42 protein-coding genes and 1 pseudogene are annotated in these 45,208 nt (G+C 58.9%); 32 read left to right on the forward strand and 11 right to left on the reverse strand.

What is annotated here, in order from left to right; all coding sequences use genetic code 11:
• Positions 1 to 102: 102 nt before the first annotated feature.
• The gene (locus ALQ04_RS09480; protein ID WP_122315501.1) at positions 103 to 1,008 is read right to left on the reverse strand and encodes a LysR family transcriptional regulator; all 906 of its coding nucleotides are present in this window, start codon (positions 1,006 to 1,008) and stop codon (positions 103 to 105) included.
• Positions 1,009 to 1,113: 105 nt separating this feature from the next.
• Here ALQ04_RS09480 and epsC point away from each other — a divergent pair, with 105 nt between their 5' ends.
• The 5 genes from epsC to ALQ04_RS09505 are packed head-to-tail and all read left to right on the forward strand — an operon-like array spanning position 1,114 to position 6,379.
• A complete protein-coding gene (gene epsC / locus ALQ04_RS09485) occupies positions 1,114 to 1,875 on the forward strand; it encodes a serine O-acetyltransferase EpsC (RefSeq protein ID WP_122315502.1) in 762 nt (253 codons plus the stop codon).
• 21 nt (positions 1,876 to 1,896) lie between these two features.
• On the forward strand, positions 1,897 to 2,790 hold the full coding sequence (locus ALQ04_RS09490; RefSeq protein ID WP_122315503.1) for a VOC family protein: 894 nt from the start codon (positions 1,897 to 1,899) through the stop codon (positions 2,788 to 2,790).
• Between the two features lie 14 nt (positions 2,791 to 2,804).
• Complete coding sequence (locus tag ALQ04_RS09495; protein ID WP_122315504.1) at positions 2,805 to 3,695, forward strand: NAD(P)-dependent oxidoreductase; 891 nt, start codon at positions 2,805 to 2,807, stop codon at positions 3,693 to 3,695.
• A 3-nt stretch (positions 3,696 to 3,698) separates the two neighbouring features.
• Positions 3,699 to 5,216: an aldehyde dehydrogenase family protein gene (locus ALQ04_RS09500; RefSeq protein ID WP_122315505.1), complete on the forward strand. Its 1,518-nt coding sequence runs from the start codon at positions 3,699 to 3,701 to the stop codon at positions 5,214 to 5,216.
• A gap of 5 nt (positions 5,217 to 5,221) precedes the next feature.
• The gene (locus ALQ04_RS09505; protein ID WP_122315506.1) at positions 5,222 to 6,379 is read left to right on the forward strand and encodes a M20 aminoacylase family protein; all 1,158 of its coding nucleotides are present in this window, start codon (positions 5,222 to 5,224) and stop codon (positions 6,377 to 6,379) included.
• A 65-nt stretch (positions 6,380 to 6,444) separates the two neighbouring features.
• Here ALQ04_RS09505 and ALQ04_RS09510 read toward each other — a convergent pair whose 3' ends face one another.
• A complete protein-coding gene (locus tag ALQ04_RS09510) occupies positions 6,445 to 7,821 on the reverse strand; it encodes an L-serine ammonia-lyase (protein ID WP_122315507.1) in 1,377 nt (458 codons plus the stop codon).
• A gap of 126 nt (positions 7,822 to 7,947) precedes the next feature.
• Here ALQ04_RS09510 and ALQ04_RS09515 point away from each other — a divergent pair, with 126 nt between their 5' ends.
• Positions 7,948 to 8,865: a LysR substrate-binding domain-containing protein gene (locus ALQ04_RS09515; protein ID WP_122315508.1), complete on the forward strand. Its 918-nt coding sequence runs from the start codon at positions 7,948 to 7,950 to the stop codon at positions 8,863 to 8,865.
• A gap of 46 nt (positions 8,866 to 8,911) precedes the next feature.
• Here the strand turns inward: ALQ04_RS09515 and ALQ04_RS09520 are convergent, their stop codons facing one another.
• The 4 genes from ALQ04_RS09520 to ALQ04_RS09535 all read right to left on the reverse strand — a co-directional run bounded on the left by ALQ04_RS09520 (position 8,912) and on the right by ALQ04_RS09535 (position 14,389).
• Entirely contained in the window at positions 8,912 to 10,240 is a 1,329-nt protein-coding gene (locus ALQ04_RS09520; protein ID WP_122315509.1) for a DUF3100 domain-containing protein, read from the reverse strand.
• Positions 10,241 to 10,664: 424 nt separating this feature from the next.
• On the reverse strand, positions 10,665 to 12,035 hold the full coding sequence (locus tag ALQ04_RS09525) for a VOC family protein (protein ID WP_122315510.1): 1,371 nt from the start codon (positions 12,033 to 12,035) through the stop codon (positions 10,665 to 10,667).
• Positions 12,036 to 12,077: 42 nt separating this feature from the next.
• Positions 12,078 to 13,328: an aspartate aminotransferase family protein gene (locus ALQ04_RS09530; RefSeq protein ID WP_122315511.1), complete on the reverse strand. Its 1,251-nt coding sequence runs from the start codon at positions 13,326 to 13,328 to the stop codon at positions 12,078 to 12,080.
• A gap of 149 nt (positions 13,329 to 13,477) precedes the next feature.
• Positions 13,478 to 14,389, reverse strand: a complete 912-nt coding sequence (locus tag ALQ04_RS09535) for a LysR substrate-binding domain-containing protein (protein WP_122315512.1) — start codon at positions 14,387 to 14,389, stop codon at positions 13,478 to 13,480.
• 145 nt (positions 14,390 to 14,534) lie between these two features.
• Here ALQ04_RS09535 and ALQ04_RS09540 point away from each other — a divergent pair, with 145 nt between their 5' ends.
• The 3 genes from ALQ04_RS09540 to ALQ04_RS09550 all read left to right on the forward strand — a co-directional run bounded on the left by ALQ04_RS09540 (position 14,535) and on the right by ALQ04_RS09550 (position 19,048).
• Positions 14,535 to 16,025, forward strand: a complete 1,491-nt coding sequence (locus tag ALQ04_RS09540; RefSeq protein WP_122315513.1) for an aldehyde dehydrogenase family protein — start codon at positions 14,535 to 14,537, stop codon at positions 16,023 to 16,025.
• A 66-nt stretch (positions 16,026 to 16,091) separates the two neighbouring features.
• Positions 16,092 to 17,378 (forward strand): FAD-binding oxidoreductase, encoded by a 1,287-nt coding sequence (locus ALQ04_RS09545; protein WP_122315514.1) that lies wholly within the window; start codon positions 16,092 to 16,094, stop codon positions 17,376 to 17,378.
• A gap of 278 nt (positions 17,379 to 17,656) precedes the next feature.
• A complete protein-coding gene (locus ALQ04_RS09550) occupies positions 17,657 to 19,048 on the forward strand; it encodes an amino acid permease (protein WP_122315515.1) in 1,392 nt (463 codons plus the stop codon).
• Positions 19,049 to 19,093: 45 nt separating this feature from the next.
• Here the strand turns inward: ALQ04_RS09550 and ALQ04_RS09555 are convergent, their stop codons facing one another.
• Positions 19,094 to 20,479 (reverse strand): ATP-binding protein, encoded by a 1,386-nt coding sequence (locus ALQ04_RS09555; RefSeq protein WP_122315516.1) that lies wholly within the window; start codon positions 20,477 to 20,479, stop codon positions 19,094 to 19,096.
• Positions 20,476 to 21,138, reverse strand: coding sequence for a response regulator (locus tag ALQ04_RS09560; protein WP_122315517.1), 663 nt, complete (start codon positions 21,136 to 21,138; stop codon positions 20,476 to 20,478). The genes ALQ04_RS09555 and ALQ04_RS09560 overlap by 4 nt, the downstream gene beginning before the upstream one ends.
• 170 nt (positions 21,139 to 21,308) lie before the next feature.
• On the opposite strand from ALQ04_RS09560, the gene ALQ04_RS09565 reads away from it, so the two are divergent.
• The 11 genes from ALQ04_RS09565 to ALQ04_RS09615 all read left to right on the forward strand — a co-directional run bounded on the left by ALQ04_RS09565 (position 21,309) and on the right by ALQ04_RS09615 (position 32,216).
• Positions 21,309 to 21,575, forward strand: coding sequence for a PepSY domain-containing protein (locus tag ALQ04_RS09565; RefSeq protein WP_122315518.1), 267 nt, complete (start codon positions 21,309 to 21,311; stop codon positions 21,573 to 21,575).
• Positions 21,575 to 22,120 carry a cytochrome b/b6 domain-containing protein gene (locus tag ALQ04_RS09570; protein ID WP_122315519.1) on the forward strand — a complete coding sequence of 182 codons (546 nt, stop codon included), beginning with the start codon at positions 21,575 to 21,577 and terminating at the stop codon, positions 22,118 to 22,120. Before ALQ04_RS09565 ends, ALQ04_RS09570 begins: the two co-directional genes overlap by 1 nt.
• A 39-nt stretch (positions 22,121 to 22,159) precedes the next feature.
• On the forward strand, positions 22,160 to 23,458 hold the full coding sequence (locus ALQ04_RS09575; protein ID WP_122315520.1) for an exo-alpha-sialidase: 1,299 nt from the start codon (positions 22,160 to 22,162) through the stop codon (positions 23,456 to 23,458).
• Positions 23,455 to 24,042: a hypothetical protein gene (locus tag ALQ04_RS09580; RefSeq protein ID WP_122315521.1), complete on the forward strand. Its 588-nt coding sequence runs from the start codon at positions 23,455 to 23,457 to the stop codon at positions 24,040 to 24,042. Before ALQ04_RS09575 ends, ALQ04_RS09580 begins: the two co-directional genes overlap by 4 nt.
• Positions 24,043 to 24,096: 54 nt before the next feature.
• Positions 24,097 to 26,130 carry an LTA synthase family protein gene (locus ALQ04_RS09585; protein WP_122315522.1) on the forward strand — a complete coding sequence of 678 codons (2,034 nt, stop codon included), beginning with the start codon at positions 24,097 to 24,099 and terminating at the stop codon, positions 26,128 to 26,130.
• Positions 26,131 to 26,196: 66 nt separating this feature from the next.
• Positions 26,197 to 26,472: a metal/formaldehyde-sensitive transcriptional repressor gene (locus ALQ04_RS09590; protein WP_122315523.1), complete on the forward strand. Its 276-nt coding sequence runs from the start codon at positions 26,197 to 26,199 to the stop codon at positions 26,470 to 26,472.
• 84 nt (positions 26,473 to 26,556) lie between these two features.
• Positions 26,557 to 27,486: a CDF family Co(II)/Ni(II) efflux transporter DmeF gene (gene dmeF, locus ALQ04_RS09595; protein ID WP_122315524.1), complete on the forward strand. Its 930-nt coding sequence runs from the start codon at positions 26,557 to 26,559 to the stop codon at positions 27,484 to 27,486.
• 218 nt (positions 27,487 to 27,704) lie between these two features.
• Positions 27,705 to 28,319 carry a biliverdin-producing heme oxygenase gene (locus tag ALQ04_RS09600; RefSeq protein ID WP_122315525.1) on the forward strand — a complete coding sequence of 205 codons (615 nt, stop codon included), beginning with the start codon at positions 27,705 to 27,707 and terminating at the stop codon, positions 28,317 to 28,319.
• Complete coding sequence (locus ALQ04_RS09605; protein WP_122315526.1) at positions 28,316 to 30,550, forward strand: ATP-binding protein; 2,235 nt, start codon at positions 28,316 to 28,318, stop codon at positions 30,548 to 30,550. The genes ALQ04_RS09600 and ALQ04_RS09605 overlap by 4 nt, the downstream gene beginning before the upstream one ends.
• 268 nt (positions 30,551 to 30,818) lie before the next feature.
• The gene (locus ALQ04_RS09610; RefSeq protein WP_221033396.1) at positions 30,819 to 31,607 is read left to right on the forward strand and encodes a hypothetical protein; all 789 of its coding nucleotides are present in this window, start codon (positions 30,819 to 30,821) and stop codon (positions 31,605 to 31,607) included.
• Between the two features lie 75 nt (positions 31,608 to 31,682).
• Positions 31,683 to 32,216 carry a DMT family transporter gene (locus ALQ04_RS09615; RefSeq protein ID WP_122315527.1) on the forward strand — a complete coding sequence of 178 codons (534 nt, stop codon included), beginning with the start codon at positions 31,683 to 31,685 and terminating at the stop codon, positions 32,214 to 32,216.
• Here the strand turns inward: ALQ04_RS09615 and ALQ04_RS09620 are convergent.
• Both ALQ04_RS09620 and ALQ04_RS09625 read right to left on the reverse strand, forming a co-directional pair.
• Positions 32,149 to 33,063 (reverse strand): LysR family transcriptional regulator, encoded by a 915-nt coding sequence (locus tag ALQ04_RS09620; RefSeq protein WP_122315528.1) that lies wholly within the window; start codon positions 33,061 to 33,063, stop codon positions 32,149 to 32,151. The genes ALQ04_RS09615 and ALQ04_RS09620 overlap by 68 nt on opposite strands.
• A 47-nt stretch (positions 33,064 to 33,110) precedes the next feature.
• Positions 33,111 to 33,710: a TetR/AcrR family transcriptional regulator gene (locus tag ALQ04_RS09625; RefSeq protein WP_122315529.1), complete on the reverse strand. Its 600-nt coding sequence runs from the start codon at positions 33,708 to 33,710 to the stop codon at positions 33,111 to 33,113.
• Between the two features lie 214 nt (positions 33,711 to 33,924).
• Here ALQ04_RS09625 and ALQ04_RS09630 point away from each other — a divergent pair, with 214 nt between their 5' ends.
• From ALQ04_RS09630 to ALQ04_RS09650, 5 genes are all read left to right on the forward strand, one after another.
• Positions 33,925 to 34,740, forward strand: a complete 816-nt coding sequence (locus tag ALQ04_RS09630; protein WP_183142145.1) for an NmrA family NAD(P)-binding protein — start codon at positions 33,925 to 33,927, stop codon at positions 34,738 to 34,740.
• A gap of 146 nt (positions 34,741 to 34,886) precedes the next feature.
• Positions 34,887 to 35,345: an SRPBCC family protein gene (locus tag ALQ04_RS09635; RefSeq protein ID WP_122315531.1), complete on the forward strand. Its 459-nt coding sequence runs from the start codon at positions 34,887 to 34,889 to the stop codon at positions 35,343 to 35,345.
• Positions 35,346 to 35,825: 480 nt separating this feature from the next.
• Positions 35,826 to 36,365: a Bro-N domain-containing protein gene (locus ALQ04_RS09640; protein WP_122315532.1), complete on the forward strand. Its 540-nt coding sequence runs from the start codon at positions 35,826 to 35,828 to the stop codon at positions 36,363 to 36,365.
• Between the two features lie 332 nt (positions 36,366 to 36,697).
• Positions 36,698 to 37,111, forward strand: a complete 414-nt coding sequence (locus ALQ04_RS09645) for a hypothetical protein (RefSeq protein WP_122315533.1) — start codon at positions 36,698 to 36,700, stop codon at positions 37,109 to 37,111.
• Positions 37,112 to 37,298: 187 nt separating this feature from the next.
• Positions 37,299 to 37,460 (forward strand): DUF2986 domain-containing protein, encoded by a 162-nt coding sequence (locus ALQ04_RS09650; RefSeq protein WP_122315534.1) that lies wholly within the window; start codon positions 37,299 to 37,301, stop codon positions 37,458 to 37,460.
• Between the two features lie 483 nt (positions 37,461 to 37,943).
• On the opposite strand, the pseudogene ALQ04_RS09655 reads toward ALQ04_RS09650, so the two are convergent.
• Positions 37,944 to 38,070, reverse strand: a pseudogene (locus ALQ04_RS09655) (IS5/IS1182 family transposase); the annotation flags it as partial.
• 309 nt (positions 38,071 to 38,379) lie between these two features.
• Here ALQ04_RS09655 and ALQ04_RS09660 point away from each other — a divergent pair.
• The 7 genes from ALQ04_RS09660 to ALQ04_RS09690 all read left to right on the forward strand — a co-directional run.
• Positions 38,380 to 39,231, forward strand: a complete 852-nt coding sequence (locus tag ALQ04_RS09660) for a MurR/RpiR family transcriptional regulator (protein WP_122315535.1) — start codon at positions 38,380 to 38,382, stop codon at positions 39,229 to 39,231.
• A gap of 39 nt (positions 39,232 to 39,270) precedes the next feature.
• Entirely contained in the window at positions 39,271 to 39,825 is a 555-nt protein-coding gene (ddpX, locus tag ALQ04_RS09665; protein ID WP_122315536.1) for a D-alanyl-D-alanine dipeptidase, read from the forward strand.
• A 173-nt stretch (positions 39,826 to 39,998) separates the two neighbouring features.
• A complete protein-coding gene (locus tag ALQ04_RS09670; protein ID WP_122315540.1) occupies positions 39,999 to 41,555 on the forward strand; it encodes an ABC transporter substrate-binding protein in 1,557 nt (518 codons plus the stop codon).
• A gap of 106 nt (positions 41,556 to 41,661) precedes the next feature.
• Positions 41,662 to 42,678: an ABC transporter permease gene (locus tag ALQ04_RS09675; protein ID WP_122315537.1), complete on the forward strand. Its 1,017-nt coding sequence runs from the start codon at positions 41,662 to 41,664 to the stop codon at positions 42,676 to 42,678.
• 1 nt (position 42,679) lies between these two features.
• Positions 42,680 to 43,579, forward strand: coding sequence for a D,D-dipeptide ABC transporter permease (ddpC, locus tag ALQ04_RS09680; RefSeq protein ID WP_122315538.1), 900 nt, complete (start codon positions 42,680 to 42,682; stop codon positions 43,577 to 43,579).
• A 2-nt stretch (positions 43,580 to 43,581) separates the two neighbouring features.
• The gene (locus ALQ04_RS09685) at positions 43,582 to 44,616 is read left to right on the forward strand and encodes an ABC transporter ATP-binding protein (protein ID WP_122315541.1); all 1,035 of its coding nucleotides are present in this window, start codon (positions 43,582 to 43,584) and stop codon (positions 44,614 to 44,616) included.
• Positions 44,613 to 45,208: dipeptide/oligopeptide/nickel ABC transporter ATP-binding protein (locus ALQ04_RS09690; RefSeq protein ID WP_147466579.1), on the forward strand; the 596-nt coding region annotated here is incomplete at its 3' end. The genes ALQ04_RS09685 and ALQ04_RS09690, both read left to right, overlap by 4 nt.

A 45,208-nucleotide genomic window follows, 5' to 3' on the forward strand; every position in this document is an offset into this window, starting at 1 on the left:
CAGGTGGGGGTTTTGTCTTTCTGGGCTATTGGAATCACCTGTCCATTGCCAACAACAATGCGCTGGTGGGTGTAGTCGAGATCTTCGATTGACTCTTCAGCTTCAGTTCTTGAAGGCGGTCATTTCCTGCAAGAGGATCGTCATCAGCCGACTGGCACCAACGCTGAGCTGCCGACCGAGGCGGCTTATCAGGTGAGTCTGCGGACTGCTGAACACTTCGTGCTGCAACGGCAGGGCCAGTAGCTTTCCGGCCTTCATTTCTTCCTCGATCACAAAGGTCGGCAGCAGCGTGACCCCGCCATGCATGGCGAAGTGCTTGAGCATGGCGAAGGTGTTGCAGGTCAGCACCGGCTTTACTGAAACCCCCAGTTGGTGCTCGGCCTGCAGCAGAATCTGGCGTATGCCGTAGGACACTCCCGGCAGGGCCAGTTGATAGCGATCCAGGCCCTTGAGTTCCAGCGGGCCTTTCTCCTGAGCCAGCGGATGGTTCGGCCCGGTCACCACGCAAACCGGTTGCCGCTGATGCGCGTGGGAGCGGATTTTCGGGTCCGCTGCCGGATTGAAGACCAGGCCGATATGCGCTTCGTCTTCCACCACCTGGCGGATCACCTCGTTACTGCCGCAGACATTCACGATCAGTTCTATCTTGGGATAGAGCGCCGAAAACCTTGCCAGCGGCTGCGCCAGGCTTTCCAGAAAACCTTCGCCTGAAACCAGCGTCACCGAACCACTGTGCAAGCCACGCAATGCCTGGATGGACTCCAGCAAGACTTCCTGTTGGGTGAGTCTCTGCCGGTAATACGTCAACACCTTATCGCCAGCCTCGGTGGGTTTGACGCCACGTCGATGTCTTTCCAGCAGCGGAGAACCAAGCTCCTGCTCAAGTTGCGCGATCTGTCGGCTGACGGCGGAAGGTGCCACGTTCAGGAAGTCGGCAGCGGCCCGGACACTGCCCAGGCGCACTGCTTCAAAGAAATAAAGAATCCGGCGATCCTGAACGAGGCTCATGACTTTCCTGTGTTGCGCTAAAGGCAACATAAATTCAATTTTTGGATTATTGCTGATGGGGGTAAGCGCTGTCCATACTCGATCCATCCGCAAACGGGAGGATGTATGACAGCTCTTTGGCAATGTCTGCGCGAACAGGCGCAACAGCTTGGCGAACGTAATCCGGTGCTTGCCCTGCATGCACAGAACCGGATTCTTGCACATTCGTCCCTTGAGTCGGCGCTGGCTGCCAACCTGGCGCATCAGCTCCAGGACCAGGTTCCGGATGCCGACCTGCAGAGCTGGTTCAAGGCCGTCATACAGTCCAGTCCTGCCATTACCGAGGCTGCGACAGCGGACATCAATCATCTGGTGATCGTCAACCCAGCGTGTCCCGATCATCTGACCGCGTTTCTGAGCTTTCGCGGAATCCTCGCCGTACAGGCCCATCGCATCGCCCACTCGCTGTGGAGCGACGGAGACATCCAGAGTGCCGTGCTCTTGCAGAACTGGGCGGCCAAGGCCTGGAGTATCGATATTCATCCCGCCGCCCGGCTTGGCAAAGCCCTGTTCGTCGATCACGGCATCGGCCTGGTGATCGGCGAGACCGCCGTGGTCGAGGATGAAGTCAGTCTCTGGCATGGCGTCACGTTGGGCAGCACCCTCAGCGAAGCCGGGGATCGTCATCCCAAGATTCGTCGCGGTGCGCTGATCTGCGCCGGTGCAACGGTGCTGGGCAATATCGAAGTGGGCGAGCGCGCCATCGTCGCTGCCAACTCCGTGGTGCTCAAGCCAGTGCCCGCAGGCGTGGTGGTTGCCGGTACGCCCGCCAGGCCTGTCGGTAACGCACCAGCGTCACTCGCGACCTTTACCAGCAAAACACAATAATGACTCAGGGATAGCCCGCATATGGCCGCAGTCGCTCAGTTTCCACAAGGTATCGATCATCCACTGGTTACGGTGCGCGACCATGCGCATGTGCTGCAGCTCTATCGGAAGATGGGCTTCATGCCGTCTCCGGTCAGCTATCACCCATGGGGCAGCGTGACCTCGTTGATGATGTTCGAGAGCAACTTCATCGAGCTGATCGGCATCGATGATCCTGCAAAGTTCGGCACCAACTCGGTCAATGGCTTCTGCTTCGGTCGCCAGTTGAATGAGTTTCTGCAGCGTGGCGAAGAAGGCGTATCGCTGGTGGCCTTGCACAGCAAGGATGCCGACGCCGATCACGCCCGGCTGGTCGAAGCCGGCCTGCCGAGTCAGGGGCGGATCGATTTTCGTCGCAGCATGACCCTGCCGGATGGCCAGCCCGATGAAGCGGTGGTGTCCCTGGGGCTGTTTATCGACCCGGCATTACCTGACGCCTCGAACTTTATCTGCCATCAGCATCGTCCGGAACTGATCTGGGTGCCGGGCTGGCAGAACCACTGCAATGGCGTGGACGGAATTGTCAGCGTGACCTATCTGGCTGACCCGGCAGAGCTTGAAACGCGCTGGAAAGCGCTCTACGGCGACGATGCGGTGTCTTTCAGCGGCAATGTGTTGCTGGCCGACACCCGCTGCGGCGTTCTGCGCGCCATGGATGTCGCCACTGCCGCCCTGCAATACCCGGGCGTCAGGTTGCCGCACGCTGCGAGCGAACGTGCGCATGCCATTGCCATCGGCCTGCATACCAGGAGCCTGGACACGGTGCGCTTCATTCTCGAACACAACGCAGTACCCCATGAGCAAGTGCCGGGCCGCGTCATGGTGCAGCCCGAAGCGGCCGGCAACGTCATTCTTGAATTCGTACAAAACCTTTAACCGAGATGCGGAACATGACTTTGAAAGTAGGTGTGATCGGACTGGGCAACATGGGCGGCGGCATGGCGGCCACCCTGGCAGGCAAAGGCTTTGATGTGAGCGGTTTCGACCTGTCTCAGGCCGCACTGGCGCAAGCCCAAGGCAAAGGCGTGAAGCCGGTTGCCGAGCGCCGGCAACTGATTCAGGAGTCGGACATTCTGATCCTGTCCCTGCCCAAGGCCGAGCATGTCGAGTCGGTGTGCCTGGGCGAGGGCGGCATCATCGAGTTCGCACGCAAAGGCCTGGTCGTGGTCGATACCACCACTTCGACACCGGAAATGAGCCGCAAGGTGGCTGCCGAACTGTTGAAAGCCGGCGTGGCCTTTATCGATGCCCCGGTTTCCGGCGGCCCCAAAGGCGCAGCCACCGGCACGATGTCGATGGTAATCGGTGCCGAGGACGATGATCTGGCCCGTGTCATGCCGGTGCTGGAAGGCATGAGCGGTACTCGCGTGCACGTCGGCAAGTGTGGTGCCGGCAACGTCGCCAAGATCGCCAACAATATGCTGGCTGCCTGTCACCTGATCAGCACCGCCGAAGCGGTCGCGATGGCGGCCAGGGCCGGTGTCGATCCGGAAAAGCTGCTGCAGGGCCTCAACGCCGGTTCCGGCCGCAGTGGCGCGACCCAGGTCATGTTCCCGACCTGGGTACTCAACAAGGCCTACGACTCGGGTTTCACCATGGGCCTGATGCGCAAGGACGTAGGCCTGGCCAGTGATCTGGCCGACAGTCTGGACATGGAACTGCCGCTGTCGCGCATCGTTGCGCAACTGTGGAAAGCCAGCAGCGAAACCCTGGCGGATAACGAAGACTTCTGCGCAATCGTGCAGCGTACCGATGCCCAACTTTTTGGCCGTGGAGAGTAACCGATGAGCACTGCAAGAATTCTCGAACTGCTGCGCCCTTACTGGGGCGACCGCAGTGTGATTGCCAGTTATGTCGGCGGTGAGTTCATCGAGGGCCACGGTGCGCCGGTAGAAGTGCGCAACGCCCATGACGACACGCTGCTGCTGAGCTTCCCCGATGCCGATGACTCGCTGGTAGAAGAGGCGGACAAGGCTGCCAGGGCCGCTCAGGCGCAATGGTGGGCACTGACTGCCCAGGCGCGTGGTCGTGCCATGTACCAGATCGGTTCACTGGTTCGCGAAGAGCTGGAAAACCTGGCGCAGATCGAATCCCTGACCGCCAACAAGCCGATTCGCGATGCGCGGGTCGAAGTGCTCAAGGTGGCCGAGATGTTCGAGTACTACGCCGGTTGGGCCGACAAGCTGCACGGCGAAGTCATTCCGGTGCCGACCACGCACCTGAACTACGTGACCTACGAGCCACTGGGCACCGTGTTGCAGATCACCCCATGGAACGCGCCGATCTTCACGTGCGGCTGGCAGATCGCGCCTGCGATTGCCGCCGGTAACGCGGTCATCCTCAAGCCCTCCGAACTGACCCCGCTCAGCTCGTTGATGATCGGGGTATTGATCGAACGTGCCGGTGTGCCCAAAGGACTGGTCAACGTGATTGCCGGTTTCGGTCACTCCATCGGCCAGGCCTTCATTGCCAGGGCCGATATCCGCAAAGTGGTGTTCGTGGGCTCGCCTGCAACCGGTCGGCATATCGCGGTGGCTGCGGCTCAGCGTTGCATTCCCGCGGTGCTGGAACTGGGCGGCAAGTCGGCCAATATCGTGTTTGAAGATGCCGATCTGGAAGTCGCCCTGCGCGGTGCCCAGGCGGCGATCTTCTCCGGCGCGGGCCAGAGCTGTGTGTCCGGCTCGCGTTTGCTGGTGCAGGAATCGATTTTCGAGAAGTTCACCAATGCGCTGGCCGTAGCTGCCACGCAATTCAAGGTCGGTGATCCCGGCGATCCGGAAACCCAGATCGGCCCGATCAACAACGCCAGGCAGTACAACCATGTGAAAGCCATGGTCGAAGGAGCCCTGAAAGACGGCGCCCGGCTGGTCGGCAAAGACGCCGATCCAATCCCCGACAAACCGGGTTACTACGTCAACCCGACGGTACTGGCCGGCAGTAACGAGCTGTATTGCGCCCAGGAAGAAATCTTTGGCCCGGTGGTCGTGGCCATCCCGTTCAAGGATGAAGAAGACGCCATTCGCATCGCCAACGACAGCCGTTTCGGCCTGGCCGGCGGCGTCTGGACCCGTGATGTCGGCCGCGCCCATCGCGTCGCCCGGCAAGTGCGCGCCGGGACTTTCTGGGTCAATGGCTACAAGACCATTCACGTCAGCTCGCCATTCGGTGGATACGGCGAAAGTGGGTATGGTCGTTCATCGGGCCTCGATGCACTGCGCGAGTACAGCGAAGTGAAAAGCGTCTGGGTCGAAACCGCCGCCAAGCCTGCTGCAAGCTTTGGCTATGGCGCGAGTCTGGAGTAACTGTCATGAGGATTTCCAAAGCCCTGATCGAACAGGCCACTGTCTGGCGCCGCACGATTCACGCCGCGCCCGAACTGGGTTTCAAGGAGCTGCAAACCTCCGATCAGGTGGCGCGTCTGCTGACCAGCTTCGGCATCGAGGTGCATCGCGGCCTTGGTGGCACCGGCGTGGTCGGCACCTTGCGCATTGGTGATGGCCCGGTCATCGGTATTCGCGCCGACATGGATGCGTTGCCGATCCAGGAGCTGGGCAACAGTGCGCACAAGTCGGTACACAAGGGCTGCATGCATGCCTGCGGCCACGATGGCCATACCGCGATTCTGCTGGCCACCGCCCGGCATCTGTCTGAAACCCGCAACTTTCGCGGCACGGTGCATTTCGTTTTTCAGCCCGCCGAAGAAAACCTGGGCGGCGCACAGCGCATGATCGAGGACGGGCTGTTCGAGCTGTTCCCGATGGATGCGATCTACGGCCTGCACAACTGGCCGGGCGTTCCGGCAGGCAATGTGGTGATCAATCCCGGTCCGATGATGGCTTCGCTGGATACCTTCGAGATCACCCTGACCGGCAAGGGCAGCCATGCGGCCATGCCGGACAAGGGCACCGATCCGATCGTGGCGGCTGCCGAGCTGGTAGTGGGGCTGCAAACCATTGTGTCGCGGCGTCTGTCACCGCTGGACTCGGCGGTGGTCAGCATCACCCAGTTCAATGCCGGGGAAGCGATCAACGTCATCCCGGAAACGGCGGTATTGCGCGGTACGGTGCGTTGCCTGCAAACGCCGGTACGCGCCAGGGTCGAGCAACTGATCGGCGAGTTCGTCGAGCGTTTGCCGACGGCTTTCGGGGTGCGTGGCGAGCTGGTCTATAACGTTGGCTACCCGGTTACCGAGAACCATGTCGACGCGGCGGCGACCATCCGGCGCGCGGCGGTTGCTGCGGTTGGTGAGGCCAATGTGCAGTGGGGTTGCAACCCGTCGATGGCCTCCGAAGATTTTGCCTTCATGCTGCATGCCTGTCCGGGCGCTTACGTCTGGCTCGGGGTGGACGGCGAGAAGCCGTCAGCCGCACTGCATAACCCGTATTACGACTTCAACGATCAGGTGATCGAGTCGGGTGTTGCGGTGTGGACGGCGTTGGTGGAGCAGTGTTTGCCTGTGAGCTGACCAGATCCGCCAGGAGCGGATTCATTCGCGAAGCCTTTTCGCGAATGAATTCGCTCCAGGTGGTATTAGCATTCCACCAGATTCACCGCCAGGCCACCACGTGACGTTTCCTTGTACTTGTCGTGCATGTCGGCGCCGGTATCGCGCATGGTGCGGATGGCGTGGTCCAGGGAAATGAAGTGCTCGCCATCGCCGCGCAGGGCCATTTGTGCGGCGTTGATGGCCTTGACCGCTGCAATGGCGTTGCGCTCGATGCAAGGCACCTGAACCAGCCCGCCAACCGGGTCGCAGGTCAGGCCCAGGTTATGTTCCAGACCGATTTCCGCAGCGTTTTCCACTTGCTCCGGCGAGGCGCCGAGAATCTCGGCAAGCCCGGCGGCAGCCATTGCGCAGGCTGAGCCGACTTCGCCCTGGCAGCCCACTTCGGCGCCCGAGATCGACGCGTTTTTCTTGCACAGAATGCCCACGGCAGCCGCGCTGAGAAAGAAGCGCACCACGTCGTCGTCATTGGCTGCCGGGTTGAATTTCATGAAGTAATGCAGCACCGCAGGCACGATGCCCGCAGCGCCATTGGTCGGCGCGGTCACCATGCGGCCACCGGCAGCGTTTTCCTCGTTGACTGCCAGGGCGAACAGGTTGACCCATTCCATGGCGCTGAGGGTCGAGCCGATCACGTTGGGGTTGTCGAGGTTCTGCAGGCTTTGATGCAGGCGGTAGGCGCGGCGCCGGACATTCAGGCCGCCAGGCAGAATCCCGGTTTCGCTCAGGCCCTTGTTCACGCAGTCGCGCATTGCTTCCCAGATCACCATGATCTTCTCGCGAATCTCTTCCTCGCTGCGCCAGGCCTTTTCATTGGCCATCATCAAGGCCGAAATGCTCAGGCCATGGGTCTTGCACAGCTTGAGCAACTGCGCGCCGCTGGAAAAATCATAGGGCAGCACGGTGTCATCGTTGTCCAGCACGCCACTGGCCGCCTGTGCAGCGTCGATCACGAAACCGCCACCGACTGAATAGTAGGTCTGCTCGAACAGCTCACCTGTTTGCCCGTAAGCGCACAGTGTCATGCCATTGGGGTGATAGGGCAGGCTTTCGTCCAGCAGGCACATGTCGCGCTGCCAGATGAAATTGATCTCCCGCTCGCCGCCCAGCAGCAACAGGCCGTTCTCCAGCAATGCGTCGATGCGTTGATTGACCTGGCTGGGATCGATCTGGTCTGGCCATTCGCCCAGTAAACCCATGACAGTTGCCCGATCACTGCCATGACCGATGCCCGTAGCCGAAAGAGAACCGTACAATCTGACCTCGATCCGTTCTACGCTATGCAACTGATTGCGGTCGCGCAGATCGGTGACGAACAGCGCCCCGGCCCTCATTGGCCCTACGGTGTGTGAACTGGAGGGGCCGATGCCGATTTTGAACATGTCGAAGACGCTGATAGCCATCACGGAGATCCTGCAAATGAGTTTCCATGGGAGTCATGGGCTCCCTCTTTATGGTCCTAATGTTTGGCTTCCGGCCTTCAAACGGCAAACGATTGTTCCTATGCAACGCTTTAGCGGAACTCCTCAATGAGCAGAATCTTCAACGCACAGATGCACGCCTGGCTACAGGTCTTCGCCTGTGCAGCCCGGCATCTCTCCTTTACCCGTTGTGCCGAAGAGCTGCATGTAACGCCTGGCGCCATCAGCCAGCAGATGCGTCAGCTCGAAGAGCGCCTGGGGTTTGCCTTGTTTCACCGGGTCGGGCGCGGGCTTGAACTGACCGCCGAAGGGCAGCGGCTGGCGCTGGTGGCCAACGAAGTGCAGAGCCGGATCAGCGATGAGTTGCGCCTGTTGTATTCCGGACGGATCGGCGGCGTGTTCAAGCTGCGCTGCATTCCCTCGTTTCTCGGCAAATGGCTGATGCCGCGTCTGCCGCGCCTGCAGGAGGCCTTTCCCGACATTCAGTTGCGGATCATTGCCGAAGACAGCAGCGGCTCGTTGCGTGACGACGACTTCGACCTGGCCATCGATCTCAACGACGGCAGCTATCCGGGCCTGATGACCACCACCTTGCTGGAAGAAGAGCTGTTCCCGGTGTGTTCACCGGCACTGCTGGAAGGCAAGCCGCCTCTGGATACGCCAAGCCAACTGGTGCACTTTCCGTTGCTGCACGACATCACGGCCTGGCGTGGCAGCTATGAATATGCCGAGTGGGAATTTTACCTGGCGGCCATCGGCGCGGCCGGGATCGATGTGCGGCGCGGTCATACCTTCAACCGTAACCACCTGACCATCGATGCCGCGAGAATGGGCATGGGCGTAGCCATTGCGCGCAAGACGCTGATCACCGACGAGCTGGAGCAGGGCTTGCTGATCGTGCCGTTCGGGCACCCGATCAAGGCCAAGAAGAAATACGTGCTGGCTTATCGCGAAGGCGCGTTGAGCACGCCGTCGCGGCGCGCAGTTCACGACTGGCTGGTCAACGAGGCAGTGCAGGACAAATGAAAAGGGCGCACCAATTGGCGCGCCCTTTCCAGTAGATCTGACGGAATCAGTGGAACATTTCGGCGATCAGCACTGCGCCTATGAAAGTGCCGAAGTTGGCGAGAAACGACACCAGCACAATCCTCCAGCCCAGGCGGCGGAAGGCCGGAAGGTCCTTGGCAATCGACAGGCCCGCGAAGGTCAGCATGGGCGTGATCACCGCCAGCATGTTGATCGAGCTGGTCAGGCGGGTGATTTCCGCCGCGAAAGGGCAGGCCGGCGAGGTCAGGAACATCGCCACCAGCGACACCATGCACACTGCCGGAATCTTGCGGCGTAGCAGGTTGCACAGCAGCTCACCAGCGAAGGCACAGAAGATCATGATGCCCATGCCGGTCAAGGCATCGGCGGACAGGGTCTTGTAACCGACGTAGTTGGCGATCAGTGCCAGGGCACCGGCGGCCAGCCAGGCACTGACCTTGCCGGCCCAGCTCAGATCGGGGACTTCGAGCGAGACATCCTTGCTGCTGATGTTTTCGCTGGTGATGGAGGCCTTGGTGGTACGGCCGATCAACGGCTCCAGCACCCGATAACCCCAGACCGCCAGCGGCAGGGAGATGAACAGGGTGAAGTAGGTGCCGATGGTGGTGGTGATCAGGTTGGACGCTGCCGCCAGTGTCATGACTTCCTTGGCGACTTCCGGAGTCTGTTGCGCGGCGATGGCGCCTGCTGCAGCGGCCATCATGCTGCCCGAACCAATGCCCGAGCCCATGGCCAGCGAGTTGGGATGGAAGATCCCGAGGCTGGTGATGAAGCCGGCCACGATGGCAATGAACAGCGCGCCGAACAGTGTGCCGGTCAGGTATTCGGCCAGCACCCCGCGACCTTCGGGGGAGTCCATGCCATAACGCTCACCGATGATTGCCAGGCTGGGTTCGCGACCGACAGAGAAGGTTGCGCCAATCGCTTCACGCTTGATGCCCAGCATCAGGGCGACCGGCAGGCCGAGCACGACGGTGCCGACGAAGTGGCCGAACTCCTGGAACAACAACGCCCAGCCCGAAGCGAACACCACAGGCAGCGAGCCTCCGACCACCAGGCCAAGCTTGGCGATGAAAATCAGCAGGGCAGGTTGCAGGATTGAGGCTGCGCGCAGTTGCGTCGCGTAGTCGATGCCGATGGTGCCGGGCATCCGGCGGCTGGCGATACCGATTACCGCCCCCAGAACCAGTGCCCAGACCATGGGCAGCAAGACGACTTTGCCAGGCCCCAGAGGAATATTGATGGCGCCGATCAATTCGGCGGCGATGAGGATGATTGCGGCCCAGGTATACAGTTTTACGGTGGCTGAAATAGCCTGCTTGTCACCCGCCACTGAGGCCTGTGAATGTTGCATGATGATCCCCTTGCCTGCTGAATGACCTTGAAGGCCTTATCAATCGTTGTTGTGCTTTTCAGGTAGGCGCGTTGTGGCGCCCGGGGCAGCTTTAAAGTCCATGGTGTGCATGGAAACCCTTGTGGGGCTGAATATTCTTGTAAGGTCTGACTGGTATCTCGACCCAGGCTGCTATGAACCTTTGCTGCGAGTATGCAGAGCGGTATCCAGCACACCAATATTGCGAACTTTATTTATCGTTGCCTTAAAGTGAACACAGAATGTAGGGAATTAGGCGGGAAGACATTGCATTGTCGAGCAGCATGTGGGACCGGATCCGGCGGCGCTCCGGTCCCACAGTCCACCTGTTTGCTGAGCGACAGCGCAGTGTCAGGAGTACTGCGGGACCTCCTACCGGGTAGGAGCGGATTCATCCGCGACGGGTTTACAGGAGGCTGATGGCCGTCTCGATTGACCGGCGCTGGGTGTCGGCATACAGCTTCAGTTCATTGATGGTCTGAAGCCCGAGCGCCTTCTGGAAATCATCCTGATTGGAGTTGGTCGCATAATGCGCTTGTGAGTCGTCGCCCAGGTTGGACTGGAAGATCCCCGCTGCGCTCACCGGCAGGAAGTCTTCATACACCAGCGGCTCGAAGCGAATATGCCCGGCCTTGATCTGTTGTTCCAGGTCGCTGGCAGGCTGACCGTTGTTGCGTGCCGCGATGCCTTTGTCGGTCGCGAAGTAGCGGAAGTAGGCCATATCCTGCTCTCGCATTTCGCTGTAGCTGTCGGGGAAAGCCTGGAAGGTTTTCTCCAGCAGTTGCGCGTAACGCACGGCATTGGCTTCGTTGGGAAACTCGCCCAGTTCCTCGCGGGCGGCATTGAGCAACTGATCGTACAGCGCCCGGCCTTTGGGCGTGAGCGCTGCGCCGCGTTGTTCGATTTCCCCGAAGCGTGCCGAATGGCTGCCGGACTCACCGCTGAACGTGATGGCTTCTTCCAGTGCCTTGAAGCTGGTCTGGCGCAGCAGGATCGGGCATTCGCGACGTGGCGGGCCTTCGACCACCGCTTTGGGCGTGATGCCTTTGCCGGGCATGCCGGCTTGCACGGCATCGATGTCTAGGGTGCGCGGAGTCAGGTGGTTGATGTGCGGACCGCGGAAGGCGACCACGTCGGCAATCAGCCGATGCTGGGCATTGAGCTGCTTGTAATCCTGTAACGATACCGTCGCGCTGTTGTGCCAGCGGAAGGTTTCCAGCGCCTGCTGCACGAACTCGGCGGCGTCTGCTTCGCTCAGGCCGCCATCCTGTTCATGCTTCTCGATCAGCTCAAGCGCCCTGGCGGTAAAGATCTGGCGCCTGGCCAGAACCTGCTCGGCAAACTGGCGCAGCTCCTGGTTTTCGATCAGTTCAAGGCGCAGCAGTGAGGTGAAGACGCGGAACGGGCTGACCTGCAGCGACTGCTCGTGCACCGCCCGAAACGCGGTGGAGTGAACCGGCACCCCGGCGGGTGTCAGGTCGTAATAACCCACCGGCTCCATGCCCATGACCGCGAACAGGCGGGCAAGGGTCGCCAGTTCCAGCGCAGTGCCGACCCGAATCGCGCCGTGGCGCTCCATGTCCAGACGCTGGATTTCACCGGTCTGCTGCAAGCTCTCCCGAACCCCGGGCTGGTGAGTCATGACCGCGTCGTTGATTTCGGCGACCAGTTCCATCAAGGTGCCGTAGAGCGGGACTTCGGCCTGGTACATCTGCGACATGGCGCGGGAAAAGCTGGCTCGAATGTCATCACGGTTTGCAAAGGTAGCAGTGCTCATCTGGATCGTTTCTCCGCACAAATTCCAGTTAACAGGTCGAGCTCAATCGAGGGCCGCCAGACAGCGCTCGAAGATATCCAGCCCTTCATTCAGGATTTCCGGCTCGATGGTCAGCGGTGCCAGCAAGCGGATGATGTGCCGCGACTTGCCACTGGGCATCAACAACAATCCGGCGTCTCTGGCCAGTTGCAGCAACTGGGCCAGTTGTCGGGTACCGGGTGCGCCTTGTGGGGTCATCAGTTCGATGCCGCGCATGGCGCCCACGCCGGTCAGCCGGCCCAGATAAGGCGACAGCTTCTGTTCCTGCCAGCCACGGTAGCGGCCCAGGATGATGTTTTCCTGGGTTTCGCCCCAGCGCGAGAGGTTTTCATCGCTCATCTGTTGCAGCGATGCGAGCCCGGCTGCGCAAGCGATCGGATTACCCGAATAGGTGCCACCGAGCCCGCCCTTGGGCAAGGTGTCGAGCAGATGCTTGCGACCCACCACGGCACCCAGCGGAATGCCTCCGGCGATGCTTTTGCCGAGCAGGATCAGGTCCGGCTCGATGCCCAGGCGGCTGAAGGCAAAACGCTGACCGGTGCGGCCGAAGCCGGACTGGATCTCGTCGGCAATCAGCACGATCCCCTTCTCATCGCAGAACCTGCGCAATGCCTGGGCGAACTCCGGCTCCATGGGCAGAAAACCGCCTTCGCCCTGAACCGCTTCAAAGATAAAGCAGGCCACATCGCTGACATCGATCTCGACACTGAACAGACGATCCATGGCCTGGAGCGCTTGTTCAGTCGTAACGCCGGTGTCCTTGCTCGGAAAGGGCAGGTGATACACGGTGCCGGGCAGCAGGCCGATACTTTGTTTGTAGGGCGCGACCTTGCCATTGAGGTTCAGGGTTGCCAGGGTCCGCCCATGGAACGCGCCATCGAAGGCAATGACTGCCGAACGCCCGGTGGCGCTGCGTACGATTTTCAAGGCGTTTTCCGCCGCTTCCGCGCCGCTGTTGGTGAGCATGCCGCTGAGCGGATAGCTGACCGGCACGAACTGCTCCAGCTGGTTCATGAACTGGATGTACGGTTCATGGGGCGTGGCATTGAACGCGTAATGGGTCAGCTTTTGCGCCTGTTGCTGAATGGCCTTGACCACCAGCGGGTTGCAGTGGCCCAGATTCAACACACCGATGCCGCCGACGAAATCGATATAGCGCTTGCCGGTCGTGTCCCAGACCTCGGCGTTCTTGCCGTGGGAAAGGGTGACAGGATGAACGAATGAAATGGAGGCGCTGATATTTTCGTTGTTCACTGGAAGCGCTCCGGCAACGAATCACGACGGATGGGGGACAGGGTGTTCGGGGGCATGCGCAAAGACATCGCTTCATCCTGCTGGGTTGGACGTTGCGCCTATCTAAACCAACAACCGACTTGCCCCGCAAACGAAATAAAATCGTCGTGTCATTCCAATAATTCTGAATGTCGGGCTTTTACCCGCTGCCTGATCCACTCCACGAACGCCTTGACCTTGGGCACCTGCGCCGCATGTTCGGCATGCGCCAGAAAATGCGAACCGTCGCTCTGCATGGAATGATTCCAGGCGATCACCAGCTTGCCTTCGGCCAGTTCGTCGCTGACCAGATAGCGCGGCACCAGGGCTATCCCGCAACCTGACTGGGCGGCGCGAATGCACATATAGAAGGTGTCGAAACGCGGGCCGTGATAGCTGTTCTGCGAGTGCAGGTTCTGCTCCAGAAACCATCCATGCCAGGCTTCCGGGCGCGAGGTGCATTGCAGCAGGATATGGCCGGTCAAGGCCTGGGCACTGGGAATGCTGTGGCGGGCCATCCATTCCGGGGCGCACACCGGCACCATTTCTTCCTTGAACAGCTCGATGCAGGTGGCGCCAGGCCAGGTGCCCTGACCGAAAAAGAACGCTACATCGGCCTTGGCCCGGACCAGATCGAAAGGCTCCAGCTCGCTGCGGATATCCAGGTGAATCCCCGGATTCCGGCTGCTGAACCCCTTCAGGTTCGGCACCAGCCAGCGGTCGCCAAAGGTCGGCTGGGTTGCAATTTTCAGTACCTCCGTTTCGCCGCCATAAGTCAGGATGTAGCGACTCGACATGTCCACCTGAATCAGGATCTTGCTCACCTCGGCCATATACAGTTCGCCCGCTGGGGTCAGGTGCAGGCGACGGCGGATACGCTGGAACAGCGGGTGGCAAAGCATCTCTTCCAGTTGCGCGACCTGCTTGCTTACCGCGCTCTGGGTGAGGTGCAGTTCCTGTGCGGCGCGAGTGAAGTTCAAGTGACGGGCCGCGGCTTCAAAACACTGCAAGGCGGTCGTTGAGGGCATCAAACGCTTGGACATTACCGGTTACCTGTTGACATGCAAGATAGATCATTCCAAAACGGAATCATGTTTTTCTAAATGGTCGTTTGTGACAAGGGCGATTGCGGATCAATACTGATCCACATCAATGATTTCAACCAGTGTCATCTGCAGGAGAATCAATGTGGTTGCCAATTTGTTAGCAAGCCTGGGCGTGGCGAAAAGTGCCTACACCGAAGGGGACTACCCCGTTCATACCCCTATCGATGGCAGCCAGATTGCCTCCGTCACTCTCGAAGGCAAGGCACAGGTGCTGGCGCGTATCGACAGCGCCCAGAGTGCTTTCCTGAAATGGCGCACGGTGCCAGCCCCGCGTCGCGGCGAACTGGTGCGGATCTTCGGTGAAGTATTGCGCGAGCACAAAGCCGAACTGGGCGAACTGGTGTCCATCGAGGCCGGCAAGATCACTCAGGAAGGGCTGGGCGAAGTGCAGGAAATGATCGACATCTGCGACTTCGCGGTCGGTCTTTCCCGTCAGTTGTACGGCCTGACCATCGCCTCCGAGCGTCCAGGCCACCATATGCGTGAAACCTGGCATCCGCTGGGCGTGGTGGGGGTGATCAGTGCGTTCAACTTCCCGGTTGCAGTCTGGGCCTGGAACACCGCGCTGGCGCTGGTGTGCGGCAACCCGGTGATCTGGAAACCGTCCGAGAAAACCCCGCTGACCGCACTGGCCAGCCAGGCCTTGTTCGACAAGGCCCTGAAAATCTTCGGTGATGCTCCCGAAGGGCTGGCGCAACTGATCATCGGTGATCGCGAGGCGGGCGAGGCTCTGGTCGATGACCCGCGTGTGCCGCTGGTCAGCGCCACCGGCAGCACCCGCATGGGCCGCGAAGTGGGGCCACGGGTCGCGGCGCGTTTCGGGCGCAGCATTCTCGAACTGGGCGGCAACAACGCCATGATCCTGGCCCCGAGCGCCGATCTGGATCTGGCCGTGCGCGGCATCCTGTTCAGCGCCGTGGGCACTGCCGGTCAGCGCTGCACCACATTGCGTCGGCTGATCGTGCATCGCTCGATCAAGGACGAAGTGGTGGCCAGGGTCAAGGCAGCCTACGGCAAGGTGCGTGTCGGTGATCCACGGGAAGGCAACCTGATCGGCCCGCTGATCGACAAGCAGGCGTTTGCCGCCATGCAGGATGCGCTGGCCAAGGCCCGCGATGAAGGCGGGCAGGTTTTCGGTGGCGAGCGCCAGTTGCAGGCTCAATACCCCAATGGCTACTACGTGACCCCGGCCATCGCCGAGATGCCGGGTCAGAGCGATGTGGTGCGCCACGAAACCTTCGCACCGATTCTCTACGTGCTGGCCTACGACGAGTTTGAAGAGGCGCTGCGCCTCAACAACGAAGTGCCACAAGGCCTGTCGTCATGCATTTTCACCACCGACATTCGTGAAGCCGAAGCATTCCAGGGTGCGGCCGGCAGTGACTGCGGGATCGCCAACGTCAACATCGGTACCAGCGGTGCGGAAATCGGCGGGGCATTTGGCGGTGAGAAGGAAACCGGTGGCGGCCGTGAGTCCGGCTCCGATTCCTGGAGAGCTTACATGCGCCGTCAGACCAACACGGTCAACTATTCCCGCGAGCTGCCACTGGCTCAAGGGATTGTTTTCGACTGACAGACAGGGAATCAGGCCCGCAGGACGGGCCTGAAACTTCATCGCGCATGGGGCTGGAGTTCTGCAATGGCGAAATTTCGTCAAGAGTGTCTGTGGGAACAACTGACGCCGCAACGGCCAAGCCATCCGCCGTTGATCGGTGAGCGCTCGGCGGATGTCTGCGTGATCGGGGCGGGTTTTACCGGCCTGTCTGCCGCACTTCAGTTGCTTGAAGGCGGCAAGTCCGTGTGCATCGTGGAGGCCCATCAGGTGGGCCACGGTGGTTCGGGACGTAACGTGGGACTGGTCAATGCCGGGACCTGGGTGGCGCCGGACGAGCTGGAAAAAGTTCTGGGCAGTGCCGAGGCCAGTCGCCTCAATGGCGCACTGGGTGCGGCACCGGCGCTGGTGTTTTCCACCATCGATAAATACGCCATCGATTGTCAGGAAACCCGCACCGGCACCCTGCACATGGCGCACAACGCCAAGGGACTGGCCGACCTTCGCAGCCGTGCCGAGCAATGGCAGCGGCGTGGCGCCAACGTCGAGCTGCTGACCGGCAAGGTCTGTGAAGACGCCTGCGGCACCGACAGGATCGCTGGCGCGTTGCTCGATCACCGGGCCGGCACCGTCAATCCCATGGCTTATGCCTCCGGGATGGCCACTAACGTGGTCGCGCGTGGCGGGTTGCTGTTCGGCGAGTCACCGGTAACCGGGCTGCAACGCACCGACGATGGCTGGAAAGTTTCTACCGATCTGGGCAGCGTGCGGGCCGAAAAAGTCATCATCGCGTCCAATGCCTACACCGAAGGCGAATGGACCGATGTGAAGGATCACATCTTTGCCGGTTACTACTATCAAGTGGCATCGCAGCCGCTCAGTGGTCCGGAACAGGAAGGCATTCTGCGTGGCGGACAAGGTTCCTGGGATACGCGCACGGTACTGAGCAGCATTCGTCGTGACGCCCACGGAAGGCTGTTGCTCGGCAGCCTGGGCAATGCCGGCAATTATCCGCTGTGGTTCATTCGTCAATGGGCCGACCGCATCCAGCAGCATTACTTCCCGCAACTGGGCAAGGTCGAGTGGCAGTGCACCTGGACGGGCCGGATCGGTTTTACCCCAGACCATTTGCTGCGCCTGTTCGAGCCCGCGCCGGGTCTGTTGGCTGCGACCGGTTTCAATGGCCGTGGCGTGACCACCGGGACGCTGGTGGGCAAATGCTTTGCGGACTATGTGCTCAGCGATGATGCCAAGGCCTTGCCGGTAAGCTTCTCGAAGAGCAAGGCGGTGCTGGGCAGCTCATTGCGCACCCTGGCCTACGATGCCGGGTTCAGTCTGTATCACGCCGGGCAATGCCTGCGCGTCGTACTTTGATTTTTTAAAAGAATAAAACGCCATACAACAAAAAAACTTCATTCCATTTCTGCTGCCGTCGAAATCAATGCAAGGAAATCCAAATGGCAAGTTCCACACTCGCCCGGCTTCGCCGTGGCAGTCTTTCGGCATCCGGTCTATCTGAATTCCGTTTGAAAGTAAGCCAATAAAGCAGTGTAAGCACTGCGCCAACAACAATGCTTATTCAAAAACAGGTTGCGTCGTCGGACGGCCTCTTTGCGTGCCGCCCTGTGCAACTTTCACGTTGAGGGTAGAACATGGTTTCTCATAAAAAGAACGAGCACCGCTCCTTGAAGCACGGGCTGACATCCCGTCAGGTTTCGATGATTTCGATTGCCGGCATCATTGGTGCCGGCCTGTTCATCGGCTCGTCGAATGCCATTGCCACGGCGGGGCCGGCGATCCTGATTTCCTATGGCATTGCCGGGCTGCTGGTCCTGCTGGTGATGCGCATGCTGGGGGAAATGGCGATTGCCAATCCCAACAGCGGCTCGTTCTCGACCTATGCCGGGCAGGCCATCGGGCCATGGGCCGGGTTTACCATCGGCTGGCTGTATTGGTGGTTCTGGGTGTTGATCATTCCGGTCGAGGCGATTGCCGGCGCCGACATCCTGCACGCCTGGATGCCCTCGGTGCCGTCCTGGCTGTTCGCGTTCCTGATCATGATTACGCTGTCCTGCACCAACCTGATAAGCGTGAAGAATTTCGGTGAGTTCGAGTACTGGTTCGCGCTGGTGAAAGTCATTGCAATCCTGGCGTTCATCGCAGTCTGCAGCATGGCCGTGCTGGGCTTCTGGCCGCTGGCCGAAACTTCCGGCGTCGAGCAGTTGTGGCAGAACGGCGGCTTCATGCCCAACGGTTTCGGCGCGGTGCTGGGCGGGGTACTGGTGACGATATTTTCGTTCTTCGGCGCGGAAATCGTCACTATCGCAGCCGATGAAACGGCCAACCCCAAGGAGAAGATTCGCAAGGCCACCAATCTGGTGGTGTACCGCATCGCGATCTTCTACATCTTCTCGATCTTCTTTATCGTCTCGCTGGTGGCCTGGAACGATCCACGTTTGCTGCAAGTCGGTTCATTCCAGCGCGCCCTGGAAATCATCAATGTGCCCGGTGCCAAGCTGGTGGTCGATATCGTGGTGTTCGTGGCAGTCACCAGTTGCATGAACTCCGGGCTCTACACGGCTTCGCGGATGCTGTATTCGCTGGGTGCACGCGGTGAGGCTCCAGCCTCGATCAAGCGTGTGTCCGGCAGCGGTGTGCCAACGGTCGCGGTGATCGTTTCGACGCTGGCAGGTTTTGTCGGTTGCTTCGTGAACTATGCCTTTCCCGGCAAGGTATTCGGCTTCCTGTTGTCCACCACCGGTGCCATTGCCTTGCTGGTGTATCTGGTGATCGCGGTTTCCCAGTTGCGGATGCGGGCGATGCTGGAAAAGGACGGCAACCAGCTGGCCTTCAAGATGTGGCTGTTCCCATGGCTGACCTGGCTGGTCATCGGCCTGATCACACTGGTCCTGGGCTACATGCTGATCAGCCCGAGCTATCGCTACGAGACACTGATGACCGCAGGCGTGACCGGCACCATTCTGCTGATCGCCTTGCTGCGTCGCAGGAAGTCGACAGGGGCATATGTAGCATCCGGGGCTTGATTTTTCGCGGATGAATCCGCTCCTACGGGCGGTGTAGGAGCGAATTCATTCGCGAAGAGTCGACGATTGATTGCTGATCCGCAATTCCGCACACAACCCGCCCAGCGGTGAGTTGCGCAAATGCAGGCTGCTCTGCAGTTTGCGTACGATCATGTCGACAATCGCCAGCCCCAATCCTGCGCCATTGCTGTTGCCCTGGCTGTAGAAGCGTTCCAGCAGGCGCGCCTTGTGGTGTTCGTCGATGCCGGGGCCGGCGTCTTCGACGCTCAGGCGGGCGTTGCCGTCGTTCTGGCGTTGCAGCACTACCCGGATTTCGCTGGCTGCCGGGGCGAAATTCAGGGCGTTGGTCAGCAGGTTCTGCAAGGCGATGGTGATCGCGCCCGGATCGCTGTGGATCATGCACACTTCATCGGCTTCCAGCACCAGTTCGACCCGCTTTTCCAGGGCCAGTGGCGTGAGCTCGGCCATTTCTTCCTGGACCAGTGTATTGAGCTCGAAGGTCTTCAACTGTTCGGGATTCTGCTGCGGCTCAAGCCGGGCCATGGTCAGCAACTGGCTGGCGATGCGCGCTGCGCGGTCAACGCCATGCACCAGAAAGTCCAGTGCTTCCAGACGTTGCTCCGGCAGTTCGGCCTGCCGTGCGTTCTGTGCGTGGATGCGCAGGACCGTCAGCGGCGTGCGCAACTCATGGGCGGCATCGGCAATGAAGCGTCGTTCGCGTTCCAGCAGGTTGTCGATCTGGGTCAGCAGCCGGTTGAGCGCAGTCTGCATCGGTTCCAGTTCCCTGGGCAGTGGCGACAGCGCGAGGGCTTCCAGGCTTTCGACGTCACGCTTGCGGATCACCTTGGCCATCGCTTGCAACGGGCGCAGGCCCCAGCCGATGACCAGCCAGATGGACACGATCAGCAACGGCACGCCAATCACGGTCGGCCATACGGTGTGGCTGACGATGAGCTGGATCACGCTCTGGCGTACGTCGTCGCGTTCGCCGACCCAGATCACGAAGCCCTGTTGCGGATCGGCGAGCAGGAAACCACACCATTCATTGCCGTTTTCCACCAGGTCGTGCGAGCCCTCCACGCGGGGCGGCTCAGTGAGGACCGGGGCTTCGGCGGAACGCACCAGCAGTTCGCCCGAAGTGCGCCAGATCTGGAAGGTCAGGCGGGTTTCGTAAGGATGGGAAACACCGCTGGTGCCGACCCGGCTCATGGCCTCATCGAATGCCTGGTACAGCTTGTCCAGGTTCTGTTCGCCTTCTGCCCGCTGGCGCAGCACGCCTTGCAACAGGCGGGCACTTTGCGCCAGTTGGGCGTCGTAGACTTCTTCGATTTCATGATGGCTGTCGCGCAATACCAACAGGCCGATGATGAGGTCACCGAGCAGCAACAGCAGCAGCACCGGGGCCATGATTCTTGCGCGTACCGAAGTCATGCCTTGAGCTCCAGCAGGTAGCCGACACCGCGCACGGTGCGGATCAGGTCGGTGGACAGTTTCTTGCGCAGGTTGTGGATCAGCACTTCCAGGGTGTTGCTTTCGACCTTGTCCTGCCAGCCATACAGCGTGGTGGACAGGCGCTCGCGGGTGACCACCTTGCCGGGGCGGATCATCAACTGGTGCAGCAGTTGATATTCCATCGGCGTCATCGACACCTCGTTGCCCTGAAAGCTGACCTGCTGGGAAGCCGGGTCAAGACTGATGCCGGCGTGCTCCAGCAGCGGTTGTGCGCGACCCTGGCTGCGCCGCAGCAGGGCGCGTACCCGGGCCTTGAGTTCGTTGACGTCGAAAGGTTTGATCAGGTAATCGTCTGCCCCGGCATCCAGCCCGGCGATCCGGTCATGAGTGCCGTCCCGGGCGGTCAGGATCAGCACCGGCAAGGACTGCTGTTCGGCGCGCAACTGGCGCAGCAGGTCGAAGCCGTCCAGGCGTGGCAACCCCAGGTCGAGCAGCACCAGGTCGAAGCGCTCGCTGCGCAGGGCATGCAGGGCACTGAGCCCGTCCTCGATCCAGTCAAGCGTGTAGCCCTCAGTGTTGAGGGCGACTTTGATGCCTTGGCCGATGGCGCGATCATCTTCCACCAGGAGCAGACGCATATGAGGTTCCGGGTAATGGGTTGGGGGAGAGCGGGCGCCATCATGCCGTTCTGGCCGGGGCTCGCGAAGTGCCATCTATCCGAGAAGATGTAACGATCTGTTGCACCTTAAGCTTTTCCTAAGATTGCTTTCGCACAGTAGCGACTCCTTAACTGCTGCGAGTATCGAACATGCGTAAAGTCCTGCTGATTTCCTTGCTGATGGCCAGCCCTCTGGCGCTTGCCGGCCCGCAGTGCACTACCGCCGACAAGTCCCAGTGGCAGGATCAGACCAAGTTCCAGGAGCAACTCAAGGCCCAGGGTTACACCATCAACAAATTCAAGGTCACCGACGGCAACTGCTACGAGATCTACGGTTTCGACAAGGACAAGCGCAAGGTCGAAATCTACCATGATCCAGTCACCGGCAAGGCCGTGAAGACTGAGATCAAGGGCTGATGAGCCGGGTTTCCCTGCGCCTGTGGGACCCCTTGGTCAGAATTTTTCATCTTTCTGTCGCGGGTGTTTTCATCGCCAACTACTTTCTTAATGAAGCGGGTGGCGACTGGCATGTCTGGCTGGGCTATTACGCAGTTGCCTGGTTGAGCGTGCGAGTGGTGTGGGGATTCATCGGGCCACGCAGTGCCCGCTGGAGTGATTTCTGGCCGAGCCCGACTCGCCTGCGCGCCCATATCGGCGCCCTGATCAACAGGCGGCCTTTTCACCGGCTCGGCCACTCGCCTCTCGGTGCGCTGGTCATGGTCCTGATGATGACGCTGATTTTCTCCATCGGCCTGACCGGCTGGATGATGGAAGAAGTGGATGCGTTGTGGGGCGCCGACTGGCCGTTGCAGATTCATGAAACGCTGGCCGACGCACTCTGTGCACTGGTAGTGCTGCACATGGCTGCTGCGATATTCGAGAGTTTCCAGGTGCGCGACAACCTGCCGTTGTCGATGCTGACCGGCAAACGGCGCTCACTGCCCGAACAGAACGACCACTGAATTGACCCTTGTCTCCTTCCGCTAAGGTGCTGGATTTTCATGCCTGTTATTTCCCGAAACCTGGCTGCATGGAGCGCAGGCCTTGCTGTTGTATTGATCTTTCTCAGCGCCTGGCTCAGCCATCCGCTGCACACGTTGTCTCCCTTTGCGGTCAGCGCGACGCCGGTCAGTGCCGAAGGCCCTGTCATCAAGGCGACTTACAATTCGCGTTTCGCTTCCTCCAACCTCGATGATTTCGTGCACTCTTCGGCCGTTACCGCCTTGCCCGGCGGCGACCTGATGTCGGTGTGGTTCGCCGGTTCCCGCGAAGGGGCAAGGGACGTGGAGATTCGTGCTTCCAGATTCGATGCCAGCGCCGGTGAATGGGGCAATGAACAAGTGCTGGCGACCCGAGAGTCGACCCAGACCGGCACCGGAAAATACATTCGCAAGCTCGGTAACCCGGTGGTTGCCCTGGCCCCGGACCAGCGTCTGTGGCTGTTCTATGTGTCGGTATCGGTCGGCGGCTGGGCGGGCAGTACTGTCAATGCCATGGTCTCGCAGGACATGGGTGCGACCTGGTCGAAGCCGCGTCAGTTGATCACCTCGCCGTTCCTGAACATCAGCACGCTGGTGCGCGGAGCACCGGTGTTTCATGCCGATGGCTCGATTGGCTTGCCGGTCTACCACGAGTTTCTGGGCAAGTTCGCCGAGTACCTGTACCTGAGCGCCAACGGTGATGTGATCGACAAGTTCCGCATCAGCCGTGGCACCAATTCCCTGCAGCCCACGGTCGTGCCGCTGGACGGCCAGCGCGCCGTGGCTTTGTTGCGTTATGCAGGCAATACCTATCACCGGGTCCTGGCCAGCCGCACCGAAGATGGCGGGCAGACCTGGAGCGAGCCGCACCCGCTGGAACCGAGCAACCCCAACTCGTCGCTGGCGGCAGTCGCGGTTCCCGGACGCGGTTTGCTGGTGGCCTTGAATGACCTGCGTGACGGACGTTTCAAGCTGAGCCTGTACGGCACCGACGAGCAGATGAATCAGTGGCGGCCAGTGATCGATCTGGATAAATCCCCCGATCCGCTGGGCAATCCGTTCGCCCTGGAAGCCTACAAGGAAATCCTTGGCGAAGGCTTCAGGTCCTCCAGCGGCGCACGTCGCCAACCTCTGGAAACCGAGTTCCTGAGCAATCTGGATCAGCGGGTCTGTAAACCGCAAGGCTGCGACTTCGAGTACGAATACCCGTATTTCATTCGTAGCCCGGATGGCATGTATCACGTGGTGTATTCGTGGAATAACACCTTCATCAAGCATGTCAGCTTCAATGAAGCCTGGCTGGCGGAGCACTTGCTATGATCGCGCAATGGCTGACTCATCTGGCGTTTGCGCTGGTGCTGTTTCTGATTCTGTCTTCCTGGACGTCTTCGTTGCGCTGGCGTCTGGCAATCCTCGCCGGTGCCTCGCTGGCGAGTGTGATTTCCATCGATGGCCTGTCGCTGGCTTCCTATGCGCGCAGCCTGAGCGACGATCTGGCGATTCCCAGTCTGGTCGCTCTGGTCTGGCTGACCCTGCAGCGCCTCGGGCTGATCCAGCCGCTGGAAGTTCGCCAGCGCCTGCTGGTGGTTTCGGTGCTCGCGGCCCTGGCCCTGGTGCTCTATCCGGCCACACTGGGCCTGACCTATTTCGATCCCTACCGCTGGGGCTTCAACCCGCGGCCAATGATCATTGTGGTGGGCATCATCACTCTGGGCCTGCTGTACCTGCGTAGCCACCTGGGCGCCCTGATGCTGGCCCTGGCCACGCTGGCGTTCACCTTCCGGCTCAAGCCTTCGGAAAACTACTGGGATTATCTGGTCGATCCGTTCCTGGCGCTGTATTGCTGCGTTGCCCTGGTGGCATTTGTAGTGCGGCGTCTGTATCGGGGCCGTTCCCTGGCTTGACGCAGGTTGCACGGACGAACACCTCAACGGCTTGAAAATTATCGAGGAATAAAGATGAGTTGGCTGCAATCACGACGCCTGCAGTACTGGGCAGGCACCATCGTGCTGTTTTTCCTGTTGTCGGCGCTGTTGAGAGGCGTGTTCTTCTGGAGTTTTTCCGGGGTTGCCCCCGAGAAGCTGTTCAGCGACCCGACGGTGGCGCAGACCCTGGGCATCGGTTTGCGCTTCGACCTGCGCCTGGCCTTGCTGATATCCCTGCCGATTGCGTTCCTGCTGTGCCTGCCGCGCTGGAACATGCTCAGCGTGCGTGCGCTGCGCTGGACCGGTCGGGTATATCTGCTGCTGGCTCTGGTCGTGCTGACGATGATTCATGTCATCGACTTCGGTCACTACGCTTATCTCGGGGTCAGGCTCAACGCCAGTGTCCTGCGCTATCTGGATGACGCGCAGATCTCCCGCGACATGCTCTGGCAAACCTATCCGGTGGTGTGGATCAGTGCTGGCTGGTTGCTGGCGTTGCTGGTGCTGGGACGAGTCCTGCTGTGGCTGGAGCGCTTTACGCTGCAACGCAAACCGCGCCCGGTCAAACGCTGGTCGGCTGCCTGGGGCGTCGCAGTCGTGGTGTGCGCGACGTTCCTGGGTCTGTTGGGGCGAGTGGAAAATCTCAATCTGGAAAACCCGGTGCCGTTGCGCTGGAGCGATGCATTTTTCTCCGGCAATAACCAGGTGGCGGCCCTGGGGCTCAACCCGGCGCTGTTCCTGTATGACACGCTCAAGGTTGCCCAGTCGCGCTACGACGAGGATCAGGTACGTGAGCACTATGCCGCAGTTGCCAATTACCTGAGTGTGCAGCAGCCCGATGCACAGGCCCTGAACTTCAAGCGCCAGCAAGGTGTGCAGCCTTACCGGATTGACGGCGAGCGGGCGCCGAACGTGGTGTTCGTGATGCTTGAATCCCTCGGCACCAGTGCCGTCGGCGCCTATGGCAACCCGCTCAATCCCACGCCGAACCTCGACCGTCTGGCGACCCAGAGCTGGTTCTTCAGGCATTTCTATGTGCCGGTTACCGGCACTGCCAAGACGGTCTGGGCCAGCATCACCGGGGTTCCCGATGTCACGCGCCAGGAAACCGCGACGCGCCATCCATTGCTGACCCGCCAGCAGACGATCATCAACGACTTCAAGGATTACCAGAAGCTGTACATGATCGGCGGCAACTCGGGCTGGGCCAACATGAACGCCTTGATCCGGCGCAGCATCGACGATGTGCGGCTGTACGACGAACCCTACTGGAAATCGCCTCAGGTGGATGTGTGGGGGATTTCCGATCTGGACCTGTTCAAGGAAAGCGACAAGATCCTGCGCGAACTACCCAAGGACCGACCGTTCTTCGCTTACCTGCAGACCGCAGGCAATCACCGGCCTTTCACCATTCCCAAGGACAACGATGGTTTCGAGGCCAGCAACCTGAGCCTGGAACAGGTGCAGGCCGCAGGTTCGCGCAGCGTCGAGCAATACAACGCCGTGCGCCTGCTGGACTTCAACATCGGTCGGTTGATGGAAATGGCCAAGGCGGGCGGTTACTACGAGAACACCATCTTCGTGATGTTTGGCGACCACAACACCCGGATCAGCCAGATTCCGCACATGGCGCCGGCCTTCGAGCAATTGGGGCTGGAAAGCAACAACGTGCCGTTGCTGATCCACGCACCGGCATTGCTCGGTTCCCGGGTGATCGAAGAAGCGGTAGGGCTGGCGGACCTGCTGCCTACCGTGGCCGGCATGGCGGGCATCGAGTTCAGCAACGGCGCGATGGGTCGCGATATCCAGCAACCGGCTCCCGAAGGCGAGCGCGTGGTGCCGCTGGTCTTGCGTGAAGGCACCTTCCCGTTGATTGGTGGCGTCACTCAACATTTCCTGCTGCAGATGGAACACGACGGCAGCTCGCCGACATTGCACGATCTGTCTTCGCGCACGCCGCTGGACAACGTGGCCGGGCAACATCCCGAGGAGTTCAAGCGACTGCAGGAGCTGACGCGAGGGCTGCACGAGAGTTCGCGCCTGATGCTGTATCAGAACGTGCGCTGATTTGAATTTGCCATCCCCCTCATAACCGCCTAGGCTGGTACTGAATATAGGTAGGGGGGGTATGGTATGGCTCATTTGCACGCCGAAAAGGACGACCTGATCAAGCGGGTCCGGCGTATCGCCGGGCAGGTGCAGGCTATCGAGCGAGGGCTGGAGAGCGAAGACGACTGTGCCAAAACGCTTCATCTGGTGGCGGCCACTCGCGGAGCCATCAACGGGCTGCTTGACCAGATCATCGAGGCGCATGCCCGTGAGCATGTGGCGCATCCGGGGTTGAGCGATGAAGACCGGGCTCAAGGCCTGGAACAATTGCTGGAAGCCGTCCGCCGCTACTCCCGATAAGCGTCCGCCCGGACCTCTCGCGAACCTCTCCATTCATGCCATTTCACGCAATGAATGGAGCATGCCTTGCCAGGAATCGTCTCGATGAACAATCAACACAGCCACGCCCACGATCACGTATTCCTGGGCGCTTCCCACGATGAAAATGCCCGCCGCACCTTATGGGTCGTCGCTCTGACGTTTGTGATGATGGTGGTCGAAATCGCTGCGGGTTACATCACCGGTTCGATGGCGCTCCTGGCCGATGGTTTTCACATGGCCACGCATGCCGGGGCTTTGGGCATTGCGGCCGGGGCCTATGCATTTGCCCGGCGTAACGCCAACAATGGCCGCTACAGCTTCGGAACCGGCAAGGTTGGTGATCTTGCCGGCTTCGCCTCGGCGCTGATCCTGTTCATGGTGTCCCTGGGAATCGGTATCGAGTCGCTTGTGCGCCTGTTCCAGCCGGCCAGCGTGGCGTTTGGCGAAGCCACGCTGATCGCGATCATCGGTCTGGTGGTGAACATTCTGAGTGCGCTGCTGCTGTCGGGCGGCCATGCTCACAGTCATGGCCATCACCATCATCATGACGCTCATTCGCATGCTCATCAGCATGGCGGTGACAACAATCTTCGTTCAGCCTACTTGCACGTCATGGCCGATGCACTGACCTCGGTGCTGGCCATTGGGGCCTTGCTGGCCGGCCGTTACCTGGGGTGGGTCTGGCTCGATCCGCTGATGGGGATTGTCGGTGCCTGTGTGATTGCCAGATGGGCATATGGTTTGCTCAAGGACAGCGCCAATGTTCTGCTCGATGTGACCGACGAGCATGTGGCGCAGGAAATCCGCGAAGTGCTGGAGGCCAGTGGCGACCTGCAAATCACCGATCTTCACGTCTGGCAGGTTGGCCCGCAGGCTCGCGCCGCTATTGTCAGTGTCCTGGGCGAAATAAATGTGACGGCCGAAGTGATCCGCAAACGCTTGCGGGACGTACACGAGGTTGCGCACCTGACGATTGAATGCCGGGCCGTGTGATACACGGTCCCGGCGTTACCTGGCGGTCTGCTACGCTGAAAGTCGTATCTCGGGCGGAATTTCGTACGTGTCAGGCTGAATTTTCCGATGCTTAAGCTTCTGTATTTCATCGGTTATTCCTGAAAGTTCTGTCGCATATTGTCGGCAATCTGTATGTTGAGACTCCACTTCGCCAGGATGCGGTGTCTTGTCGTTTCAATCATTGAGAGCATTACTGGATGTTGGCAACGTTTACCCAGGTTTCACCGGCCAAACTGCTTGATGCTCTTCGTTCTGAAACGAGTCAGACACATGTCGATCTGGAAAAGCGCCTGCCGTTTTTCTCTCCTGTCCTGAGCGCTGCTTATTACCTGCGTTTGCTCCAGGCCTACTACGGTTTCTATCGTCCATTGGAGTCTGCCTTGCAGGCCAGTGGCCTGATACCTTCAGAACTGAACCCGGCCGAGCGGATCAAGACCCCGGTCCTGGTTCAGGACCTGCGTGCCCTTGGCATGACCGATGAAGCCATCGACGCGCTTGCCCAATGCCGCAAACTGCCGCTGATCGATACGCCCGGCGCCTGCCTGGGCGTGTTGTATGTACTCGAAGGCGCCACCCTCGGCGGGCAGGTCCTGCGCCGTGAAATCCACAAGCGTCTGGGGCTCGACGAGCACACTGGCGCGGCTTTCCTAAATGTCTACGGCAGCGCCACCGGCATACGCTGGAAGACCTTTCTCGCCTATCTGGACAGCGTGCCGGATGAAGCCGCAACCCTGACGTCTGCCGCGCAGGCGGCACAATCCACATTCGCATGTTTCGAGCACTGGCTCGATGGTCAAGAGGTACTGTTATGAGCCAACTCGATAAAGACGCTTTTGAAGCCCTGTTGGCCAATTGTGCGAATGAGCCGATCCAGTATCCGGGGGCCATTCAGCCTCATGGCGTGCTGTTGACCCTGACCGAGCCCGATTTCGTGGTGCTGCAGGCCAGTGCCAATGTGCAGGAACTGCTGGGCAAGGAGCCAGAGCAGTTGATTGGTCAGCCGTTGGAGCACCTGGTGGGAGAGGGCTGGTCCACGGTGCTCAAGAGCGCCAGCACCCAGGAGTCCTTCAACGATGTTCCGCAACTGTTGATCACCCTCAATGGTCAGGCGTTCGAGGTGCTGATGCATCGGCATCAGGGCGTTCTGGTGCTGGAGCTTGAGGTTCAGGACAAGGATGCACAGCTTGCCAGCAGCGAGCGTGTCTCTCATCTGGGGCGCATGCTGCGTCAATTGCAGATGGCCAAGACTCTGCCGGCCCTGTATGAAATCAGCGTTCGCGAAATCCAGAAACTGACCGGTTACGACCGCGTGCTGATCTACCGTTTCGAGGACGAAGGCCACGGCCAGGTGATTGCCGAAGCCTCTTCGCCGGACATGGAGCTGTTCAACGGCCTGTTCTTTCCCGCTTCGGACATTCCGGAGCAGGCGCGCGAACTCTATCGCCGCAACTGGCTGCGCATCATTCCCGATGCCAACTACACGCCGGTGCCGCTGATTCCGCAATTGCGTCCCGATACCGGGCAGCCGCTGGACCTGAGTTTCTCGACACTGCGCAGTGTTTCTCCGATCCACTGCGAATACATGAAGAACATGGGCGTGTTGTCGTCCATGAGCGTTTCGCTGCTCAAGGACGACAAGCTCTGGGGACTGATCAGTTGCGGGCACCGTACACCTCTGCATGTTTCCCATGAATTGCGCGGCGCCTGCCAGGCCATCGGCCAGGTGCTGTCGTTGCAGATCCGGGCGATGGAAGCTCTGGAACTCAACCGTCAGCGCGATGCGAAACTGCAGATGTTGCAGGACCTGAAACAGGTCATGGTGTCTGCCACGGAAAACGTCTTTGACGGCCTGGCGCAGCAACCGCAATTGCTAATGGACCTGGTGAGTGCATCGGGTGTGGCGATCATCGAAGACCGGCAACTGCACACCTTCGGCCTCTGCCCGGCGCCGACCGAAATCAGGGCGCTGCATCAGTGGCTGATGGCGAGCGGTCAACCGGTGTTTTCCAGCCATCATCTATCAAGTGTGTTCCCGGCGGCCGAGGCCTATCAGCAAAGCGCCAGCGGCGTTCTGGCCATGAGCCTGCCCAAGCCCGTCGATAACGGCGTGCTGTGGTTCCGTCCCGAGGTCAAGGAAAGCATCCAGTGGAGCGGTAACCCGGACAAGCCTCTGGACATGGAAGGCTCAGGTGCCGGCCTGCGCTTGCGGCCGCGCACTTCCTTCGAGATCTGGAAGGTCGAGATGGCGGGCATTTCCACCAAATGGACCCATGGCGACGTATTCGCCGCCAACGACCTGCGTCGTTCGGCGCTGGAAGATGACCTGGCCCGTCAGGTCCGCCGTGAGCAACAGGCTGTGCGCGCCCGCGATGAACTGGTCGCAGTCGTATCCCATGACCTGCGCAACCCGATGACCGTCATTTCCATGCTCTGCGGCATGATGCAAAAGGCTTTCAGCTCGGATGGCCCGCACACTTCTCGACGTATTTCTTCGGCCATCGACACCATGCAGCAGGCTGCCAGCCGTATGAATGTTCTGCTGGAAGACCTGCTCGACACCTCGAAAATCGAAGCCGGGCGCTACATCATTTCGCCCCAGGTGCTGGAAGTCAGCGATATTTTCGAGGAAGCCTATTCGTTGCTGGCGCCGCTGGCCATGGACAAATCCATCGACATTTCCTTCCATGCCGATCCCGACCTGAAGGTCAGCGCCGATCCCGAGCGGTTGTTCCAGGTGCTGTCGAACCTGATCGGCAACGCCATCAAGTTCACTCCCAAACAAGGCCGGATCGACATTGCCGCCGCCCCCAGCGGCAACGAAATCGTATTCACCGTGCGCGATTCCGGTGAAGGCATCCAGCCGGAACAACTGCCGCACATCTTCGAGCGCTACTGGACCATCAAGGAAGGCAACCCGACCGGCACTGGCCTGGGGCTCTACATCTCCCAAGGCATCATCAAGGCCCATGGCGGCATGCTGACTGCAGACAGCACCGTCGGCAAGGGCAGCGAGTTCAGGTTCACCGTGCCGGTAGCGGTTTGATCGACTGCTTTCAACGCTCATGAATATGGGCTGTCTTCGCGAATGAATTGGCTCCCACCTGCAATTCATATTGTGTGGACAGCCATTCTGAGGGAGCGGATTCATCCGCGAAGACTTGCCATCCACACACATCTCTCCTGATTATTCGTCAGCCGAATAACGCTTGTGCAAACTGTCGATTTCCATATGTGTAGCGAATAAAACACCATCTCCTCACGGCACCGAAGCAGGTAATTCCACATTCACTGCCGCCACAGGAGAGTCCCGAATGACCACCAGAAAAATTCTCGCATCTACTGCACTTGCTATGTCCATGGCGGCTTCTGCCAATGCGATGGCGAGCGACATCGTTTCTCTGAAATTCACTGATGGCCGCCCCGATGTGCTCGGCATCAAAGACGTAAATGCCGTGCTTGAAACCATCGGCATTCACGTTACGACTGTCGATATCCCTCAGGACGCCAAACCGATTCTTGCCGAATCGCAACAGCGCGCACTGACCGACAAAGAGCACAGCCGCCTGATTGATCTCTTCCATCTGAGCCAGGATCAACTGCTTGAGCAAGTCAGCCTGGCCGGTCGCCAGCCTGCGGTAAAAGGCGGTGGAGTGCTGACAGAAGAAACCGGGCTCGGTCCTTATCCCAAGGTCTATGACATGCGCGCTCTGGACGCCAGGACGCACAAGGCCGTTCTTGAAAAATATGGCCGCATGCACGTGAACTCGGCAGATGACGGGACTGATATCGATGAGGTCATGACCGTTGTGGCAGGCGGGCCTTTTCGCTGGGGCTTCACCTTGAAGGACGGTTCAATCGCTCGCTTCCAGGTCGATAAGGTCGGGCTTGAGGATCATGCCGTGCGCGTCAGCTACCACGGTCTGGGGATGCACGCCGGCATCATGGATGCCACGCAAGGCCTGATTGTCGCCTTTGCCCATGGTCCGAAGGAATTCACCATGCGTTACACCGCGGATGTGCCTCATGCCGAGCTTCTGGGGACCAATCCCTGGATCGATTTCAGCGGCGAAATGCCGGTTGTTCTGGATCAGGTCAAGTAAGGAGCAGGGCAAACATTGAGTGGCGGGCGTCAAACCCCGCCACTTTCTGGCAATCCGGTCTCAGGTGGAGTCGTCATGTTCGGTAAAGTCGCGTTGCTTGCAAGTATCCCCGTCGCCCTGGGCTTTCTGGCCGGTGCAGCCATTCCGTTTCAGGCCGTGAGCAATGGCGCACTGGGGCGAGAGCTGGGCCATCCGCTGTGGGCGGCCCTGGTTTCCCTGTTCGTCAGCGCCATCAGCCTGATAATGATTCTGGCGTTGCTGAGGATCCCTCTGCCAGCTATCGGCAATGCCATTCAAGGCCCTTGGTGGCTGTGGGTCGGCGGGCTCGGTGGGGCGTTATATGTGGCGATGGCCGCAACCCTGACGCCACGAGTGGGGGCGGCCAGCTTCATTCTCTACGTCATGATCGGTCAGGTGATTGCGGCCATGCTGATTGACCATTTCGGCCTGATGGGGCTTGTGCCAAAACCCCTGAATAGCGTCCGGATGATGGGCGTTGCCTTGATCATTGTCGGGCTGGTGGTTGTGCAGATGGGAGCCGTTACGACCCAGCCTGCGGCTGACAGCTCTCGACAAAACATTGGCGCAGCCACTTCAATGCCGGATTAGCGTCCTTGCGGGCATGCCAGGCCTGTTGATAGGCAATGGTTTGCAGAGCCAGGGGCGGCTTGAAACACCTCAAGTCGGGGAACCGCTCAATCCCGGTGATCGCCCGGTTGGCAATGGTCAACAGCAGATCCGTGCCCTGAATCATCTCGATTGCGGCACTCCAGTGAGGCAGCGCCAGCGCAATGTTTCGCTGCAGGCCCTGAGTGCTCAAGGCCTTTTCGATCTCGTCGTTTGCATCCGGCCTCAGCGCCAGCATCACGTGAGGCCGGCTCAGCCAGTCCGTCAGTGACAGTTCGCCGCTGGAGGGCAGGGCGGCCTGATCGGCGACACTCACGAAGTGGTCGGCAAACAAGTCTTCCACCAGGATATCCCTCGGGACATCAGGAAAAATCCCCAGCGCGAGATCCAGCTCACCATCGGCCAACTGCACCACCATCGCCTCGCGGCTCGCCTGACTGATCGCCAGCTGAATACCCGGCGCCTCGGCACGTACCCTGCGCATCACCGATGGAAGTACTGTGCGTGCGGCATAGTCCGACAAGGACAGTCGAAAGCGACCGGTCGCCGAAGCAGGATCAAAACCCGGTTCTCCGAGCAATCCGTTCAGGCTCGACAGCGCTGCCTCCAAAGGACGCACAAGAGCCTGCGCCCGTGCGGTCAAGGCCATGTGTCCATCGCGACGGATCAGCAACTGATCATTGAAGTGCAGCCGAAGCTGAGCGAGCGCATGGCTCACCGCAGGCTGGCTTTTATGCAACCGCACCGATGCACGGGTGACATGCCGCTCAACCAGCAAGGCATGCAGGGTCAGCAGGAGATTGAGGTCGATCCGGCGAAGCTCGTCCATGTTTACGGTCTGGAGCCTGAGGTTGGGAAGGCATGTTGGGAATGTTTCTAACTTTCGGTTTGGCGTTCAGCCAACAGAATTGGCCTCAAGTCCTCCATGAGTGCTTGAAGTGCACTCTGGCTATCGTCACCCGCAGGCTTGCACTGGATAGCGTGCAAACAGGCAAATCCAGTTCTCACGATTGCATTGGCTGTACACCACTTGAGAGGTGTTTCCTGGGAGGCGTGCTGCAAATACATGTCTGTCGCTTCGATTTGCAGTCGCTCGGTGATTTCCAGTTGCCGCGCAAGCAGTGCCGGGGTGCTGCGAATGGTTGCCTGGATGCTTGAGGGCGATAAATCTTGATTTAACTCAGTGCAACCAAGCGTGGACTCATTAAGCGAGAAGTTTAAAGCGCTCCAGAGATCATGGGTGCGCAGATGACGCTCGAAGCTTTCCAGAAAACTCAGCCTGAACAACTGGGTGGGTTCCAATAGCACGTCGTCTTTCGAGCGAAAGTAGCGAAAGTAAGTGCGCGTCGACATTCCGATCTCACTGGAAATATCTTCAACCGTGGTTTTTTCATAGCCGTTTTCCTGAAAAAGCTTTAGCGCGGTGAGCGCGATCTGCTTCCTGACGGCTTGTTTGGCGAGGTCTCTTGTCTTCATTCGCCAAGCTTACAGCCAATCCCGGGGTAATGGGAGTTGTCACTCTGTGACACTAATGTCTTGACGTGCCAAAATATGCCTAGTAGCTTCCTTGATCTGATGATTGTGCCCCGTGGCTCTACAGGGGATAGATTTTGACCGGCCTGATACATGGCAACGAAAGCGCTCCCTCGGCGTCTTGCCGTGTGACAGGCCGCATATGGAGAGGAAGGTAATGGTTGCCAAGGTATTGATTATTGGGGCGTCCGGGCGCGTTGGCTCACAAGTGGTCGAGGCGCTGAAAAACAACGATCAAGACGTGGTGCTGCGTCTGGCGACAAGCCGCCCCGAAGTCGCCTGCAAGTGGCGCGATGAAGGACATGACGCCGTCGTGCTGGACCTGAACCAATCCGTAACCTTTGCTGAGGCGCTGAAGGGGGTTGACCGCCTGTTCTTGCTGACCGGCTACACCTCAGACATGCTTTTTCAAAGTAAAAAGCTCGTCGATGCCGCGCGCGATGCCAACGTCAGCCATATCGTTCATTTAGGTGTATTCAGCTCGCGTCAGGATCTCATCCCGCATTTCAACTGGCATGACCTCATTGAAAGTTACATTGAGGCCAGTGGAATTGCATGGACGCACGTGCACCCTAATGTCATCAGCGATTCGGTATTGGTAACCAGCCCGCCGATGGAAGAAACAGGCTCTTTCACGGTTTTCTGGGGCGACATGCCGCAAGGATGGGTCTGTGTGGCGGACATTGCCGCCGTTGCTGCCGCGGTGCTGCGAGAGGGGCCGCAGAAGCACGCAAGTACCGACTATTGGTTGAGCATAGAAGTGCTGACGGGGCACGACGTGGCGAGCATTCTCTCTGAGGCCGCAGGAAGAGAAATAAAATGCAACGCCCTTCAACCTGCTGGCCTGGAAGCATACGTCGCCAAAATCCCCTCGACTCCAGAGCGTACCTACATGGAGAGCGCCGTCATCACCATGCAATTGGCAGCGGCTGGGCAGATGGAACGCCAAACGGTTGTCGCGATGACGTGCTGACAGTTTTGGGGCGACCAGGGACAACCATGGCAGAATGGGCGCGTCAGTATTTCAGCAAAAGCTGATGGTCTGCGACGGTTGCCGGGTCTGGAATGCGTTGCTGCATGATGAAACGGAATTTCCACCAGCCAGCACAGAGACAAATAATGAAGCAAAACCGAATCCGGCTGATCATGCCTGCCAGCGCTGCCGAGGCATTTGAGACCTTTCACAATCACACCGTGCGGATGCGCTGGGACACCTTGTTATCTTGTGCAGAAGTGGAGGGCGGTGGTAGCCATCCTTACACCGGTGCGATCACGTTCAATCAGGGGCGCGGCTGGAAACGCTTTTTCGCCATGCGCACCCGATTCGTGAATTATCAGCCCGCCAGAGTAGCGGCCGCAGTTCTGGTCGAGCCTGCGGGCTGGTTCGACGCTTGGTCGGCCTCGATGCAGCATCGTGATATCGAGCATGGCCAGTCGGAGCTGATCTACAGCTTCAGAATTCAGTTGCGTCCGCGTTGGTTGGGACGAGTTTTTGATCCTCTGGCCAATCGATTGTTCGAGCACGAAACCCGGCAACGTTTTGCTGCGATGGCAGAGTACTTGCGATCCAGGGATTGATTGAGCCCGGCCGCCCGGCGGAGCTCCAGACAACAGATAAAAATGGGCCATCGGTAGGAGCGGATTCATCCGCGAAGACACTAACCCCGTCTCCCCAAAACGCCAGCAACCGTTACTTAAGCTAACGAAAACCCCTTCAATGCAGGAGCTTTCCTGCGGCATTTGCCCTTTCTTATGTATGAACTTTCCTAGAGAATCCCGACCGCTTGCGTGTGTCGATTCGGGGATTTAGTGTGCTGCGTCGCTGCAAAATCAGCGGCCGGATTTAGCGATCCGAACCTTGCACTCGCAATAGCGTCATGCTGCCTCATGCCCTTCAGGTATGAGGTTGCTTCATGGCGGCTGTGCGTCGGAGACCTTCGGGTCTGCCGGTGTGTGCGAGTGAAAGGCCGGTTCGCTAACCTTCGCACAGCTGCCACCCTTCATTCGTTTAGCGACGTCAGTCTGGTGGCTCTTGATTCATAAAGGAGCTTTCACTCGATGGACCTTCCATACCCTTCACCTCCCTGTTCCGACCACTTCGAGCCGACCATCTTCATCCGTCACCACCGCATGCTGCGCGCTGTGATGCTGGATGCCCAGGTCTGGTTTCCCCTGGCTGATCTGGCTCGTCTGATGGGCAGACAACTGGACGAACGCGCCACGCTAAAACTCGACGCCGATCAGCGCCGCACGGCCTGGCTATTGACCCACGGGCACTGGGAAAAATGCCTGATGATCAGTGAGTCAGGCGTCTTTGCGTTGTTGGTGCATCACTATGTCCCGGAAAACCGTGCACTGCGCCGCTGGCTTGCTCAGGAAGTGCTGCCCGCTCTGGACACTCGAATGGCTGATACCAGCGATCAACCTCTGTTGTATCAGATGCGCTGGCAGGGCAATACCTTGAGCGCACTGCAATGGCACGGAGAGCTTTGGGTGAAATTGCGTGATTTGCCTGAACTGGTGCAGGTGCAACCTGATGCGGCAAGAGAGCCCTGGTGGCGGCGGCTGGTAACGGGGCGTAAGTCGTTTACTGCCTGATGGTGGGCTATTGATCGTTTCTGGTTGGCAGAGGCGGGGGCGATCAATAGCGATCAAAGGGCAGGTGGTTTTTGGAGCCAATGAGCTGGCTAAAAATATGTTTTCGGAACGGAAACTTAGTTTGAAATACTCAGTCTGTATAGGTAGTGGCTTACCGCCATATATGTTTTTTAAACAGGCTGAAAACATTGTTCTATTTGTTTTTTCTTGATAAGGATTTTCGGCACGCTGAATAGTTACTTTTTCGCGTGTCCCCATATATTGATCGTACTCGTATATTCGAGTGTTTGATTACTTTGCTTGTCATCCCGATAATTCCGTAAGGAACTTGTATGAAGCTCAAGGTCGTTCTGCTGGGTTCGATTCTGTTTGCCGCGCCTCTGTATCAAGCTTTTGCCGATAGTTGCAGAGCCAATATCATGGGTGGTTATGATTGCAGGTACGACAATGGCACAACTTCAACAAGCAGTTCAAACATCATGGGTGGGGAGAATGTGCGATACAGCGACGGTCGCAGCTCAACCAGCCGTGCGAATATCATGGGTGGGCAGGATACCCAATACAGTGACGGTAGCCGCTCAACCAGCAGTTCAAACATCATGGGTGGGCAAAATACACAGTACAGCGATGGTCGTAGTTCAACCAGTCGTGCAAACATCATGGGTGGACAGGACACGCAATACAGTGACGGACGCAGATCAACCAGTCGCTCAAACATCATGGGCGGCCAGGATACGAGTCACTAACAGGTTGATGAGTGTCGATGGTTGAATGGTTTCTCCTGGAAGGCAGACCTGCTTTCCAGGCGTTTCTCCATGATCGGTCAATAGTAACGGCCCGGGTGGTTGCTGCCGCCCATTGCAGGCTTCCTGTCTCGATCCATTGAGGTGCGAAGCTGCTATCATTCATGCGTTTACAGGCTGAGTAAAAACCATGAATCGTCGTAAAAAAATCCAGCAGCTACTGAAGGCTCACGCCAAAAAGGCCAGCGCCAAATTGGCACCAAAAAACAAGCCCAAGTACATATGCAAGGCTGACCGATTGAAAATGGCTGCCGAAGCCAGCCAGGATTCAAACACTTCGATTGAGAGCTGAATTTACACTTGAGCTTTTTGACAGGCCAACCTCGACGGCCCGGACATTTAGCGAGGCGATATCGGATAGTACTGCTACGGCGAGAGCGCCGGGCAGGAGCGGATTCATCCGCGAAAGCATCCGTGCACATTACGAAGAACCATCGTCAGAAGCGTGAACAACCGTTACTTCAGCTAACGAAAATCCTGCGATTGCAGGACCTTTCCTGCAGTCATTGCCCCTTAAAGGTTGGCTCCGCGCAAAAAAATCTGCCATGCCAACCGTCTCATTCATGAATATCGCGAGTCCGTCACCTGAATCGCCCTGAATCCACAATGCACTATTGGTTCGCTGAACAATACGAAAACGGTGAGTATTCTTGACTACTCGTCTCATGTTGAGCAGCAGTTCCTGGCTCTTGCAACTGCTCTGCCTCGGCTGATTCGACCCCGAACTTCTTTGTCGTTGTGCCCAAGCGCTGGGCAGCGAACCTTGCAATGAGTGCGCCTTGGCGTATTCGATCTTGCGCTTGCCCCGTAGCAGCACACAGCCTTTGCCACAGTGCCTGTAGCGGCTTGGTCGTGCTGCAATCGGCCAGATAACGCTCCCGTTCAAAATGCTCCTTTCGCTTGCGTAAAAGCACCAATTTCTCCAAAGGATTACTGGCGTTTGGGCTGAATTCTGCACGTCAGGAGCGCAATTGGGCGCTGTTGTTGTGCCCTTTTTTGCACTCTCTCAACGTCATTTTTTGCACTGTTTGCGCGCAGCCCATGTTGCTGCGCACTGGCGTGGGGCGGTCCATTCTGATGATTTGAAATTCGTTTTGAAAATCCTGTTCTGCCACTGATTTGCTGTGTTATGTTGATAACACTTGGCATGAAAATGATCGACAAATAACATTCTGTGTGTCGGACAGTGCTCAATAGGTGGGACTTTACAGATGGAACAGGCAGGCTTTTTGAAGATGCTGGAAGAGAAGTTTGCGGATCTCACGCCGACTGGAAAGCGTATCGCCGGTTACCTGCTGGCCAATCCGCAGAAGTTGCCTTTTGAAACCGCCGACAGCATTGCCCAGCAAACCGAAACGACGGGGATTTCAGTGGGGCGATTCCTGCGCTCGCTGGGCTATCGCAACATTGACGATGTGAAGAAAAGCCTGCTTGGCGATGATCGCAGCACTTGGGTGATCACTGACCGGTTGGGCGCTTTTCGTCAGGAAACAACCCACGGCGACACACTGGAACGTTCGATGAAGCGTGAAGTGGATGCCATACAGCGGGTATATGAGCTAGCACGCAGCGAAACCTTCGGCGCAATCGTGCACAACCTGTTTACCGCCGAGGCGGTTTTTATCGTGGGGATACAGTCCACTCGCGGCATCCTCAATGCGTTCTTCAGCCACTTGGAATACATCCGCCCCAAGGTTTACTACGTCGACGGTTTGTCAGGGACGTACGCTGAATCCTTGAACTCCGGTTTTGCAAAACCCTATGCCGTGATCGCCGACTTTCGCATGTACTCGACAGTGGCCAGAACTTTTTGTGACGTGGCTCATCAGCAAGGCTTGCCGTTGGCCTTGATCACCGATTTTCAATGCCCCTGGGCGCGGGATTACCCGTGTGACCTGTTGCAGCTTGACGCCGATGTTGGTCAGTTCTGGGACTCTCTGGCGCCGTTGGCGTGTTTGCTCAACCTGTTGGTATCGGCGGTGGCTCAGAAGCATGGCGGCCATCTGGACGAACGATTGACCAGGAATCGTGAGTTGCAGGAATTATTTGGCCAGTTTGAATAACACGCTGTTGAATTTATAGGCCTGAGTTGGAGCTTTGACGTGAACAACAATCCCCTCATCGACATCGATGCGCGCAAGCTGGACGTCGAAATCGATCTGGTATACGCCGGCGCCGACAATCTGGCTGGGAAACAGATCTACCAGGATACGCGCTGTCGCCTGCACCGAGACGCCGAGGTTTGCCTGAGTAAAGCCAGTCAGCTGGCGCGCCAGGCCGGGTTGCGGTTACGGGTTTTCGATGCCTACCGCCCACCTTATGCCCAGTACTTGCTGTGGGATGCGCTGCCAAATTCGGAGTATGTCCGCGACCCGAGTCTGGGCTCGCACCACAGCCGCGGCGTGGCTGTGGATGTCACCCTGGTAGACGCTGCCGGCAAGGCGCTGGACATGGGCACTGGGTTCGATGACATGCGTGAGCCGTCCCATCAGTTTTACCCGGATCTGCCGCACGCGGTTCAGCAGAACCGTTTGATGTTACTGGGAATAATGCTCGCTTCCGGTTTTACCTTTATCGACAGCGAATGGTGGCATTACGAATTGCCTGACGCTGAGGCGTACCCGCTGATCGATGAGCCCGCGAGTGGGGGCCACTAACAGCAGCACCGTGATAACTGACCGAGACGCCAATGAATCTCGGCTGATGACAAGCGAGCGCTGTTGTGATGACAGGCTCAGGAGTATCGATGCTTTCCAGCATCATTTCCACTGCCCGGTATAGCACCAATAACAAACCTGACGACGTCTACTTCGAGCATAAAGGAACCGGCATGAAATCAATCGTTAAACCTCATCATCTGGCGATCGCTGTGTTTTTCAGTGCCATGGGTCTCGGTACCTGGCAATCGGCGCAGGCCGCTGTGGCGCAGGATACCCTGATGATCGGTAAACCATCTGATCCCCAGACGCTAGACCCTGCGGTGACTATCGACAACAACGACTGGGCCATTACCTACCCAGCGTATCAACGTCTAGTGACCTACAAGGTTGAAGACGGCAAGGGCAGCACCGAGGTGCAAGGCGAACTGGCCAGCGACTGGACAGTTTCGGCAGACAACCTCATTTGGGATTTCAAAATCAAGGCGGGCAACCTGTTTGACGATGGCACTGAAGTCAACGCCCAGGCGGTGAAGTTCTCGTTCGACCGGGTTATGAAGCTCAAACAAGGCCCTTCGGGCGCGTTTCCTGAGGACATGGCGGTCAGTGTGGTAGACCCGCTGACCGTCCGTTTCACCCTCAAGGCCCCCTATGCGCCATTTCTGTCGACGCTGGCACACAACGGCGCTGCCATCGTCAACCCGCTGGTGGCTAACAAGCCCGAAGGTGCTGAAACCTACCTGTCCACTCACACCGCAGGCTCCGGCGCTTTCAAGCTGGTGGACTGGCAGAAAGGCCAGAGCCTGACCCTGCAACAGAACTCCTATTACGCTGGGCCCAAGCCAGCCTTGAACAAGGTGGTGGTGAAAATCATCGGCGAAGCATCGGTACGTCGCCTGCAGCTTGAGCGCGGCGATCTGGATATCGTCGAGGACATGCCAGAAGACCAGCTCAAGGCACTGGCCAGGAAGCCGGGCATCGTGGTGGGCGACTACCCCTCGCTGCGCGTGACCATGCTCTATCTCAACACGCAGAAAGCACCTATGAGCAACCCGGATGCACGCCGGGCCATTATCGAATCGATTGACTACAACGGCATTATCCAAGGCATTCTGGGGGGGAAGGCCAAGCCATTGAACGGCCCGATCCCGCAAGGTATGTGGGCCTATGACGAGAAGCTGCCAGCACTGAAGCAGGACTTGGCCAAAGCCAAGGCAGACTTGGCCAGGGTTTCGCCAAAAGTCAGCAACCTGACTTTCATGTACTCCGACAAGGACCCCAACTGGGAGCCGATCGGCCTGACTCTGCAAGCTGGGCTGCAAACGTTGGGTGTGAACATGAAGATGGAAAAACTGGCCAACGCCAGCATGCGTGAACGCTTGGGTTCCGGTGACTTTGACGTGGCGATCGGCTCATGGAGCCCGGATTTTGCGGACCCCTACATGTTCATGAACTTCTTCTTCGACTCCAAGCTCAAGGGCCTGGCGGGGAATCGGTCGATGTATGAGAACCCTGCAGTGGACGCGCTGATCCGCGAATCGGCAACCACCAATGACATGTCCAAACGTGTCGAGCTGTATCAGAAGGCACAGAAGATCGTGCTGGCTGACAGCGTCTACGCCTATCTCTACCAGAAAGCCTACACCTTGCCGATGAGCGAAAAGGTCAAGGGTTATGTGTTCAATCCCATGCTTGAGCAAGTGTTCAACATCGGCACGATCACCAAGTAATACGTCGTAGCAAGGCACGCCCTCGCGGAGTTTTCCGAGGGCGTGGTAACGCCATGCCCGCGAAAAGTTTCGCTCTGCCCATTTACAGGTTTTACCGAGGTGCCTCATGGCCTTCCTGAATATTTTGCGTAAACGCCTTGGCGGCCTCCTGCTGGTGGTGTTCGGGGTCTCACTGATCACCTTTTCGATTTCGCATCTAATCCCTGGCGACCCGGCCCGACTGATTGCTGGTGACCGAGCCACCGATGCTATTGTCGAAAATATCCGCCATCAACTAGGGCTGGACCTGCCGTTGTATCAGCAGTACGGGCGTTACATGCTGGATCTGTTCCACGGCGACCTGGGCACTTCCATCCGTACCAGTCGCCCGGTACTGGAAGACTTGCAAGCGTTCTTCCCGGCTACCCTTGAGCTGGCCTTTGCCGCGCTGACGTTGTCGATTCTGGTAGGCGTGCCGCTGGGCGTGCTGTCGGCGGTGTATCACAACCGCTTCATCGACCAGGTGGCCAGAACGCTGGCAGTTACCGGTATCTCCACGCCGGCCTTCTGGCTTGGCCTCGGTCTGATCGTGCTGTTCTATGGTCACCTGAACTGGTTGCCTGGCAGCGGGCGGTTAGACGAGGGCCTGCAACCGCCACCGACCTATACCGGGTTCTACCTCATCGACTCCCTGATCGCCGGAGACACCGCGCTGTTTTTCAATGCTCTCAAGCATTTGATCCTGCCGGCCATTACCTTGGGTTTCGTCAACCTGGGGGTGATCGCGCGGCAGATACGTTCGGCCATGCTCGACCAGCTCGGCGAGGACTATATCCGTACCGCCCGTGCCTACGGCCTGTCGAAGTGGACGGTGATCTTGCGTCATGCGCTACCCAATGCACTGATCCCGTCGATCACCGTTCTGGGGCTCACATTGGGTGACCTGCTTTACGGCGCCGTGCTCACCGAAACCGTGTTTGCCTGGCCGGGCATGGGCGCGTACGTGGTCAAGTCGATTCAATCGCTGGATTTCCCCGCAGTCATGGGCTTCGCCATTCTGGTGTCGTTCATCTACGTACTGCTCAACATGACGATCGATCTGCTGTATCGCTTGATCGACCCCCGCATTGGCGAGGTCAACTGACATGTCCAACTCCCTCTCTAACTCTGTTGTGACGCCCTTGGTAAAGGTGGGTGGCTGGCAGGACAGGCTCGCTTACCTCGCTCACCAGGTGCGGCGCAGTCCGCTGACCATGGCCGGCCTTCTGATTACCTTGATGGTGTTGTTGGTCATGGCTTTCGCTCCTTGGCTGGCACCTCACGATCCGAACGCCCTGAACCTCACGCAACGCCTCGCTGCGCCGTCGGCCGAGCACTGGTTTGGCACCGACGAAGTGGGCCGTGACCTGTTCAGCCGAGTGCTGTACGGCAGTCAGCAATCGGTGGGTGTCGGCCTGTTCGTGGCCTTTTCCTCGTGCCTTCTCGGTGGGCTGCTGGGCTGCCTGTCCGGGATCATCGGGGGGCGCTTCGACAGTCTGGTCATGCGCTTGATGGATATCATGCTTTCAGTACCGTCGCTGGTGCTGATCATGGCGCTGGCTGCCGCGCTTGGCCCCAGCCTATTCAATGCAATGCTAGCAATTACCCTGGTGCGTATTCCTTTCTACGTACGCCTTGCCCGTGGTCAAGCCTTGAGCATTCGCCAAATGGGTTATGTGAAGGCGGCAGAGACGTTTGGTGCTGGCCGCTGGCACATGGTCAGTTGGCACGTGGCGCGTAATGCCATGCCGCCGCTCCTGGTGCAACTGAGCCTGGATATCGGCAGCGCTATTCTGATGGCTTCGGCCCTGGGCTTTATTGGCCTCGGCGCGCAGCAGCCGACTGCAGAGTGGGGGGCTATGGTTGCCACAGGGCGTAACTACATCCTTGACCACTGGTGGTACTCGACCTTTCCGGGCATGGCGATCTTGATTACTGCCACCGGTTTCAACCTTCTGGGTGACGGTGTGCGTGACCTTCTCGATCCACGTCAGCAGGGGAAATGAGCATGCACAATCAAGCGCAATTACTCGCAGAGTCTGCCGAATCGGTGTTGGCCATCAATGATCTGCGCATCGAATTTCCGGCCTATCGCAGTACGGTCAAGGCCCTCAATGGGGTTTCCATTGACGTCAAACCGGGCGAAATCGTCGGCGTGATCGGGGAGTCGGGGTCTGGCAAGTCGGTGACCGCAATGCTCAGCATGCGCTTGCTTCCCGATAAGGCCTACATCGTCAAAAGCGGTTCGCTGAGAATTCTGGGCCGTGACATGCTCGCTGCCCGTGAAGAAGACTTGCTGAAAGTGCGCGGGCGCGATGTCGCGATGATCTTTCAGGAGCCGATGACCGCACTCAATCCGACCCGGCGCATTGGTCGGCAAATGCTCGATGTGATCATTCATCACCAGCAACTTGGCAAGCCACAGGCCCACGCCAAAGCAGTTGAACTGCTGCGCGACATGCACATCGCCGACCCTGAGCAGGTCATGAAAAGCTACCCGTTTGAGCTTTCCGGCGGGATGCGCCAGAGGGTGATGATTGCCCTGGCGTTTTCCTGCGACCCGAAGCTGTTGATCGCCGATGAACCCACCACTGCCCTGGACGTTACCGTACAGCGTCAGGTGCTGCTGCTTCTACGTGAAAAAGCCCGACAGGCCGGGACCGCCATTTTGCTGATTACCCACGACATGGCACTGGTGTCGCAGTTCTGTGACCGGGTGTATGTGATGTACACCGGTGCGGTGGTGGAGCAGGGCGTAACCGCCCAGGTGATGGCGGCCCCAAGCCATCCCTACACCAGAGGATTGCTCAGTGGCCTGCCCGAGCAAGTGGAGCCCGGGCAGGAACTGCTGACCATTCCCGGCCAGGTCCCCAATTTATCCGCACTGCCAGACGGCTGCACTTTTCGTGATCGCTGCACTGTCGCCATTGCGCAATGCAGCGAGCGCCCGCCGCTGTTGAGCCTTGCTGACCAGGCCGGCCGTAAAAGCGCCTGCTGGCTGGCCGAACCGTCCCGTATTTCTACTCTGGAGCTGCAGCCATGAGCGATGTCGCCAGCAAACCCTATCTGGCCAGCAACCCTGCAATCCTGGGCTTGCAGGATGTTCGGGTGCATTACCCCATGGGCAATGACTGGCTGGGCAGACCCAAGGCTGTCGCCCACGCGCTCAACGGTATCGACCTGGACGTTCACGTCGGTGAAACCCTGGGCGTGGTCGGCGAGTCCGGCTGTGGAAAAAGTACCTTGGCGCAGTTGTTGATGGGGTTGATCAAGCCCACGTCTGGCAGGCTCGATTGGGTCTACAACGATGCCAAGGAGCTCAACAGCAATGTCCAGATCGTCTTTCAGGATCCGCAATCCTCGCTCGATCCACGACTGCCAATCTGGAAGATCATTACCGAGCCGTTATACGTGCAGCGTTCTGTGCCGCGCCGCGATATGCGTGAGATAGCGGCAAAGGTAGCCAGCCGGGTGGGTATCCGCAGCGAGTATCTCGACCGTTACCCGCATCAGTTTTCCGGTGGCCAGCGTCAACGTATTGCCATCGCCCGGGCCTTGTCCTCTGACCCTGACATCATCGTGCTGGACGAGCCGACTTCAGCCCTGGACATCTCGGTGCAGGCGCAGATTCTCAA

This window comes from Pseudomonas cichorii (genome assembly GCF_003700275.1).
GTDB classification, from domain to species: Bacteria; Pseudomonadota; Gammaproteobacteria; order Pseudomonadales; family Pseudomonadaceae; genus Aquipseudomonas; species Aquipseudomonas cichorii_B.

Bases quoted from the DNA above. Each gene is read 5' to 3' on its own strand.
- ALQ04_RS09585 (WP_122315522.1), top strand. From the start codon at position 24,097: ATGAGTTGGCTGCAATCACGACGCCTGCAGTACTGGGCAGGCACCATC.
- ALQ04_RS09565 (WP_122315518.1), top strand. From the start codon at position 21,309: ATGCGTAAAGTCCTGCTGATTTCCTTGCTGATGGCCAGCCCTCTGGCG.
- ALQ04_RS09490 (WP_122315503.1), top strand. From the start codon at position 1,897: ATGGCCGCAGTCGCTCAGTTTCCACAAGGTATCGATCATCCACTGGTT.
- ALQ04_RS09510 (WP_122315507.1), bottom strand. From the start codon at position 7,821: ATGGCTATCAGCGTCTTCGACATGTTCAAAATCGGCATCGGCCCCTCC.
- dmeF (WP_122315524.1), top strand. From the start codon at position 26,557: ATGAACAATCAACACAGCCACGCCCACGATCACGTATTCCTGGGCGCT.
- ALQ04_RS09650 (WP_122315534.1), top strand. From the start codon at position 37,299: ATGAATCGTCGTAAAAAAATCCAGCAGCTACTGAAGGCTCACGCCAAA.
- ALQ04_RS09515 (WP_122315508.1), top strand. From the start codon at position 7,948: ATGAGCAGAATCTTCAACGCACAGATGCACGCCTGGCTACAGGTCTTC.
- ALQ04_RS09545 (WP_122315514.1), top strand. From the start codon at position 16,092: ATGGCGAAATTTCGTCAAGAGTGTCTGTGGGAACAACTGACGCCGCAA.
- ALQ04_RS09525 (WP_122315510.1), bottom strand. From the start codon at position 12,035: ATGAGCACTGCTACCTTTGCAAACCGTGATGACATTCGAGCCAGCTTT.
- ALQ04_RS09625 (WP_122315529.1), bottom strand. From the start codon at position 33,710: ATGAAGACAAGAGACCTCGCCAAACAAGCCGTCAGGAAGCAGATCGCG.
- ALQ04_RS09620 (WP_122315528.1), bottom strand. From the start codon at position 33,063: ATGGACGAGCTTCGCCGGATCGACCTCAATCTCCTGCTGACCCTGCAT.
- ALQ04_RS09570 (WP_122315519.1), top strand. From the start codon at position 21,575: ATGAGCCGGGTTTCCCTGCGCCTGTGGGACCCCTTGGTCAGAATTTTT.
- ALQ04_RS09600 (WP_122315525.1), top strand. From the start codon at position 27,705: ATGTTGGCAACGTTTACCCAGGTTTCACCGGCCAAACTGCTTGATGCT.
- ALQ04_RS09555 (WP_122315516.1), bottom strand. From the start codon at position 20,479: ATGACTTCGGTACGCGCAAGAATCATGGCCCCGGTGCTGCTGCTGTTG.
- ALQ04_RS09590 (WP_122315523.1), top strand. From the start codon at position 26,197: ATGGCTCATTTGCACGCCGAAAAGGACGACCTGATCAAGCGGGTCCGG.
- ALQ04_RS09670 (WP_122315540.1), top strand. From the start codon at position 39,999: ATGAAATCAATCGTTAAACCTCATCATCTGGCGATCGCTGTGTTTTTC.
- ALQ04_RS09615 (WP_122315527.1), top strand. From the start codon at position 31,683: ATGTTCGGTAAAGTCGCGTTGCTTGCAAGTATCCCCGTCGCCCTGGGC.
- ALQ04_RS09630 (WP_183142145.1), top strand. From the start codon at position 33,925: ATGGTTGCCAAGGTATTGATTATTGGGGCGTCCGGGCGCGTTGGCTCA.
- ALQ04_RS09640 (WP_122315532.1), top strand. From the start codon at position 35,826: ATGGACCTTCCATACCCTTCACCTCCCTGTTCCGACCACTTCGAGCCG.
- ALQ04_RS09645 (WP_122315533.1), top strand. From the start codon at position 36,698: ATGAAGCTCAAGGTCGTTCTGCTGGGTTCGATTCTGTTTGCCGCGCCT.
- ALQ04_RS09500 (WP_122315505.1), top strand. From the start codon at position 3,699: ATGAGCACTGCAAGAATTCTCGAACTGCTGCGCCCTTACTGGGGCGAC.
- ALQ04_RS09685 (WP_122315541.1), top strand. From the start codon at position 43,582: ATGCACAATCAAGCGCAATTACTCGCAGAGTCTGCCGAATCGGTGTTG.
- ALQ04_RS09605 (WP_122315526.1), top strand. From the start codon at position 28,316: ATGAGCCAACTCGATAAAGACGCTTTTGAAGCCCTGTTGGCCAATTGT.
- ALQ04_RS09635 (WP_122315531.1), top strand. From the start codon at position 34,887: ATGAAGCAAAACCGAATCCGGCTGATCATGCCTGCCAGCGCTGCCGAG.
- ALQ04_RS09535 (WP_122315512.1), bottom strand. From the start codon at position 14,389: ATGTCCAAGCGTTTGATGCCCTCAACGACCGCCTTGCAGTGTTTTGAA.
- ALQ04_RS09560 (WP_122315517.1), bottom strand. From the start codon at position 21,138: ATGCGTCTGCTCCTGGTGGAAGATGATCGCGCCATCGGCCAAGGCATC.
- ALQ04_RS09520 (WP_122315509.1), bottom strand. From the start codon at position 10,240: ATGCAACATTCACAGGCCTCAGTGGCGGGTGACAAGCAGGCTATTTCA.
- ALQ04_RS09675 (WP_122315537.1), top strand. From the start codon at position 41,662: ATGGCCTTCCTGAATATTTTGCGTAAACGCCTTGGCGGCCTCCTGCTG.
- epsC (WP_122315502.1), top strand. From the start codon at position 1,114: ATGACAGCTCTTTGGCAATGTCTGCGCGAACAGGCGCAACAGCTTGGC.
- ALQ04_RS09495 (WP_122315504.1), top strand. From the start codon at position 2,805: ATGACTTTGAAAGTAGGTGTGATCGGACTGGGCAACATGGGCGGCGGC.
- ALQ04_RS09610 (WP_221033396.1), top strand. From the start codon at position 30,819: ATGACCACCAGAAAAATTCTCGCATCTACTGCACTTGCTATGTCCATG.
- ALQ04_RS09575 (WP_122315520.1), top strand. From the start codon at position 22,160: ATGCCTGTTATTTCCCGAAACCTGGCTGCATGGAGCGCAGGCCTTGCT.
- ALQ04_RS09580 (WP_122315521.1), top strand. From the start codon at position 23,455: ATGATCGCGCAATGGCTGACTCATCTGGCGTTTGCGCTGGTGCTGTTT.
- ALQ04_RS09505 (WP_122315506.1), top strand. From the start codon at position 5,222: ATGAGGATTTCCAAAGCCCTGATCGAACAGGCCACTGTCTGGCGCCGC.
- ALQ04_RS09550 (WP_122315515.1), top strand. From the start codon at position 17,657: ATGGTTTCTCATAAAAAGAACGAGCACCGCTCCTTGAAGCACGGGCTG.
- ddpC (WP_122315538.1), top strand. From the start codon at position 42,680: ATGTCCAACTCCCTCTCTAACTCTGTTGTGACGCCCTTGGTAAAGGTG.
- ALQ04_RS09660 (WP_122315535.1), top strand. From the start codon at position 38,380: ATGGAACAGGCAGGCTTTTTGAAGATGCTGGAAGAGAAGTTTGCGGAT.
- ALQ04_RS09480 (WP_122315501.1), bottom strand. From the start codon at position 1,008: ATGAGCCTCGTTCAGGATCGCCGGATTCTTTATTTCTTTGAAGCAGTG.